Below are 57,671 nucleotides of genomic sequence, written 5' to 3' on the forward strand. Positions count from 1 at the left end.
ATGGAATAATTACTCTCACGCAAGAGGATCTTTGCCTGCTCGATCCGCACACGAATGAGATATTTTGCAAAACCTTCGCCCTCTGCTTTTTTGAACTGTACACTGAAATAAGCTGTACTTAAGCCTACAAACTCGCTGACCTCTTCCTGCGTGATCTGCTCGCTGAAATGATTCTGGATATACTGCTTTGCCAGACGGATGGGCCGTTCCGCATCACTTTCATGCTTTTGGCGTATTTTTGTGATATGCTCGTTCTGAAGAGCCTTAAGCTGCCCGAACAGCCTGTCCTGACTGGCGCACTGTTCACATCTTTCACGAAAATCCAGTCCAGCCTGCGTCCGTTCCTGCATTTCAATCTGGCTTAGGAAAAGGATGCCGCAGGAATAAACAAGCTCCAGAATCTCCGAACCTCTCACATCCCTTGTTTTCTCTACGGAGGCACGGAGATCTTCCACAACATCGTCCGCCTCATCCGGGCTCATGATCTCAATGGAATGCTTGATGCGGCGGAGGTATTTTTCCAGAAAGTTTTGTTCGTGGATAGCAGACGGTTCAGGCATCCGGTCCAGAACTCTTCCGGTTCCCTTTACCAGCCTTTCCTGGATCATAACACCTGCTTCCGCCATGGAAGCGCCGATATATTCCGGAGCTTTCACCTCACATCCCAATGCCATGGAGAAAGTAACCTGCCCGAAAATATCCCGCTGTGCATTCAACTGGTTCAAACAATCTTTAAGAAGCCTGCGGATTTCCTCCCGGGACCTCCGTTCATAATTCAGAATGCCTACGCAGCAGGCATGACCTTGTCCTGCCAGCAGCTCCAGACATTTTGGACGGATCGTACTCTCCAGAAGACTTGATATTTTATCGATCACAATGGTAAGTCCTGATTTGCTGAGATTTTCCATGTACTCATCTACTTTGATCCAGAATGCCTGGAAGATTCCCGGTTTGAAGTACAGTCCGTATTCATTCTTAAGTATATCATAGGAAAGCTCCACTTCCTTTTGTTCCATCAGTTGTTCAACCAATGCCCTCTGGAGCTTGGAAACATCCTTTTTGTTTTGTTCTACAAGCCTTTTCGTTTTCTCCTGGGCTTCCTGTCTGTCCTCGATTTTTTTCTTCAGTTTTTCCAGAGTGGAGTTCAGCTCTGATTTATTAATGGGCTTTAAAAGATAATTCCCTACGCCGTATTTGATCGCATTCTGGGCATATTCAAAATGTGCATATCCGCTTATAATGATAATTTCCAGATTCGGTATCATTCTTTTTACATTTTGGATCAGATCCAGTCCGTTACAGCCGGGCATCCGGATGTCTGTGATCAGGATCTGCGGAGCATGCAGCTTCACCAGTTCCGTGGCTTCCAGGCCGTTATGTGCGATCCCAGAAATTTCCATCCCAAGGGAATCCCAATCTATCAGGGCTTTTGTAAGCTGACAGATACGTTCTTCATCATCTGCGATGATTACCTTTATCATTCTCTTCCCCCAATACTCTAAAAAAACCGCCGGGTATACTCCGGCGGTTTTCCTGTTTTCATAAGAATTTGACTTATTCTTTAAAGAATGCTGTATTTATTCAGCCTCTGCCTCAGTCTCAGCCAGTGCTTCTGCAGTAAGAACTGATACGCCTGTGTCAACAACCTCTCCGCCAAGGTCTTCTCCGTCGATAGCCTGTACACAGGCCTCAACACCTTTTTCACCCATTATATCAGGATTCTGAGCCATTGTACAGAGCAGATATCCATCCTGGATCAGATTGATGATCGCGTCAGATTTGTCAAAGCCTACACCGATGATATCTGAACTTCCGGATGCTTTGATCGCATTTCCGGCACCAGTTGTGGAACCTTCGTTACATCCAAAGATACCAACAACACCCTGGGTAATGTAGTTTTCTGCAATACTCTGGGATTTTGCAGCATCACCTTCGCCGTACTGTGTTTCCATCAGCTCGAAGTCTGTTCCGTCGAATGCTGCACGGAAGCCTTCCTCTCTCATTACACAGGAATCGGTTGCAGCGTTTACGTTGATGATACCGATCTTACCGGAGGTAACGCCAGCCTCTTCCAGAGCTTTCTTCATCTCTTCACCAGCGGTCTGTCCTGCTGCTTTATTGTCAGTAGAGAAGGTTGCCTCTGCCTCTACGTTTGCAGGAGAGTCAACGTATACGATCTTAACGCCTGCATCTACTGCTTCCTGAAGTGCGGAAGAAATTGCATCCGGTCCGTTTGCAGCTACCATGATGGCATTGTATCCGCCTGCAACTGCGTTGTTTACACACTCGATCTGCTGTGCATCATCTTTAGTGTTTGGGGACATGAAATTAACTTCTACGCCAAGCTCTTCTGCTTTTGCCTGTGCACCCTCATTCAGGGTAACCCAGTGCTGATCGATAGAATCCATTGTGATCAGGGCGATCTTTGCGTCTGCTGCATATACAGAGCTTGTAAGGGAAACTACCATTGCCATTGCGCATGCTGCTGCTAAAAACTTTCTTTTCATTTGAAAATCCTCCTTAAAATTGTAAGTTTTTATGTTACTATCCGTATCTGATACGGTCTAGTTCTTAAATTACTTATTCTTTTTCTTTCCAAACTGCCCGCTTCTGACAACCACATCCAGAAGAACCGCGCCTACTACGATCACACCGATCACGACACGCTGGATACCAACCTGTGCGCCGATCATATTCAGACCGTTTTCCAGTGTCTGCCATACAGCGGAACCTGCCAGCGTTCCAAGAAGGATACCAGTTCCTCCAAGAGGAGAAACACCTCCGATAACACCGGCTGCAACACCGTACATTTCGTACATGTTTCCGGCTTCCATATTTCCCATACCAGCCTGTGCGCAGAGGATCAGACCAACCAGCCAGGAGCATACGGCGCTTACCAGATAAGCCTTTGTAGTGGTTGCCACTACATTTACGCCGGAGAGTTTCGCAGCGTCAATGTTAGAGCCGATGGCATAAATATGACGCCCGGTACGTGTCTTTGACAGCAGGAAGAAGAAAATAATAAATACGATGATTGCAATCCAGAAAGTATTATAAATCCCCAGTGTTTTTCCGTAATAAAGCAGATTCTGGAAGGTATCTGCTGTTTCTTTTCCAACGCCGGTTGCAATGGCATCCGTATTACGGTTACCGTTTACCATGTAGGCAATACCTCTGGTTACAAACATAGTTCCAAGAGTTGCGATAAATGGCGGCAGTCTGAATTTTCCTACCAGATATCCGTTTACCACACCTGTTGCCAGACAGGCAAGAAGCGCTACCAGAACAGCCAGAAACGGATTCATACCCAGCGTCATAAGCGTTGCCGCGATCATGGCACTCATACCTACCATGGAACCAATAGAAAGGTCAATGTTTCCGGTGATCAGAATATAGCTCTGTGCAATACCGATCAGCAGATATTTTGACATGGAACGGAGCAGGTTTAAAATATTCTGTCCGGAAAATACAGCGGGGTTGATAATACCAAAAGCTATGTAAATAACAATCAGGCCCACAAAAGCAGTCAGTGCGGCTCCCATACCTTTGATTGACATAAGCCTTTTAAAGAAGCTTTGATTCTTGTTGTTCATTTTCATTCTCCTCCACTTAGTGACTTGCGATTTTTTTGTCTTCAAAGGTGGTGGCAAGCTTCAGGATCTCGTTCTGGGTGGTTTCTCTGGCCATCACCTCTCCGGTGATCCTGCCGTCACACATGACGATGATCCTGTCTGCGATTCCCATAACCTCAGGCATTTCCGAAGAGACAAAAATAACTGCAATGCCCTGTTTTTTCAGCTCATTCATCAGATTATAAATCTCAACCTTTGCACCTACATCGATTCCTCTCGTAGGTTCATCGAAAATCACGACTCTGGAATCTCTGGCAAGCCATTTGCCTACTACTACCTTCTGCTGGTTGCCTCCGGAAAGATTTCCGGAATCCACCTCCACGCTGGGCGTTTTTATCAAAAGATCCGATACCGCCTTTTCGCACAGCGCATCTTCCTTCCGGCTGTTGATCACACCTAAACGGTTGCAGATCAGATCCAGGTTTGGAAGTGCAAGATTCTGACGAATGCTTAATTTCGTACATAGTCCGTCCTTTTTCCTGTCTTCTGGTGCAAGCACCACACCGTTTCGGATGGCATCCATAGGGCCGTGTATGGTAACTTCCTTTCCATCCACATAGATCTCGCCGCTTTCTTTTTCATCTACGCCAAAGATCGCTCTTGTTGTTTCCGTTCTTCCGGCTCCCATCAGTCCGGCAAAGCCAACGATTTCACCTTCATATGCGGAAAAATTAATATTCCGTACCATTTTTCCGGCATTCAGGTTTTTTACCTCAAAAATTTTTTTGCCCTTTTTACATTCCACTCTTGGAAATTGCTCTTTAATCTCACGGCCTACCATATTTGCAATGATCTGATCCATAGACATATCCGTAAAATTTCCATTGCATATGTACTGTCCGTCGCGCATGATGGTTACCCTGTCTACAATATGCTGAAGTTCTTCCAGCCTGTGGGAAATATAAACAATCCCCTTTCCTTCTGCTTTGAGCTTACGGATAATGCGGAACAGATCATCAATTTCCTTTGCAGTCAATGCAGAAGTCGGTTCATCCATGATCAGGATCCGGGCATTAATGGAAAGCGCTTTTGCGATTTCCACCATCTGCTGTTTGGATACAGGAAGCTCTCCTACTGTCTGTCTTGGGTCAATATCAATTTTCAGATCATCCAGGATCCTTTTCGCCTCTGCCTCCATTTTGGCATTATTGAGGGATACCGTACCTTTGATCTCCCTTGCCAGGAACATGTTTTCCGTTACAGACAGATGCTTACACATGTTCAATTCCTGATGAATGATGGCAACGCCAACTTCCTGTGCCTGCTTTGGTGTAAGATCGCCGTACTCCCGTCCGAAAATCTCCATGGTACCTTCGTCCCTTGTGTAGACACCACTCAGAATTTTCATCAGGGTGGATTTGCCTGCACCGTTTTCGCCCAACAGTGCCATAACCTCACCCGAACGCAGTTCAAAGTTTACATGGTCAAGTGCCTTTACACCAGGAAAGCTTTTGCTGATATTTTTCATGGAGACGATTATCTCATTCATTCTCTCACCCTTTCCTTTGAATTGCCTTTCATGTATTTAGTATAAACAACTTTCTACATTGAAAAAAGGTGGGATTTTTTTAGCTTTTCGGGGGTTTTTCTTCTGCTCCTGTTATGTTGGCGGCTATCCAATCGGTAAAAAATGTGATATGATAGCCATAGTTATCATATTTGTGCAAAAGGAGTATAGATTATGCCAGTATTTGATTTCAGCCATGCAACAGATGATAAAAATTCTTCTGAGTGCACTTATACCACATTCAAGTCCAACGAATCGGCTGCTTCACCGGAAAAGCCGATTCTGCTTCTGGATAATAAGAGACGGGAATGGAAGCATCATTCCTGCGGCATTTTTACCAATCCGGTGAAACGTACAGCCTTCGAATTCAACGAGGAGGACGGAACAGTCAGCGCTGATATTCTGAAAATAGACGCCCGCTTCGTCAGCCTATTAAAATGGTTGGGCGAAAACCGTATCAATGTCCGTCTGTCCGGTAAAAACCGTCAGGATGGCTATGCAGTTTATAAAATTCGTGAGATTGCATTTGGCGGTGGAACGAAGCTCTCTGCAGAGGATGGATTTCTCCAGTTTATGATCGAAAGGCTTTTTGCCAGCAGCGCACCATCTGAGGAGCCGGAAGATGAGGACCAGGAAATTGCAGGAGATGACATGAAGCTGACCAGCCTTCAGAGTATCACAGATTTCATGACATGTGCAGGCAGGACTTTGCCGGATAATATCCGTCTCTGGGCAAGGAGAAATCTTGCAGTCGCCCGCTCCCACGAGGTGACCCCGGAGGAAAGGCGCCATGCCCAGCGTGCTCTTTCCATTATGATGAATATTCAGTGGAAAAATAATTATTTTGAATCCATCGACCCTGAGGAAGCACGCCGCATTCTGGATGAGGAGCTTTATGGAATGGAAAGGGTGAAACAGCGTATTATCGAAACCGTCATCCAGATCAACCGTACCCATACGCTTCCTGCTTACGGTCTTCTGCTGGCAGGCCCTGCCGGAACCGGAAAATCCCAGATCGCCTATGCGGTTGCACGGATTCTGAAGCTGCCGTGGACAACCCTGGATATGAGTTCTATCAATGATCCGGAGCAGTTGACCGGAAGCTCCCGTATCTATTCCAATGCAAAGCCGGGTATTATTATGGAAGCTTTTTCCATGGCAGGGGAGTCAAATCTTGTATTTATTATCAATGAGCTGGATAAAGCCGCTGCCGGAAAGGGAAATGGTAATCCTGCGGATGTGCTTCTGACCCTCCTTGACAATCTGGGATTTACGGACAATTACATAGAATGTATGATCCCCACTGTAGGTGTTTATCCCATTGCTACCGCGAATGACAAAAACCAGATCAGTGCGCCTCTGATGTCCCGCTTTGCCGTGATCGACATTCCGGATTACACGCCAGAAGAAAAGAAGATCATATTCTCAAAATTCGCGCTGCCAAAGGTTCTTGGCCGCATGGGTCTGCAGGAAAGGGAATGTGTTGTGACAGACAGTGCTTTGGATGCAGTGATTGAAAAATATCAGGATACTACCGGAATCCGTGATCTGGAACAGGCAGCAGAGCATATTGCAGCGAATGCCCTCTATCAAATTGAGGTGGATCATGTATCGCAAGTCGTTTTTGACGCGGATATGGTGCGCAGGCTGCTGTAACATGCGCTTGTATACAGCTCATAACCCATGCTATAATAAGGCAAATCAGTTGAAAAACAAAAAGGAGGAGTGAAACTATGGATTACACAAATATGTCCCCAAAGGAAGTACGCGCTCTTATACGTGAGGAAAAGATCACCGGACCCACCGCCGGAATGTGCGCAGGATATGCACAGGCAAACCTTGTAGTGCTTCCACGCAGTCAGGCTTACGACTTTCTTTTATTTACACAGAGAAATCCCAAATCCTGCCCCATTCTGGAGGTAAGTGATACAGGAAGCCGTTTTCTGCACACCATTGCAGATGGTGCAGATATTGCGAAAGACATTCCGCGCTACCGCATTTACAGAAACGGTGTGCTGGACGGAGAATATACGGATGTATCCGGATTCTGGCAGGACGACTTTGTAAGCTTTCTCATTGGCTGCAGCTTTTCTTTTGAGGCTGCTCTTCTGGAAGCAAATGTTCCTGTCCGTCATATTGAGGAAGGCTGCAATGTGCCAATGTACAAAACCAATATCCCATGTGTTCCGGCAGGAGATTTCCATGGAAATATGGTTGTCAGCATGAGACCGATCCCCTATGACCAGATTCCCAAGGCGGTGCTGATCACAGGCGAAATGCCCCGCGTTCACGGCGCTCCTGTACATATCGGAACCCCGGAAGCCATCGGAATCCAGGATGTGACAAAGCCTGACTTCGGTGACATGGTCACCATCCGCGACGGCGAGGTTCCTGTATTCTGGCCGTGCGGTGTAACGCCTCAGAATGTGGTAATGGAATCCAAGCCATCTCTTGCCATTACCCACGCACCGGGGCATATGCTGATCACGGATGTAAAAAATGTGGAATTGAAATACTAAAACAGCGGCAAGGCACTGGATTTGAATAACCAGTGCCTTGCCTTTTTTGTACTATTTTCTGATTTTAAGTTTCTTTGCCTTGCTGTACGAACCATATACCTTATTTCCCGCAGAATCTGTTTTGTAAGCACGGACTTTTACATAATAAGTAGTGCCCTTTTTCAGCTTTGTTAAAGTTTTCGACGTCAGCTTTGTAGAAACGTTTTTCTTTCCTTTTGTAAATTTGGAATTGGTCGCATACAGAATCTGATATCCCTTTGCCCCGGAAACCTTTTTAAAGGAAACCGCCATTTTTCTTCCACTTATATTAGTAAGAGAACTCAATGAAACCCTGCTTACGCTCACTTTTTTCCAATGCGCATATAAAGTCACATTTTGGGTGCCTGTCACGTTTGTGGAAGACGTAACCTTTGTACCCTTTGTCTTTTTTGTGTACCAGCCTGCAAAGGAGTATCCTTTTCTGGTTGGGGATGCAAGGGTTCCATATGTTTTTCCCACTGTGACTTTCTTTGATTTCGTTTTTACCGTACCGCCGTTTGCATTGTAGGTAACTTTGATGGTCTTGGTTTTTCCTGCAGTGACGGTCACAGCTTGCGTCATGGTTTTTTCTTCATAGCCTGGAAAATAAGCTTTGATGGTCGCCTTTCCTGCCGCCAGAGCTGTAATTCTTCCATTTTTTACTTTGCATACATCTGGATTTGAGGATTCTATGACAGCTCCGGAATTTTTTAGGACTTCGCCATCCCAGGTAATGTTTGCGGTTGCAGTATCGCCTACAGTTAGAGCGGTAGACGATATCTGCAGGCCTGCGCTGTAATACTCCGGATCTTTCGCAACAGCAATACTCCTGTTGACATCTCTGTCACTATACGAGGATGCGTTTACAGCCGTGCCCGTTTCTATGCCAAAGCATTGTACCCAATAATAGGTATTTCCGAATTTCACACATCCGATCCCAATGCTTGTATAACCGCTGCCCAGAATATTTGCCTTGTGTCCGGAAGAATTCATCCACATATTCATAACGCCTGCGGCTGTGCTGCTTCCCCAGGCAATATTTTCTCCAAACATAAGGCTGTTTGCCGTAAAGCAACTGCTTCCGGTAGGTCTTGTGTGACTCCAGTATAAAACGGTTTCACTGGCTCTCTGCATTGCAGTTTCCAGAAGACTTGCTTCCATAGTAAGCGGCGCTCTTCCTTCCTTTGCACGCTCCTGATTTACAATGTCGAGCACTTCGAACGCTTTCTTATACTCTTCTCTTGCGGATACGTTCACTTTTACAGCATCTATAAATGAGCCGTCCTCCTGGCGGTAAATGCCATTGCCCGTGAAAATAATCTCCGTATAAGAAGGAAACGCATTGTCTATTGACTTAATAGTGGAAGGCAGTGTAACCGTTTTTAATGATGTACAGTCAGAAAAAGCATCCTCCTTAATCTGTGTCACACCCTCGGGAATGGTCACAGAAATAAGCGCCGTATCTCCCGAACATACATAACGGTTAATCACCTTCAGATTTTTCGGAAAAATAAGTTCTGTAAGCTTTTCGCACTGGTCAAAGGCGAACTCTCCTATTTCTGTTACAGAGTCAGGCAAACCTATACTTGTAATTGCAGACTGAGTAAAGGCATTATCCGCAATTTTAACGGTTCCTTCCGGCACAAGGTAACCGCCCTGCCGGTTCATTGGATACAGAACCAGAGTTTTTTCATCCTTCGTATACAGTACACCATCCCTGGAAGAATAGAAACTGCTTCCGCTCTCCACATAGATATTCTCAACAGACCAAAGGCCCACAAGTGAAAAACGATCGATATTTTTCAGATTTTTAGACAACGTCAGAGATTTTACTGCTGCTCCATAGAAAACATCTAACTCCAGTTCTTCTACACCAGATCCCATATTAATATCAGATAACCCGATACAATTTGCAAATGCGTCAGAACGAATCTTTTTTACAGAGGAAGCAATGGTAACCTTTTGTAATTGGTAACAGTTTGCAAATGCGGCGTAACCTACAGACGTGATGCCTTCCTCAATCACAACCTCCTGGATTTCTCTTCGGAACGATTCCCAGGGTGGATTCTGACCTGTTACCTCTCCGGTGTCCAGATCCTGGATGATTATATAATCATCCATCGCACCGCTTCCGCTGATGGTCATAATCCCATCTACTAGCTTCCATCTGACATCTGCACCGTTCAATCCACAGGTGCCCTCCGTAGCATGTCCGGTATCGAAATACTGAGCTTCCTCTGCTGCATCGGATTCTGTTGTTTCACTTTCTGAGAAAAAAAGTCCCTCATCCGCATCATCAGACGCAACAAACTCCTCCTGTGTAACCAGATCAGTCTCTGGTTCACCAGAAGCGATTTCCGGCACTTCCACAGCAGCATCAGATATTTCCGCGGCTGCATCCGGCAGCTCCATTTCATTTTCTGTCACAGCCGGTGTTTCCGGTACAGCTTCGGCGGCATCAGCCTGAACCATCTCTGCGCCGGATCCTTCATACGCCGGATTCTCTGAAATAAATTCCTCTCCCTGTACCCCTAACGGCATACTGCTTGCGGCTAAAACACTGCAGAGTATCATGGAAAACAATTTGTTTTTCATAGTTTTATTCATACGTAAACCTCCCTATAAAAAGTGTGCGCCAAGGTGCACACTTGCGCCGGAGCGCGGTTACGCCAGCAACCATATTCCTCTGAAATAAAAAACAGCTCACAAGAAACTTTTTCAAGCTTCCTGTGGGCTGATTCATTGAGAGCAAAGCTGTAAAATCTCTGCTCCTCTACGGTATCCCATTACAGCTCGATAAAAAGCCCTTCTGATTCACCGTTTACTACGTAATATGCTTTGTTCTCTTCCAGTTTGATATAAACCTGAAGTTCCTTGATGTCACTCTCTTTTTTGCCGGTAGCTTCTGTCCAGGCTTTCTTAGCAGCCAGAACAATATCTTTTGAAGCTATCTCTCTTCCCATGAACTGAACATAAACCTCTGTATTTACTGATTCAACAGCTTTTTTCTCAGCAGTTTTTCTCGTAGCAGGCTTCTTAGCAGCAGCCGGTTTTTTGGCAACGGCTTTTGCAGCTTTTTTAACAACAGTTTCTTCGGCAGTCTCTTTTACAGCTTCTGTCTTTGCAGCCTCAACTGCTTCCTCAACGGGTGCAGCAGATGCAGCTTTTACAGGAGCCTCTTTAGCAGCAGTTTTCTTAGCTGCCGTAGTAGTTTCTGCCTTTTTTGTAGTTCTTTTTGTAGCCATATAATAGCCTCCTTAAAAGGTGAAAAAATAATTAATTACCCGAATAGAATACTACTAAATTCGGATTTTGGCAAGCTTCTATTTTAGTACAATGTGGAATAACCCTGATTTTAAGCCATTCTACAAGCCTTTGTGACAGTCAGAGTCCGAGATTCTGAAGGTCATAGCGCATATATTCTCCAAGTTTTTCCTTCAGTGCATGGTGCTGCGGCAGATCCAGCTCACTGTCCAGTGAAAGGATCTCACCAGCCGCTTCACTGGCTGCTTTCAGAATATCTGCGTCATTATAGATATCTCCGATCTTAAACTCCATAAGACCACTCTGACGGATTCCAAACAAATCTCCCGGACCTCTAAGCTTCAAATCTTCTCCTGCAATGAAGAAGCCATCGTTAGACTTATTCAGGATCTCAAGCCGCTTTGACGTTTCCTCCACATCATTGCCCTGCATAAAGATACAGTAGGACTGATGCTCTCCTCTTCCTACACGTCCTCTGAGCTGATGTAACTGTGCCAGACCAAACCGCTCTGCATTTTCCACCATCATTACAGTCGCATTCGGTACGTTTACCCCTACCTCTACGACAGTGGTAGAAACAAGCACCTGGATTTCTCCTTTTGCAAAAGCTTCCATGATCTGATTTTTTTCTTTTGGCTTCATTTTGCCGTGAAGTGCAGCCACAGAAATATGGGAAGGAAGAGTATTTTTAAGCTTTTTTGTATAATCGGTCACATTTTCCGCATCAAGTCCCTCGCTCTCTTCTACCATAGGGCAGATAACATAAGCCTGCCGTCCCTCATTCACCTGTTTTTCTATAAAAGAATATGCTTTTGGCCTGTACGATGTTCCTACTACACAGTTTTTTATTGGCCTTCTTGTGGCAGGAAGCTCATCAATAATAGAAATATCCAGATCGCCGTATAGAATGATTGCCAGGGTTCTGGGAATAGGCGTCGCACTCATGACAAGTACATGAGGCGGATTTCCTCTCGTTGTAAGTGCCTCCCTCTGTTTTACGCCAAAACGATGCTGCTCGTCTGTGATCACAAGACCCAGATCCTTATAGACTACCTTCTCCTGGATCAGCGCATGGGTACCGATTATAATATTTGCCTCTCCCGAGAGGATTTCCTCATATATACGCCGTTTTTCCTTTGCAGTAGTGGACCCGGTAAGTAAAACAGGACGGCAGGAGCTGATTTCCTGATCCTGGAGAAGCTTTGTGAACGCTTCATAATGTTGGTTTGCCAACACCTCTGTGGGCACCATTAATGCAGCCTGATACCCGTTTTCCACAGTAAGGATCATGGCAAGAAAAGCCAGTATGGTCTTACCGCTTCCCACATCTCCCTGCACAAGGCGCGACATCAGCGGATGTCCGCATAAATCACGCTCAATCTCGTGCCAGACATTAAGCTGTGCCTTTGTAAGCGTATAGGGCAGGTTTTCCATCACCTGCTCTGTAGTCCAGACAGGTTTCATGGAAAAAGCATTCCTGGCCTCCTCTGTTTTTTCCTTCAGCATCTGGACAGCCAGGATAAAAAGCAGGAATTCATCAAATACAAGGCGCCTGCGAGCTGTGAGAAGCTCTTGCATACTGGATGGAAAATGAATGCTCTGAATGGCAAAATTGTCATCCGCAAGATGATAACGCTCTCTCAATTCTTCAGGGAGAAATTCCATTTTCAGTGTCTGGTCATCCAGAACCTGGTGGACCAGCTTAACGATCGTTTTATTGGAAAGCCCTGCGGTCAGCCCATAAACAGGCTGCAGACTGTGCAGGATTTCTTCGTAAGCTGCCGGTGTGAAGATTTCCGGGTGCTCCATCTGAAGTCTTCCATGCTTTTTCACCACCCGACCCCTGAAAACAAAAACAGAACCTTTTTTTAAGGTGGTGCGGAGATAAGGGGCATTAAACCAGGCGATAGAAAGTTTGCCTGTTACATCTGCTGCAGTTATGGTCACAACCTGAAGGTTTCTCACCTGGCTGACATACACATTTGTCACAACGGAAGCCCTAACAGCAGACACGTTTCCTTCGGCAAGAGAACCGATTTCTATTGGTTCCTCGTAAGCATCATAATTGCGTGGATAGTACCGCAGAAGGTCGTCTGTGGTTATAATACCCAGTTTTTCAAAAAGCTTTTCTGTTTTTTCTCCAACACCTTTCAAACTGCGTAGTGTTTTACTCACCCGTTTACCATTCCTTTCTCACCCTGGAGTCCTGTTTTTACCAAGTTCTCTGCTAAAAAGGGCGGAAGCTCTCTTCCGCCCTGAAAATCACTGTTTATTCAACTGAAATGATGTAATAGTAAATCGGCTGTCCGCCCTGGTTTACTTCAATTTCACAGTCAGGATATGCCTCTTCAAGCTCCTCAGAGAGCTTCACAGCATCCTCCTCAGATACATCCTCGCCGTAATAAATACTGATCACTTCCGAATCGTCATCCACCATAGCTGCTACCGTTTCTCTGGCAATGTTCTCCTTGCCTTTGCCTACAGCCAGAATGCCGCTGTCGCCGATTCCCATAATATCACCTTCGTGGATTTCCTTTTCATCCAGTCTGGTATCACGCACAGCGTAAGTAATCTGACCAGTCTTCACAAGGGATACGGCCTCCATCATAGCTTCCAGGTTTTCCTGACCGTTCTTATCCGGCTGGAAATTGATAAGTGCAGTAATGCCCTGCGGAATAGTCTTAGTTGGAACAACTACGATCTCTTTATCTTCTGTAAGGTCCCTTGCCTGATTTGCCGCAAGGACAATATTTTTATTATTCGGGAAAATGTAAATCGTCTTTGCATTTACCTTTGCAATAGCGTTCAGCATATCTTCTGTGCTGGGATTCATGGTCTGTCCACCCTCAATAATGTGGTCAGTTCCAAGCTCCTTAAATATAGAAGAAAGACCTGCTCCTACAGATACTGCAATGAATCCTGTATCCTTAGGCGGCTGTGCATTTTCCTCTTCTTCCTTCTGTGCCTGCTCTTTTGCAAGCTTTTCAGCATCCTTGATCAGCTTCTCCTGATGCTCTTCACGCATATTGTCAATCTTCATACGGGAAAGTGCACCGTAAGTCAGAGCCTTTTCAAATGCCTGACCCGGATGGTTTGTGTGAACGTGAACCTTCACAATTTCATCGTCTGCAACCAGAACAATGGAATCGCCGATGGAGTTTAAGAATTTCTTAAAGCTGTGCAGTTCATCATCAGGAAGCGGCTTATTCAGAAGAATGATAAATTCAGTACAATAGCCAAATTTTATATCAGCCTCTGTCTGCGCAGAAATCTTTGTAACAGCAGGACGGGCGGAAGCTGTTTCAAACTGTGTGTAATCAATTTCTTTGCCCAGATATCCGTCGATGGCACCTCGGAATACCTCCAAAAGTCCCTGTCCGCCGGAATCCACAACACCTGCTTCCTTTAATACAGGAAGCATCTCCGGTGTTTTTGCCAGAGTCGCCTCTGCATGTTCAAAGATTGCCCGGAAGAAAAGCTCCAGGTTATCAGACTCCTCTGCAATCTCCATAGCCTTCACTGCAGCTTCACGCGCCACGGTGAGAATGGTGCCTTCCTTTGGTTTCATAACTGCTTTATAGGCTGTTTCCACGCCTTTTTCCATGGCTGCTGCAAGAGCTGGTGCGTCAAGCTTCGTATAATTTTTAACTCCCTTGGTAAAGCCTCGCAATAGCTGCGAAAGGATAACGCCGGAATTTCCTCTTGCCCCGCGAAGGGAACCGGAAGAGATGGCTTTTGCCAGAACTTCCATATCAGGGTCCGCCAACGCACCTACTTCTCCAGCAGCGGACATGATGGTCAGCGTCATATTGGTGCCGGTATCCCCATCCGGAACAGGAAATACATTCAGTTCGTTAATCCATTCTTTCTTCGCTTCCAGATTTTTGGCTCCTGCCAAAAACATTCTGGAAAGTATCTTGGCATCTATGGTTTGCTTATTCACCACAAGTTCCTCCTCTAATCCTAATCTATGGCCCGCACGCCTTCTACGTAGATATTGATCTTTTCAATCTCCAATCCTGTGAAAGCTTCGACTTTATATTTTACATTGCTGACAAGGTTCTCAGCTATGGTACTAATGTTTACGCCATAAGCCACAATGACATGGAAATCCAGGCGAATCTTATTCTCATCCGTAATTCTCACACTGATACCGTGCTTCAGAGAATCCCGGCGGAGTAATTTTACAAGACCGTCTTTCATACTGACGGCTGCCATTCCGATGATGCCGAAACACTCAACAGCAACGCTGCCGGCATAGGTGCCGATTACATCCGTATCAATGACAATCTGTCCCAATCCGGAATCTATACGTCCATTCATATGGTTACCTCCATTATTTCAATAGTATGTAAATGTATTATAACCTGTTTTGCCGGAAAAAGAAATAATATTTTTAGATTTTTCCTTTTTTTGCTTGCAAAACATGACTCCATCTGTTAGAATATAGACTGTTGAAAATAAGCGTCAAGGAGGTGCTATCATGGCTAAGTGCGCAATTTGTGAAAAAGGTGCTCATTTCGGAAACAATGTGAGTCATTCCCATAGAAGATCCAATAAGATGTGGAAATCGAACGTGAAATCCGTTAAAGTAAAAACAGAAGGCGGAGCAAAGAAAATGTACGTATGTACTTCCTGCTTAAGATCCGGAAAAGTTGAAAGAGCCTAAAACACCTTAACCCTCGCAGTGATGCGGGGGTGTTTTTTTTACTGCCGTTGAAACAAAAAAGGCATGAGCGGCCACGCCTTCTCATACCCTTTTCTATCTGCAAAATAAATGATAACCGCACAGCAGGCAGACTGCCGCAGCAATGAGTACGGCTACCGTTTCTGAAATCAAGATCCCGATGACCATTCCAATTCCAATGAAGAACAGTATAAATCCCAGAAGCCTGCACATTTCTTAACTGTCCCTTCTCTTTTGCTTATTATATTTTATGCAAAAGGCAGCCATCTGAGCACAGATAATCTTATTCTTCAGGTGTTTTTTCTGTTGCCCCCTGCTTTACAGAATCATTTTCGAAAATATCATCCGAAGTGTTCCCTCCTGGTGCAAAACGGTTTACAAAGTCAGGAACCATATCCAGAACCTTTGTGAGTCCGTCCTGATTCTTTACATTAACAAGCTTTGTGGTACCGTTCTGAATCACAAGAACTGCGCAGGGTGTCATTTTTCCTGCAAGACCACCGCCACCGTTATTTTTCTTGTCTCCTGCAAAGGCTCCGGCTCCTACGCCGAAAGACACATCAACCAATGGAAGGATGATGGTTTCTCCAACATGGATGGCATCGCCAACCACTGTTTTGGCAGAGACAAAACTGTCCATTCCCTTGAACAGCGAATTAACAGTTTCCTTGAAGTTGTTTTCGTTTTCCATAAATTAGTCCTCCTTATGCTTCCATCGGCTGATGACATATTTTATATTTTTATTGAAATAAATCACAATCGCTGCTTTTAAGAAAACAAATCCGTAGATCCGCCCTTTTAGCTTTATATTTCCTGTGAGCTGGTTTTCCCCGTCAAAAAGCGGATTTAATTCAATCCTGTTTTTATGGAAGGGAAATGTCATTCCCATAACGGCAAGTACAGCTCCTGTAATGGCAGGGTCTTCACTTCCAAAAGTGACGTGCCCCTCTGTTTTTACCGGCATCACGTGACGAACCAGTCCCTTTGCGTTCTGCCATACAAGAGATATGGCTGCTTTCGTCCTGGGATGGAAAAAGAACTCCTTCCACCAGTCTATTTTATCATAGATGCGCCGCAATGTTAATCTGATTTTTCGAAGTTTCTCGATCACCTTCCCCGGAAGTGCGGCTGCTTTTTTCAGCAGGCTTACAGGAATATGAAGAATCTTTTTTATTTTATCCCATATCTGCTGAAATAATCCCGGTTTGCCGCTATCCTCCTGCATTACATCTGGATCGTCCGGCTTCTGCAGAACAACAGGATTTTCATGGGATGTTTGCTGTCTCTGCCCGGATGTTTCTTTCTGAGCCTTTTGTTCCGGCGGCGTGGGCGGTTCCGGTTTAGATCCGTTCTCCCTCACAGTCCGTTCTTTATCCTGTTTAGCTGTCCCATTGGAACGTTTCACATCCGAAGGGTCCGCGCTCTTCTCAGGAAGGCCCTTTTTCCGGGAATGCCCCGGCTTCCCTGATCGTTCGGGCTTCTTAAAAGAAGTGAGCTTTTCTAAAAATCTCCGGAAAGCCTCCAATGGGATGCCAAATATCAGGATTCCCATTCCCATATTTCCATCCCGATAGGTAAAGCTCACGGAAATGATCCGGAACAACCAGCTTATCCTGGCTGATGCCTCCGCTTCCTTCCAACCGCTCTTTTCCTTCATTCCGGATGCCTGATAGCGTACCGGACAGAACAGGACCAGCAAGATTGCCAAAAGAAGGAGGCCAAGCACAATTCCCAGCGCAATCAATATAAATTTTATAATCAACCACAGAATATGTAACATGTACTCACCTGTTTTTTAAATATTCTTTTACCTGAAATGCACCGGTAGTTTCATAAATCTCTTTGACAATTGCAGCCGCAAGGTCAATAGCGTCATCTTTCCCCTTTGCCATGCCGATGATTTCCGGACAAATGGCATAATAGCTTTTCTGGAGCAGCATGGCAGCCGGAATGATCTCCAGCAGGTTTCCCGGATTTTCAGATAATGTGATCAGATAAATCCCCAGGGTTACTCTGCCTGCATTGATTTTTGTTTTGATCTTTTCGGGATTTTTAATTCCCTCGCCTACGTAATAATCTTTTTGCCACTTCAGCATTCCCTGCAAACACCCCTTTGTTCATGGATGATTCCCATTTTTTAAGGAATCTAAACAGGGCTGCGTAAAAACACAGCCCCATCATTAATAAAACTTCTGCTGCCTCGTCCACAGCCCTGCGCTTCGCAGCTCCAGGTATTCCTGATAAGCTTTCTCCACGATCTGTTTCTCATTGGAGAAACGAAGCAGATGATAGATTTCGTGAAACTTGTAATATCCGGAATCCACGAAATACTCTTCCCTTTGAGGCTTACTATGATAATTATCAGCCGACATCAGATACCAATGCACCTCTTTGTTGACCATGTCCTCCGGAACTGTAAAGTTATACTGGCTTTTACCGATATATCTGACAATGGAAGCTCTCACATCAGCCTCCTCCCTCACTTCGCGTAAGGCGGTCTGCTCATGGGTTTCCCCCCGTTCCACAGTCCCTTTCGGTAATACCCAGCCCTCGTAACGGTTTTTGTAAGACTTGTATAAGGCCAGAATCTTACCACGATGAATTACCACACCGCCACAGCTCGTTGCTTCTATCATTTTGCAATCCCTCCTGCAATGCGTGTGTCTTATAAACTGTATTTAGTATACAACTTTTTTGGAAAACTGGCAACAGGGAATGGCAAATAGTTATAAATCAAAGTAATATGCGTCAAAAATCTGTGCTGCCAAAGGTACGGCTGATTCACTTCCCGAACCGCCGTTCTCAACAATCACGGCAACCACGATATCCGGGTCGTCCACGTTTGAATATCCGATAAACCAGGAGTGGCTGGAGCCGTTTTCATCAAACTCCGCGGAACCGGTCTTTCCCGCTGCCGTATAACCTCTTCCGTTTAAAGCGGAAGCCGTACCGGAGGTCACCACCTGCTGCATCAGCTTGCCCAGAAGATTGGCTTCGTTGTCGGACATCAGACGCTTATAAACCGTGGTTCCATTTTTCTTTACGGAATCTCCGCTGCTGTTCACCACCTGGTCGATCAGGTAAGGCTTTACCAGCACCCCGCCGTTTGCAATGGCGCTTGTGATCAGTGCCATGTGCATGGGAGATACCAGAGTATTTCCCTGTCCGATGGCAGTCTGCATGACTAAAGTGTCCGCAGACTTTTTTTCAAGGGAAAAGATGCTGGTTTTGTAGGTATCAAGCGGAAGGCTTTTATTAAAAAGCAGATTCTCCGCTGTCTCCCGAAGGGATCCGCCTCCCAGATCCAGTCCAATGTCCGCGAACGCGCAGTTACATGAGCTGGCAAAAGATGAATAAAAATCCTCCTGTCCATGTACGGCTCCCTTGTAGCAGTGAAGGGTGTAATCATCCAGGGAGATGCTTCCCTCGCAGTTGTAGGAATAGCCCTCAAAGGTACCCTTTTTCCGGAAATAGTCCAGCGCAGTCACCACCTTGAAGGTAGAGCCAGGCGGGTAAGCGCCGTTAGTTACACGGTTTAAAAGACTGCTGTCGTTTGCGTCATTGATCAGGTATTCCCAGTTTTGTGCAAGTGTATTCGGATCAAAATCCGGCTTACTCACCTCTGCCAATACTTTGCCTGTATCCGGCTCCATGACCACCACAGCCCCTCTCCTGTCCCCCAAAGCATTGTATGCCACAACCTGCAAATGGGCGTTCAGGGTAGAGATAACCGTATCTCCCATATTCTTTCTGTCCAAAAATTCATTTTTCATCTGGTCCAGGAAGAACTGGTGTGAGCTTAAAAGTGAAAAATTTGCTTCCGATTCCAGTCCGCTTTTTCCATTGGAATCATAGCCGATCACATGAGCAAAAATATTGCTGTAGGGATAGTATCTCTCCTCTGTACCGTCCTCATACACATTGGTCTGCGCCAGGACCTCTCCGTCTGAGGACATGATCTTTCCACGGATCACCCTGTCGGAAAAGGTATCCTGCCTGGTATTGTAGGGACTGTTGATAAAATCCTCGCTTTTCACACTGTTATAATAAATCAGATAGCCTATCAGACTGACAAAAATCGCCGCGAAGAACCAGGATACAAAGGTATATTCCTTGTTTCTGCTTCTGCGCCTTCTAGTAATCTCCTTCTGACGCAGCCTCCGCTCTTTCTCTGGCTCTCCTCGCCGCCTCTCTTCGATATCTCTCAATTTCTTCGTCCTCATCTTCCCTATAAATATACAACCCCTGAATAATGGCGATCATCAGAATCGTGGACATCACGGAGGTTCCGCCGTAGCTTACCAGAGGCAGTGTCACACCGGTAAGCGGAATAAACTTGGTGGCGCCTCCAATGGTCAGAAATACCTGAAACGCATATTCCGTGCCAAGTCCAAGGGCAATCAGCTTATAAAAAGGATTTTTGATCTGAATGGAAATATTGACGATCATCAGGAAAAAGCTCATACATACAAGAATGAGACAGATCGCAAAAATACCGCCCATTTCCTCACAGATGGCGCTGAAAATAAAGTCGTTTTTTACAATGGGGATCTTTTCCGGTGAACCCTGGCACAACCCCATGCCGAACCAGCCGCCTGTCCCGATGGCAAACAGGGACTGGGCGATCTGGTAGCCCTCATCCTGGTAGACCGCCATGGGGTCCTTCCATGCGCTGACTCTCTCCCGCACATGTCCGAAAAGGAAGTATGCGATCACAGAGGCTACACAGCCTCCCGCCACGCCGATTCCCAGATATCCCACATTTTTCGTGGATACATATATCATCACCAGGTATGCCACAAAGAATATCACGGCACTTCCCAGATCCTTTGACAGTACCAGGATCCCCACGTGGAGTCCCGCTACCACCGTAGCCTGCACCACCTTGAAAAAGGTTACATCCCTCCACAAAAGGGCTGCCATAAAAAATACAAAGGTGATCTTGATCGCCTCGGACGGCTGGATTCCCATCAGGGAAAGCTTTGCTCCATAACTGGTTTTTGCAAGGATGAATACGGCTGCAAGGAGCACGATTCCAAGACCTGCATAGACCCAGGTGAGATTTTTCAAAAATTTCATCTTACGGATGATCACCGGAATGACCAGGGCAACTGCGCTGCCTCCCGCCACGATCACAAGCTGCCTTGTGGCGGATTCGATATCCAGCCTGCAGAGCATGATAAACCCAATGCTCAGAAGCATGCACATATTATTCAAAAGCAGCAGGGATGCCTTCTTATAGATCAGACGGTAGAGTATCTGGATGGCGGCAAAATACACCATCATCTCCCCGTAAAAAATAATGATCTCAAAGTCAAAGGTTTTCAAAAAGATCACTAAAAATGCAGTGAAATCCATAAAAAAGATCAGGGAAAGCTGCTTTCTCAGGGATTCTTTTTTTTCTTCCTCATCCTGTTTCCGTACCATATAAAAACAAAAAAACGTGTAAATGATCATAAGGGTGAGGATCACATATTTTGATAATTCTACTACAATGTTAATCATACGCCTTTACTCGGCTCCTCTTTTAAAATGACCTTTTGTGAACTCCCGTCCAGCAGACTTTTGTCCCTGCTGGCAGGTATCCAGAAACATGTGCAGGATTTTCTCTGCCTCCGCCGCTGTTTCCACGGTAAAGGAAATCCGGATGCACGATACGCCAAGGGCTTTTACCTGCTCTTTTTCCTTTAAAAGCCCGTATGGCAGACTGTTGTAGATGATATTATAACAGGGGCTTTTTTCTTTTGTAGTTCCGGTTTTCCACGGATAGCAATAGCATTCCATCGGAAATTCCTTATCATACCTGTCTTTCAGGAAAAGCTTCTCTTCCCTTTTGCTGCAGCCATAGAGATTTTTCCGGATGCACTGTGCGGAGTGCATCAGCGGAAGGTAACCATACACCAGCATTTCGCTGTTCTGATTATCCCTGTGCCGAAGCTCGCCTTCATTCAGCTCCAACGGAACAGTATTTCGAAGGATATGCTCTTTTTCCCAGAAGGATACAGCCTCGTTATTCCAGGTGTACAGAGAATGGTCAATCACGCATTTGTGTGAAAGCTTCCGCTCCTTCAGCATAGCATAGGTTTCCAGATTTCTCACCAAAAACCCCTTCATGCCTCTGGAAAGCCACTCTTCTGCCTGTTCCCAGTATCCATCCGGCACAAGTCCACGGGTGATATGCGGAAGTGAAAGATACATCTCCTTTCCATAGGAAAGGCCTTTCTCCAAATACTTTTCCATCAGGGAGCAGGGCAGATAAATGCCTGTAACACCCTCTTTCCGGCATAGCATCTCAGCAGTCCGGTCATCCTCGCAGGAAACGTAAAACGGAAGGTTCCCCATCGGCATTTGATTGCAACCTCTCTTTTTAGAGGGACGCACGGGCTCGTGGTAATCCCTTTTGCAGGGACTTATCAATTGTTTTTCCAGGGCTTCCAGAGCTTCCCTTCTCACCTCGTTTAATACCTTTACCGGTACAAAAATCCGGCTGTCCATATCAATATCCAGATTTTCCCACATAAAAGGAGTATTTCCCAGCTTTTCCATCTGCTGCCGGATCCGTACTTCTTCCATGGGCTGATTCTTTGCAAACTGCACCTCTCCGGCAGATGCGGATACCTTCGTTCCCCGGCAGGATACCTCCAGTATAACAGGACTCCCGGGAAAAAGGATTAAATTCCCATAAATTTTTTCTTTTCTTTTTATAATCTCCGGCTGAACATCTCCGGTCTTTTTTTCATTGGAAAAAGCCATCATAGAAGGACCGTTCTGCATCTCATAATATCCGGTGCAGGAGCCGCCCCTTGTAAAAAGATCAAGCAGGTATTTTTTATCCCGTTCCTCAACCTGATAATCCTCCCCACCCTTTTCCAGAAAAAGGTCCAGATATTTACGGTAAATGCGGGTTACGCCTGCCGTATATCCCGGCTGCTTCATCCTGCCTTCTATTTTAAGTGACATGACTCCGGCATTTATGATCTGAGGCAGCAATTCAATGGTACAAATATCCTTTAAGCTCAATGGGCATAAATCCTTGGTGCCTTTATATTTTTTTCCCTCAAGGGCTGTCTGGTAGGGCAGACGGCAGGGCTGTGCACACCGCCCTCTGTTTCCGCTTCTGCCTCCCAAAAGGCTGCTCATTAGGCACTGGCCGGAATAGCTGTAACAGAGAGCCCCGTGTATAAAGGCTTCAATCTCAATCGGACTTGCCTTATGCATCTCACTCAGTTCATCCAGCGAAAGCTCCCGGGCTGCCACTACTCTGTCAGCCCCAAGCTGCTCCAGAAATTTCATTCCTGCTGGGCCTGTCACAGTCATCTGGGTACTTGCATGGATGTGAAGACCCGGAAAAGCTTGTTTGATCAGAGAAAACACACCCATATCCTGAACGATCACAGCATCCAATCCTGTTTCATAATATGGGCGCAGATAATCTGGGAGCTGTTCGTAAAGCTCTCTGTTTTTCAGAAGCGTATTCACGGTAAGATAAAGCTTTTTACCATGTATATGAGCAATATCAATGGCTCGGAGCATCTCCTCCTGTCCGAAGTTTTTGGCATAGGCTCTGGCGCCAAACAGATCACCGCCTGCATAAATGGCATCTGCTCCCGCACCCAAGGCCGCCTCGAAGCCCTCATAGGAACCAGCAGGCGCCAGCAATTCTATATGATTCTGACTCACACAGCGTCACCTCTCTTTTCATAAACAAAGAGGAATCACCTAAGCAATTCCCCTCTTTCGTTTACTTTAACATTTCATCCAGTTCTTTTTCAAGCTCTTTGACTTTGCCTTCCAGAAGGCTTGCCTGGGTCAAGGCATCTTGTCTGCCTTTCTGTGCCTCTTCAATCTGCATACGCAGGGATATGAGCTCATGCTTCAGATCGTACATTTCCTGATCCTTCTGCTGCAGATCCTGCTCATATGCTTCCACCTGTTTTCTTGCCTTAAAATAATCATCCGTGATATTCAGGCTCAAAAGAGTATGCTTTGTCTCCATGGGTTGTCTGCTGTAGCCAGGCATACCGCTGAGCTCCGTGATTTTTTTATTCATATAGGACGCTACCTGCTGGAAATATTCCTCTGATTCGTAGCCGCCCAAAGTAATGATCTTTCCTCCGATGATTACCTGCGCTGTATTTTTGACTGCCATATATGTACAAGCCTCCTGTATCTTATCTGTCGCTTTTCATAGAAATCTATATCAAGGAAGTTCGATTCACTAAATTCGAGCGGCGCCGCAGGTCTGCTCTCATTAAGTTCCTTCGAACTAAGTTCGTACTAAGCTCTGTCGGCGCCTTCGGCTTGCCAGTCGCTAAGTACTCTACTTATTAAATTATAATCGAATTTTGTAGAAATGTATAGGATTTTTTACAAAAGTTTACTTTTCCGTTTCCGGACGTGTGTAGCCCAGGTGGCTGTAAGCCATATCCGATGCCATACGCCCCCGCGGAGTACGGTTGAGGAAGCCATTCTGTAAAAGGTACGGCTCATATACATCCTCCAGGGTGCCGGAATCCTCTCCGATAGCTGCAGCCAACGTTTCCAGTCCCACTGGCCCGCCCTGGAAATTCACGATCATGGTCTGTAAAATCCTTCTGTCCAGCTTATCCAGTCCGTACTGATCCACCTCCAGAAGATCAAGAGCAAAGCATGCCACATCATAGGTAATCCTGCCGTCATACTTTACCTGGGCAAAATCACGGACTCTTTTTAAAAGCCTGTTGGCAAGACGTGGTGTTCCCCTGGAACGCTTGGCAATCTCAGCCGCTCCTTTTGCATCGATTTCCACTCCCAGAACCTGTGCAGAGCGGACGATAATCGTGGTAAGCTCCTTCTGGCTGTAAAACTCCAGATGATGTACCACCCCAAAACGGTCACGCAGAGGCGCTGACAAAAGTCCTGCCCTTGTGGTGGCCCCCACCAGGGTAAACTTCGGAAGGTCCAGGCGGATCGAACGGGCAGAAGCCCCCTTTCCGATCATGATATCGATGGCAAAATCCTCCATGGCAGGATAAAGCACTTCCTCCACCTGGCGGTTCAGCCTGTGGATCTCATCTACAAATAGGATATCTCCCTCCTGCAGATTGTTTAAAATAGCCGCCATCTCTCCCGGCTTTTCAATGGCCGGTCCTGATGTCACCTTCATATGTACGCCCATTTCATTTGCAATGATCCCGGAAAGCGTGGTTTTTCCAAGTCCGGGAGGGCCGTAAAAAAGCACATGGTCCAGGGCATCATTCCGCTGCTTTGCGGCCTCAATATAGATTTTCAGCGTGCTTTTCGTTTTTTCCTGGCCGATATACTCGTCAAGAGACTGAGGACGCAGGCTTCCCTCCAGGGTAAAGTCCTCCTCCGTCACATCTGTGGTTATAATTCTGTTGTCCATATTTATACTCCATACAAAACAGGCATCGCACCTTTACATATTTTTCAGTGCAGCCTTTAAAATAGCCTCCACATCGTCAGGGTCTGCATCCACAGCCATCCGTACAGCCCTGAGTGCGTCTGTACTGCTGTAGCCCAGTGCTGTCAGCGCCTCCACGGCCTCCTGCCTTGCATCCGTCATCCCCGTTGCCGCATTTCCTGCCGTTTCCTGCTCATGAGCCAGCTTCGTCTCAAATGCTTCCTGCAGACTAAACTTGTCCTTTAGCTCAAGGATCAGCTTCTGTGCAGTCTTTTTCCCAATACCGGGTGCCTTGGAAAGAGTTTTTACATCATCAGAAAGTACGGCAAAACGAAGCTCGTCCGCCGTGATTCCTGACAAAACACCAAGAGCCGCCTTAGGGCCTACTCCGTTTACTCCCAATAACAGCTTAAACACCTGCAGGTCATCCTTATTTAAGAATCCAAAAAGCTGCATGGCATCCTCCCGCACCTGGAAATAAGTATGGATCTTCAGCTCCTCCCCAATATGTATCCGTGACAGGGCATTTCCTGTCATAAATATCTCATAGCCAATGTTTCCTGCCTCCAGGATTACGGAGGTCTCCGTCATATCAGCCGCTTTTCCGCGGATAAATGAAATCATAAATTCTTCCACCTTCATAAAATGTCGCTGTTATCATAACACATCAGAGAAGGAAACGCAAATATTCTTCGAAATACATAAAGGCTGCCCGCCGGAAATTCCGGCAAGGCAGCCTTTGCATCATACGAGCCACAGATATTCATATGGTCCGAGTAGAATGGCATTATTATAAGAGCGCACTGGGCGTCCGGTGAGAAGGTCCGTCATCTCTCCTGGCAGTCCGAACCAGTTGAAACGGTTTGCGTCAACCCACTGTTCATGTTCGGAAAAGTTTGCAAGCACCATCATTTTATTCTCACGATGGAAGCCAAACACAGCCTTGTTATCCAGATCCACCGGCTCTGATCTCAAGTCTGAGCGGAAACAGGGACTTGCCTTCCTGATCTCGATCATTTTTTTGATGCCTGTGAAAATCCTTCCCTGGACTGTACCGTGATCATAGCGTTTTGCCGCCGCATCCCAATCCATCTTTCCACGGTGGAGCCAGCGGGAATCACCTGCGATCTTACGGTCGTTTTTGTAGCTCCAGTCATTGAGCTGACCGATCTCATCACCGCTGTAAAGAAGCGGGATTCCTGTGTAGGAAATGATAACGGAATTCAAAAGCAGGATCCGTTTGATCGCCTGCTCGATCTTATAGCTGTGTTTTTCCTTCAGCGCCTGCTCAAGCCCACACATGGAAGCGAAAGTACCGCTGTTTCTGGCATCTAAGGTAACAAGATTGAATTCGTAAAGCTCTCCCACGGAAAAGCTTCCCGGATAACGTCCCTCCATAAAGGAGATCATAAACTGCTTATGCGCTTCCGGATCAAATCCCAGCTCATTTAAGATATCCTTTTCAAATCCCCAGCCGATGTCGTCATGACAGCGTCCGTAGTTGATCCACACTCCGTCTGAGGGAACACCGTAATCCTTTGACAGAGAACGCACCATCAGCCGTACATCCCTGGTTGCCAGAGAATTCCACAGAAGCACCATCAGAGAGGCATTGTACATAACATTGCACTCTTTTTCCTCAGGAGTTCCGAAATACTTTACAATCTCATGCGGCTCCACGATTGCCTCTCCTAAAAAGATCACGGAAGGGCATACCTCCTGGATGATGGAGTACATCATCCGAAGGAGGGTGTGGACTTTGGGGTGGTTCATACAGCTTGTGCCGATTTCCTTCCACATATAGGGAATAGCATCCAGTCTGAAAATGTCAATCCCCTTGTTGGCTAGTGTGAGAAGCACTTCAACAATTTTATTGAACACATGCGGGTTCGCATAATTCAAATCCCACTGGAATTCATAAAAACGAGTCATGACATATTTTTCCATGTCCGGATAATAAGTAAAGTTCCTGGGCGCTACACCGGGAAAAATTTCGGTCATAGTCTTTTCGTACTCATTAGGAACCGATGGATCATCGTACATAAAGTACATATCATCGTAATCATGGTTTCCGTTTTTGTACTCCTGAACCCACTTATGCTCTTTTGCCGTGTGATTTAATACAAAGTCAATGCAGGTGTGGATTCCGCGTTTCTTCAGATGCTTTACCACGTGCTCAAGCTCTTTCATGGTACCGAAACGGTCATCCACTTCCAGATAATCAGAAACTGCGTATCCGCCGTCATTGTTTCCTTCGCGTGATTTTAACAGAGGCATAAAATGTACATAGGTGACACCAAGCTCAGCCAAATAGTCAATTTTTTCCTCAAATCTCTTCAGATCCTCACTGAAGCGGTCCACATACAGCATCATTCCGACCATTTTTTCAGAGAGATACCAGTCGTTTCCAAGAGCATCCTGCTTTTTCAGGTCTGCGCTTCTCTCTTTTTTTGCCTTTGCAATAATATCCATAAGCTGTCCGTAACGGTAGCTGGTAATATCATTGTCTCCGTAAAGGTCATAATAGCTTTGCCGCAAATCCATATGTCGCCTCTCCTGAAATTATTTATTTTACTGCTCCGTTTACTACACCATTGATGATCTGTTTCTGGCAGATCAGGTAGAATAAAAGGATCGGGATCAATGCAAGCAGGTAAGATGCAAATGCCAGGTTGTAGTTGGTTCCGAACTGAGTCTGGAAGTTAAGCTGTGCCAAAGGCAGGGTGTTGATGCCTGTACCGGACAGGATAACCAGCGGAGTCATAACGTCGTTCCATACAGCCATTGCAGTCAGTACAGCTACGGTAGCGTGCATTGGTTTCATGATCGGGAAAATAATGGACCAGTAGGTTCTCCATGTGGTTGCTCCATCCACACGGGCAGCCTCCTCCAAAGCTCCCGGAATATTAACCAGATAACCTTTATAAAGCAAAAGGTTGATCGGCATATAAAATACAAGATACAGTACAATAACACCGAAGCGGTTTGCAATACCCATCTGTGCTGTCTGCTTAACAACAGGCATCATCAGAATTGCAAAAGGAACGAACATACCGCTTACAATGTAAAGATAAATGAAATTATAAACCTTGCTCTTGCCCATGCTTCTTCCAATGGCATACGCTGCAATTCCATGGATCAGGATCGCAAGAACTACTGTTACTACAGTCAGCAGTAAGCTGTTTCCAAGAGAACGCCAGAAGTCGGTTACTCTCATAGCCTCGCGGAAGTTGTCAAGGTTCCAGGATGACGGGAAAGCTAATGCTCCTGCCACATCGTTTGTCATTTCTGAGGGCTGTTTAAATGCAATGATCACAGCCATGTACAGCGGAAAGAAAATGGTGATACAGCCGATAATCAGCAGAATTGTAACCGGCCAATTTGTCCGCTCTGTCTGTTTATTGGTTTTTCCACTCATAACTGCTCCTCCTTCTTGTTGGTAATGGTCATCTGGATGACGGAAATCGTCACGATCATAACGAAGAATACAAATGCGTTTGCACTCTGGAATCCGAACTGACCGCCGCTCATACCGTTATTGTAGATCAGGTAGGAGATGGACTCTGTACTCTGGGAAGGACCACCCTTTGTCAAAGCTACGATCTGATCGAATACCATAAGGAAATTCTTCATACTGAGGACCATATTTGTGCCGAAGAAAGGAATGATCAGCGGGAAGGTCAGCTTCCAGAACTGCTTCCAGCCTGTAGCACCGTCAATGGAGCCAGCCTCATATACATCCTCCGGAACGGTCTGCAGACCGGAAATGTAAATGATGGTATTCATAGCGATTGCCTGCCAGCAGCCTACGATCACGATGGCAAACCATGCCTTTCCGGTACTGGAGAGCATACTGCTGCTGATTGCTTCGATACCAAGTGCCTGTCCGATTGCCGGAAGGATATAGGTAAAGAAGAAGCTGAAAATATAACCAATAACAAGTCCGCCAAGTACGTTGGGGATAAAGTAAATACCACGCAGGGTCGTTTTTCCTTTGATCTTACCGTTCAGTCCAAGCGCAAGGAGCAGACTGATGATGTTTGTAAGAATGGTACAAACTACTGCATACTTAAAGGTGAACAGATAGGATTTTCCTACTCGCGCATCCTGGAACAGATCCACGAAGTTACGAAGCCCTACAAATTCATAGGAGCCATAGCCTTTAAAGTTAGTAAAGCCGTAAATAAAGCCCTTGATCAGAGGCAATGTGTTAAAGCAGAAAAACAGTGCAACTACCGGAATGGTAATCAGCATAAATGTTCTTTTTCTGTCCTGTGTACCTTTGGATGGTTTCATGATTCTTCTCCCCCTTCCGCTGCTTCCGGATGCTCTTCATAATACTTCTGAACCTTGGTGATCAGGTCACGGTTGTATCGAGCCCATTCTGTGTCAAATCTCTCAAGGAAAGTATCAAGGGCATTTTCGCTCTCATCCATGAGGAATGTCTGGATCATAGCGTCTACAGCCATCTCACTTGGATAGTGATGATCCTGATAATCGGCCATTCTATCGTTCTCAATGTATTCCTTCATACCATCCAGCATGGAAGGAAGCTCAAAGTCTCCTTTCTTACACGGAACAGCACTCTGGTCATCCAGGTAAGTCTGGATATTTTCATCCTCATAGAGGAAATCAAGAACTTCGTAAACAGCCTCTTTGTTCTCGCAGTCTGCCATTACAGACCACTGAAGGTCATTACCGGAGTTTAATACGTTTTCGTCAGGATCATTGCTTCCCGGGAAAACAAAGGAGTCAACGTTGATGTCAGGATTTACAGATTTGATCTGCGGTACTGCATAACTTCCGATGACATACATTGCAGACTCTCCTCTTGCAAACGCCGTACAAGCATCGTTATAGCTGTAGGTGTACGGGTCCGGTTCTGCATACTGTAAAAGGGATTTTGTTACGATCGCTACATCCCGGTACGCCTCGGCAAAGGTTGCATTGCCGCTGTTTACCTGAGAGCAGATATCACTTGGAGCAAGGTCTACGCAAATTGCATTCCATGGTGCAAGACAGGTCCAGGTATCTTTGAAACCGAAGTACAACGGCTGGATACCTTCTGCTGCAATATCCTCGCACAGTGCGTAAAACTCATCCAATGTTGTAGGAATCTCCCATCCGTGCTCATCAAAAATATCTTTGTTGTACAATACACCGGCCGCATTTGCCATATAAGGAACTGCATAGACACCATCCATAGGGATAAACTCAAGTTCCTTATCAGTTCTTAAATAAGACTCTTTGATGTCCTTCAGACCTTCGTAGTCTGAAATGTCCATCAACATGTCAGAATCCAGGAAATTGGAATAGTTGATGTCACCGCCGATACCGATAATGTCCGGGTAATCCTCACGGATAAACCTTGTTTTCAAGATGGTCATGGCATCATTTGGAGAGTCGATCTTTAACTGGATATCATCGTGTGTGGAATTAAACTTTTCCTCCAGAGCTTCGAACGCTTTTACTGCCTCCGGTTTATACTGGACGATCTCCACGACTGTTTTACCGTTCTCCTCTCCGTTTCCTCCGCAGCCGGACAGGCTGATGGCAGCTACTGCACCAAGACCCGCGATCAGGGTGGTTGCGGCTATTTTTTTCCTAATTCTCATGTTACCTCCTCCTTCATTTTTGTGGCTCTTAAAACCACAGGATTAACGTTTGCCACTCTGCCAACCGGGTCTTTCATTTCTTTGTTTACGAAACTGCACATACCAGCAGAGTGGTATCCCCATCCGGTCCGCAATCTGTAATACGGATGTGCCCATGGTATGTGCCCCATAAAACTCACACTCCTTTCTCCTAATAAATAGTGTTAGGTTTTTTCTGTTAGTTATGCTAATTTGTTTTGTTAGGTTTTGCAATAAGTTGTACACAAAACCAATGTTTTCTCCGAATTTTCAGGTCGAAATTTATACAATATGCACAAAAAAGAAGGCTGTGGAGTACAAATACTCCAAACAGCCCTCTTTCTGCCATTCTTATAATTTCTATATCAGTTCAGCTTTACGCCTTCAAAATGTTTCGAACACTATCGCGTACGATCAGCTCAATCGGCAAATGCAGGGACCGAATCTGGACCGGTTCCCCGTAAATCCTTTTGAACAACATGTCCACCGCACCAACAGCCTTATCTTCCGGATGCTGGCGCACTGTTGTAAGAGAAGGTCTTGACAGCCTTGCATACACATTATCGTCAAATCCGGTAACAGAAATATCCCCCGGAACAGTAACACCCTGGGAAGAAAAAACACCCGCAGCCTCATTTGCAAAAAGATCAAAAACGAAAAATCCTGCGGTATATCCGAGATTCTTCAGGTTCCTCGCAAACTGTACCAGGATTTCTCTTCTTAGCTGCTTATCAAGAGGAAGACCGATAAAATCCTCTTCTCCCACCGCAAGCTTGAACCTGCTCATAGCTGCCATAAAGCCCCGGATCCTGTCACGGCTGCTTGTGGATTCTCTTCCTGCCGCATCATAAAAAAACGCGATTTTTCTATGCCCTTGTCCGATCATGTATGAGGTGAGATCGTAGGCGCCTTTAAAATCCTGCAGGCCCACATTGTCATAATCCCCATCACCTGAGTCCACAAAGACAATTGGTTTAGGCGTGCGTTTTGTCAGTTCATAACATTTTTCAGAAGGATATCCAAGTACAATAGCGCCTTCCACATTCCTTCCGGCAAGCTTCTTCAGAATCTGTTCATCCGTTCTGGGTGAGTCGCTGAGTACATAACGGTCATAGTTTGCAGCCCTCTTGATGGTGGCATCAAGAAGGCTGGAGCAGAAGGGGTCTGTTATGATTTCCTGCTTTCCCTGAAGAAAGAAATCCAAGGTGATAAGCTTAAGCTCTCCGCCTGTTTCTTCGTGATGGCTATCCTTCACGTAATGATTCTCCACAAGAGCCATCTCAACCTTTTTTCGTGTTTCCTCTGACATCTTACTTGTTCTTCCGTTAATGACATTTGAAACTGTAGTGGGACTTACGCCAAGCTGGTTGGCAATCTCTTTAATGGTTATCATTCTCTCTCCTTTTCTGCTTTTCACTATTGGTTTATTGGATGATTCCCCTTGGACAAACGTCCTTACATGCACCGCAGTTCGTACACTTTTCATAATCTATATGTGCGCAGAAATCTGTCACGGTGATGGCACCATTGGGACATGTTTTCTCGCATTTTTTACATCCGATACAACCTACCTCACAGGCGGAAGTAACGGCCTTGCCTTTTGCATGAGAGCTACAGCCAACTGTGATCTTCTGCTCATATGGTATCAGCTCGATCAAATGCTTCGGACATTTTTCCACGCATTTTCCGCAGGCTTTGCAGGTTTCTTTATCCACAACTGCAACGCCATTCACAATGTGAATGGAATCAAACGGACATGCCTTTACGCAGCTTCCGAATCCCAAACATCCGTAGGTACAGGCTTTTGCACCGCCGTTTGGTACAAAGGCCATCATTTCGCAGTCCTCCACGCCTGTATAGTCATAGTTTGAGGTTGTTTTTTCGCAGGTACCGGAACACTTTACGTAGGCAACCTGGCGTACCGTTTCCGCAACCTCCTGACCCATGATCCCCGCTATGATCCTGCCTACCGGCTCTCCGCCTACAGGACAGCGGTTTACCGGCGCTTCGCCTTTTGCAATGGCAGCAGCCAGGCCGTCACAGCCCGGATATCCGCAGCCGCCGCAGTTATTTCCCGGAAGAGCCTCGCGCACAGCCACTTCCTTTTCATCTACCTCCACTGCAAACTTCTTTCCTGCTACGCCCAGGAAAATACCGATAAAGAGGCCCACAGCCGCAACCAGTACAGTGGCAGCGATAATTGCTCCAACATTCATAATTTACGCCTCCTTAAATCAATCCTGAAAATCCGAAGAACGCAATGGCCATCAGTCCCGCTGTGAGAAGCACGGTAGGAAAGCCCTGGAATGCTTTCGGAATATCATTATATGCAATTTTTTCACGGATTCCTGCCATCAGCACGATGGAAATGGTAAATCCCGCTGCTGTCGCAAATCCGTTTACGGTTCCCTCAAGCACATTATAATCCTTCTGTACGTTGATCAGGGCAACACCCAGAACCGCACAGTTTGTTGTGATCAGAGGAAGGTATACACCAAGTGCCTGATAGAGAGAAGGTATGGCTTTCTTTAAAAACATCTCCACGAACTGTACCAGCGCTGCAATGATCAGGATGAAAACGATAGTCTGCAGATAAGTCAGGTCAAGAGGTACAAGGATCAGCTTGTAGATCAGCCCGGTCACAAAGGAGGACAGAGTAATTACGAAAATAACCGCACCGCCCATGCCTGCTGCTGTATTCGTAGTCTTAGATACGCCCAGGAAGGGACACAGTCCCAGGAACTGGCTTAAGACAACGTTATTTACAAGCGCAGAGCTTACAATGATCAATAACAATTCTTTCATCTTCCATTACCCCCTTTTTCCTTTGCACATGGTATTGCCGCAGGCTGCACAGCTTCCGCCGCAATCCGGATTGCTGGGGTCGATTCCTCTCTTTGCCGCACCAAGCTTAAATTTATTCTGGAGGGCAGATAAAGCTGCCAGAACGAAAAATGCTCCGGGCGCCAGAATAAAGATGGTGATCGGCTCATAACCAGCCTTTCCAGCCGCAGCATCAGCCAGAGGCAGGATCTGATGTCCGAAAAGCGCACCGGCTCCGATCAGCTCGCGGACAGCACCGATACAGGTAATACTGAGGGTAAAACCAAGCCCCATGCCAATACCGTCAAACAGTGAGGCAATGGGTTTATTCTTTGAGGCATACGCTTCTGCACGGCCCAGAATGATACAGTTTACTACGATCAGCGGGATGTAAATACCCAGGGAATCATACAGGCTTGGGATAAATCCCTGCAGCAGCATCTGGACAATGGTTACAAAGGATGCCACAACTACAATAAATGCAGGCATACGCACCCTGTCTGGAATGAAGTTCCTAAGCAGGGAAATCATAAGGTTTGACGCAGCCAGAATAACAGTGGTGGTCAGCCCCATCCCGATACCGTTGGTAGCTGAGGTGGTGATCGCCAGAGTCGGACACATTCCCAGCATCAGTACAAAGGTAGGATTTTCTTTGATGATGCCGTTTATCAAACGTTCAGAAGGTGTATTTTCTTTCATCTCTTAGTTTCCCCCTTTCTCATACCGGTATGCGCAAAGACCGGCATTGACGCCGTTTGTCATTGCATTTGTGGTAATGGTCGCACCGCTTAAGGCATCGATCTCATCATCCGCTGCAGCTCCTGTCTTTGTGTAGGTGAATTTTTCTACCTTTTTATCCTTGAACTGGTTTTTGAAATCATCTGTATTGGCACGCATTCCAAGTCCAGCCGTTTCACCGATGGACAGAATTGATATTCCGTTTAAGGTTCCGTCATCCAGTACGCCCATGGCAAACTGGATATCACCGCCATAGCCCTCAGAGGTAGTAACGGTAAACGCATAGCCCAGTTCATTGCCGGAGCTGTCCTTTGCAGCCATCACCTCGTCAATATTCTGAGCGCCGTATCCGTTTTCATCCAGATAAGCCTCAAGGTCGCTGTCCTCTCCGCTCATGATCAGTTCAAAGGAATCCGCATCTGCAAAAACTGCTTTGTAGGCTTCTTCCTTCGCCTTTGCTTCCTGTTTCGCAATAGGTCCTGCTGTGATATCATTGACAATTCCAAGAAGCAGTCCCGACACCAGGGTAATCGCAGTAATCGCAATGGTATCTTTTATAATTCGGTTGCTCATGCTTTTTTGCCTCCTTTCCCGAAGGCCACCGGGCGGGTGAAACGCTCAATCTGCGGAACCAGAAGGTTACAGAAAATAATCGCGTAAGAAACACCCTCTGCTGATGCGCCGAAGAGACGGAAAATCGCAGTGACAACGCCCAGACAGACACCGTACACGTATTGTCCCTTTGGGGTAATGGGAGTCGTCACATAATCAGTAGCCATAAACCATGCGCCCAGCATCAGACCGCCGCCGAAAATATGGCTGAACAGATAATTCATATCAAAGCCTTTGCCGGTACAAAGCATGTAAACGATCACAAAGACAGCAAAGGTACCGATGTATGTAAGGGGGATCTTCAGGTCAATGACTTTAAAGTAAAGCAGGATCACTGCTCCGATCAAAATCGCGATTGCTGAAGTTTCTCCGATGGTTCCCTGAATATTTCCAAGGAACAGATTCTTTACCGGGACAGAGCCTTCCACAAAACCGTGATCTTTTAAGGCAGCAAGCGGTGTAGCGCCGGTTACGCCGTCCACAACGCCTCTGAATTTATCAGATACGGCAAAGTCGGTCATTTTTCCCGCAAAGGATATCATCAGAAAACAGCGGCCTGCAAGTGCAGGGTTCATAAAGTTCTGTCCAAGTCCGCCGAAAAGCTGTTTTACTACAATAATGGCAAACGCACTGCCAAGTATTGGCATCCATAACGGAATGGAATACGGCATGTTCAGTCCCAGTAAGAGACCTGTTACTACGGCACTGAAATCCGTGACCGTGTTAGGTTTGTGCATGAAATGGTCGTAAAGCCATTCGGCAGCAACACTGGATACTACGGAAATAGCTACCACCAAAAGGGCGCGAAGCCCGAAATTCCAGATTCCAAATGCAGTGGCAGGAAGCAGTGCGATCGCCACCAACTGCATGATCTTGCTTGTAGTCATCCCATCCCGCACATGAGGATTGGATGATACATGAAACATTTCGCCCATGAATAACTCCCCCTTCTACTTCTTTTTACGGCTTGCCAGAACCATCTTGCGCATGGATTTAATGCTCTGTGTCAGAGGACGCTTTGCAGGACAGATATAGCTGCAGCATCCGCATTCACAGCACTCCATGCCATCGAATTTCTGGAAGCTCTCCATGTCACCATGCTCTGCAAAGGTGGCAAGGCGGGCCGGAATTACATGTCCCGGACAGACACTTACGCATCGTCCGCAGTTAATGCAGGCAGTATGTACAGCCTCTGATACAGGATCCTTTTCCATACAGAGCAGGGAGGAGGATGTCTTTACGCAGGGTACATGAAGGTCATAAATAGCAAAGCCCATCATAGGACCTCCTGAGATCACCTTTGCAGCATGGTCCTTCAGTCCTCCGGCAGCATCTATCAGCTCTGCAATATCCGTACCGGTATAAACCTCAAAATGGGCTGGATTCTTAATTCCGTTTCCGGTAACTGTAAAAATCCTTTTCATGATCGGCTTTCCCTCGATCACAGCATTGTAAACAGATGCCACAGTCTCCACGTTATCTACCACACATCCCACATCCGCAGGAAGCATGGAAGAATTGATCTCCCGTCCGGTTGTAGCGTAGATCAGGGTACGCTCACCTCCCTGGGGATATTTTGTCATTAATTCCTTTACTTCGATTCTGGGTATATCTTTCACAAGCTCTTTCATTTTGGCAATACAGTCAGGCTTATTATCCTCCACACAAATATAACCCTTTGCATTGTCAAACAGGGTCAGGATGATCCGTAAGCCATCTACAATTTTTTCCGGCTCATCCATCATTCTTCTGTAGTCGCTTGTCAGATAAGGCTCACATTCTGCCCCGTTTACCAAAACATATTCAATCTGCTCCGGACTTTTTGGGGCAAGTTTTACATGTGTGGGAAAGCCTGCACCTCCAAGGCCCACTACGCCTCCGTCCTGAATCCTTTTGAGAATTTCCTGTTTGGAAAGGTCTTCAAGACGTGCAGAGGTAAATTCCACCTCTTCATACAGATTATCATTTTCAATGACGATGGAGTTCACCATAGAGCCAGTCGCCACAAGCCTTGGTTCAATTGCCTTTACAGTTCCGGAAACGGACGAATGGACAGGTGCGGATACAAAACCGCCTGCCTCCGCGATCATCTGTCCTGCCAAAACCCGGTCACCCTTTGCGACCAAAGGCTTTGCGGGAGCTCCGATATGCTGCGAAAGCGGATAAACCAACTCTCCCTTCGGCAGATATTTTTCTACCGGGCAATTCTTGGACAACTCCTTTCCATCATAAGGGTGAACCCCACCCTTAAAGGTTAAAAGTCCCATATTTTTCCCTCCTTTATGTTAAGCATATTACATGCTTATCATTCTTCTTCCTTTTTCATTTTGGGTTTGCGTTTATTGCGGATACGGTAACCTCTGTTCAGGTTTGGATAAGATTTTACAAAACGCTTCACATTATGCCCCATCTTTCCAGCCATAGCCTCTTTATATTTCTGCAATTCACCGGAAAGCTCTGTCATCATAGCAGAACGCTTCTCTTCCAGTTCTCTCAGCAGTTCGAAGTCATCCAAATGCTCTCTGAGCTTATCCTTTGTCATACCGCTGGCATCTTCCAGGGAAGCCATTTTATTTCTGACCTTCAGCAAAAGCTCTCCCTGCATCTCGTCAAGCGCCTGCTCCCAGGCAGGGATACGTTCGTGCAGACGGAATGCTGCTGCTGCCGAGAAACAAAAGTCCACCACATAGACTGCTGAAATTACGCAGACCGCTATTTTTCCTGCTTTTACCGAATAAAGGGCAACAATATCTTCTACCATTGGATGGAGTACCCGGAAAAGCCCTACCGTAAAAACGCCCCATCCAAGAGATGCGCCGAGACAGATCCGTCCCTGAAAATTAAATTTCTTATCGCTGTAGTCCCACCAGGATGTATGAAAAATACTTTCCATCAGAACGGCAGTTACATATTCCAGAGCCGTCGCTACGGCAATTCCTCCAAAAAACAAAAACAGCAGGTTTCCGCTTACCGGCTTCAAAATGAGGTAGACCGAAAGGGCGCCGAAGCCGTAGATAGTGCAAAAAGGCCCGTTTATAAATCCGCGGTTTACAAGCTCTCCCTTTTTCGCAGAAACGTAGCAGGTTTCCCAAAGCCATCCTAAAAAGCTGTATATAAAAAACCAGTTAGCAATGTGATAAAAATCAATGCCATTTACAGTTGCATTCCAAATCATATCTTTACCCTCTTAAATTCAAGTCTCTTCTATAGTTTTATACTATATGTTACTACTATACCTTATTTTATGATAAAATTCACTACCAAAATAAAAAAAAGTTGTGTATAATTAGGTACAATTACAGAAAGGAAATTCTTAACATGATTGTTAAAAAAACGCCTATTTTACAAGGCTTTCCGCAGTTTCAGACTGTTAAAAATTTATCTGAAAGGAACGGTTGTTCCGATGGTTTTTCACCAGTTTTTTATGATATTGAAACAACCGGATTATCACGAAATTCCACTTTTTGTTATCTGATCGGCGCCGCTGCTTTCGAAGCCAATACATGGCAGCTCTATCAGTGGCTTGCGGAAGATGAAAGTGAAGAACCGGAAATCCTGTCACATTTCATAGAGTTTATGAAACCGTTCACTTGTACCATTCAGTATAATGGCAATCATTTCGACCAGCCTTACCTGGAATCGCACTTCCAGCTTCATGATCTGGAAAACCCGTTTGAGGAAAAGGTTACGCTGGATCTGTACCAGGAGCTGAAGCCATTGAAAGGGCTTTTAAAACTCCCCGGCATGAAACAGCCTCAGTTGGAAGCTTTTCTGGGAAACTCCTCCAGAGAATACTGTGACGGCGGAGCATGTATACGGCTCTACAGAGACTTTTCCTCCCGCAGGGATGAAGAAACCTGCCGCATTATCCTTGGACACAACCAGGAGGATCTCCTGGGGCTTGGTAAAGTATTCGAAATGCTCGGATATCTTTGTCTTACTGAAGGAAACTACAGTGTATCAGACGCCCGGTTCGATGGAGAACGGCTGCTTCTGAAGCTGGATCTTCCCTTTTCCCTGCCGAGGGAATTCTCAAATGGAAACCGTGTCTTTTATATTACAGGCCGTGACCGCAAAGCCCGTTTATCTGTCTGCGCTGTGAACGGACAGATTCGGCAGTATTATGAAAATTATAAAGATTATTACTACCTGCCGGGCGAGGATACGGCAATTCCCAGGACACTGGGCACCTATTTGGATAAAAGCCTGCGCAAACCCGCCAAAAGAGAAACCTGCTATACCTGGTTTGACTGCACAGGAGACTTTCTCGTGAACAGAGAAAAGCAAATGCAGTATCTGTCCCACTCTCTGGGGTTTCTTCTGGGAACACTAAAGTAATGATAAAGCTGTGTCAAAATGGAGATTGCCTATAATGTGGAAAAGAGGGTATCGTCAAAGACGGTACCCTCTTAAAATTTACTGAATCAGATTACTCTTCTACTGGCTCTTCCTCAACCGGAGCCGGAGCCTCCAGAGCTTTCATGCTCAGGCTGATCTTCTTATCTTCGCCGTTGAAATCAACAACCTTTGCTTCGATTTCCTGACCGATAGCAAGAACATCAGATGGTTTTGCAACATGCTCTCTGGAAATCTGGGAAACATGCAGAAGCGCATCTACGCCTGGTGCCAGTTCTACGAATGCACCGAAATCGGTCATGCGTGCAACCTTACCGGAAACTACATTGCCTACAGCAAATTTCTCAGCAGCAGTCAGCCATGGATTCTCTTCCGGGAATTTCAGGGAGAGAGCGATCTTATCACCGTTGATGTCTTTGATCAGGACTTTAACCTGCTCACCTACAGTGAATACCTTCTTCGGGTTCTCTACTCTGCCCCAGGACATCTCAGAGATATGAAGAAGTCCGTCTGCTCCGCCAAGGTCAATAAATGCACCGAAATCGGTTACGTTCTTTACAACACCCTCTACAGCGTCACCAACATTGATTCGCTCCATAAGCTCTTTCTGCTTCTGAGCCTTCTCAGCAACAAGAAGCTGCTTGCGGTTACCAATGATGCGGCGTCTTCTCGGGTTGAACTCTGTGATAACGAATTCGATCTCCTGATTTGCATATTTGGATAAATCCTTCTCGTAGGTATCGGATACAAGGCTTGCGGGAATGAATACTCTTGCCTCTTCAACATTGACGCATAAGCCGCCTTCCAGTACCTGTGTTACAGGAGCCTTTAATACCTCCTGGTTTTCAAATGCTTCCTCAAGGCGTTTGTTGCCTTTTTCAGCAGCCAGTCTCTTATAGGTTAAGATAACCTGACCTTCGCCGTCGTTTACCTTCAAAACCTTTGCTTCCATGGTATCGCCAGGATGTACAACATCTGCGAGTACAATGTTTGCATCATTAGAGTATTCACTCTTACTGATAATACCGTCTGCTTTATAGCCGATATTCAGGATGATCTCATCTTCTTTTACGTCGATGACAGTACCCTGTACGATTTCTCCATTTCTGATAGTTTTTACGGAATCTTCCAGCATCTGTTCAAAACTTAATTCTGACATGTTCTTGAACCTCCTCAATAATTTTCTTTGGGGTGGAAGCCCCTGCTGTAATACCTACATAACTACTGCATTGGAACATTTCAGAATCCAAGTCTACAGGTGTTTGTATATAGTAAGTATTTTCACATTCCTTTTTACATATTTCAAACAGCTTTTGAGTATTGGAACTATGCCGGCCGCCAACAACCAACATAGTGTCTACCTCTCCGGCTATGCTTTTTGCTTCTTTCTGCCGTTCTTCGGTAGCATTACAAATAGTGTTTAAAACATTAAAAATATTTAAAACATTATTATCATACCTCTTTTTGCCGAGAATTTCAACTAAATCTTTAAATTTGTTGTAATTAAATGTCGTCTGTGATACAACGCAGACTTGCTTTTCGGCGGGAGGATTGAATTGTTCTGCTTCCGCGGATGTCTTGATTACTGTGCAGTCCCCGCGGCACCATCCGCGGATACCCACAACCTCCGGGTGTTCTCTGTCACCAATGATGACGATGTGCGCACCTTTCGCGCTCTCCCGCTCCACGATCCTGTGAATCTTCAGCACAAAGGGGCAGGTTACATCCACATAGGAAAGCTTTAATCCGTCAAGCTTATCGTACACAGCTTTTCCTACTCCATGGGAACGGATCACGACCGTGCTTCCCGGCGGAAGCTTCTCCAGGCTGTCCTCGTCCGTTACATGAACGCCCCTGTTCTCCAGATCCTTTACCACCTCTTCATTGTGAATGATCGGTCCTAGAGTGTATATGGGATCCTCACTGCTATCGATAAGCTCGTAAACCTTATCTACAGCTCTCTGCACACCGAAGCAAAATCCTGCTGTTTTAGCCACTTTTACTTTCATCCGCTATGCCACCTTTTCCCGGTATATTCTCAGCATTTCCTCCACAACCTCATCAATGGTCATGTCGGAGGAATCCAGAAGGACAGCATCCGCAGCCTGACAAAGAGGAGAAACCTCACGGTGCATATCCCTGTAATCCCGCTCTATGATATCTTTCTTGATTTCCTCAATATCACAGGCAACTCCTTTTTCAGAAAGCTCCAGGTAACGCCGTTTTGCCCTGGTATCCGCACTTGCTGTCAGGAAAATCTTGACCTGGGCATCAGGCAGGATGGTTGTTCCGATATCCCGCCCGTCCATCACCACATCATTTTCAGCGGCAAGACTTCTCTGGAGATTCAGAAGATGCTCCCTTACTTTCGGATTCGCCGAGCTTACGGATGCCATATTTCCCACTTCCTCAGTTCTGAGATATGGATTTACATTTTCTCCGTTCAGCATGACGATCTGCTCCCCGTCTTTGTATTCAATGGATACGGATGCACCTGTACAGGCTTTCGAGATTCCTTCTGTATCCTGACCGTTTACGTTCATTTTCAGAAGGTAGAGAGCCACTGCGCGGTACATGGCGCCTGTATCCACATAAATGAATGAAAGCTCCTTTGCCACCCTTTTTGCAATGGTACTTTTGCCTGCTCCGGCAGGTCCGTCAATGGCAATATTGCAACCCATTTTGTTGTTTCCTCCTTGTAGGTAATTTGCTGTTACTGAATGGCCTGTGCTGCCAGATATGCGGTGGACCAGGCGATCTGAAGATTAAATCCGCCTGTCACTCCATCCAGGTCAAGGACTTCACCGATAAAATACAGGTTCTTTATCCTTCTGGACTCCATAGTTCCCGGTTCTATTTCCTTTACAGAAACGCCGCCTCTGGTGATAATGGCCTCTTTAAACTCTCCCATCCCTGTAATTGTAAACGGAAAAGCCTTTATAATTTCTTCAAAATGAAGCCTTTCTTCTCTGGAAATATCATGGATCTTCTTTTCAGCCGGAATACCGCCAAGCTCCAGCATAACAGGAGTCAGAGATGCCGGGAACAGAACACTGATGACATTTTTAAACTGTTTGTTCTGACCTGCTTCAAACTCCCTCAGGACACGCGCGTCAAGCTGTTCCGGAGAAAGCGCCGGCTTCAGATCAAGGCTCGCCTTCAGCTCGCCCTTTTCCATTTTTCTGCCGATATGGGCACTGGCAGACAGGATCATTGGACCTGTCACACCGAAATGCGTAAACATCATTTCCCCAAAATCCTGATACAGCACTTTTTTTCCGGATTTGATCGTAAGCCCTGTGTTTTTCAGGGAAAGGCCCTGCAGTCTGGGAATATAGTCCTCTTTTGTCTTTAATGGTACAAGGGAGGGGGCAATCTCCGTCACCTTATGACCTGTTTCTTTGGCAAAGCGATAACCGTCGCCGGTAGATCCGGTAGCCTGGTAGGAATAGCCTCCTGTCGCCACGATCACCGAATCCCCATCCATTTCCCTGCCATCGATAAGCTTCACTCCGGAAGCTTTGCCGTCTCTGCACACAAGATCTTTTACCGCCGTATGGAGATGGATCACTGCCCCGGCTTTTTTCAACTCCCGCTCAAGAGCCTTTATGATATCTGAGGAATGATCTGACTGAGGAAATACACGGTTTCCACGCTCCGTTTTCAGGGGTACGCCTGCATCCTCAAAAAATGTCATCACATCCTGCGGCCCATAGGTATAAAATGCGCTGTACAAAAACTTGGGATTGCTCATCACCGCTGGAAACAGCTCCTCTGGGGCACAATTATTTGTAACATTGCAACGGCCCTTTCCTGTAATATACAGTTTCTTGCCAGACTTTTCGTTTTTTTCCAGAATATGCACCTCATGACCGGCACGGGCTGCATGGACACCTGCCATCATGCCTGCGGCTCCGCCGCCTATGATCAAGACCTTGCTCATGAAATAACCTTCCTTATTCTCCTGAATTTTCGGCGATCCTGCCAGTCAGCCAGGCAGGCTGTCTGTAAGAGCGCAACAGGGAGCCTGCCTGTGCAAGCTCCCTGAAATGTCTTCTTATACCGGATATGCTCCGTTCTTAGTGTCAGCGGCTGTCTCATCAACCTTTGTTTTCTGTGCCTGACGGTATTTAAAGAAGTCCGTAGCAACCTGCGGGAACAATGCGTAGGATAATACGTCCTCATCCTGTTCTTTATACTGTGCCATTTCGCTTTCCAGTTTATCCAGCTCATTTTCAATAAGATCAGCAGGACGGCAGGTGATCGGCGTGGTATCACCGATACATTTTTTCTGTACTTCCGGATCAAATGGCTTTACAGTTGCGCCGTATTTGCCGCTTAAGATATCTTTTGTTTCTTTGGTAGCGATCTTGTATCTCTCACCCATTACAACGTTAAATACAGCCTGTGTACCAACGATCTGGGAAGACGGAGTAACAAGCGGCGGCTCGCCAAGGTCTTTACGTACGCGCGGAACCTCTTCCAGAACATCGTAGAATTTATCTTCTGCATGCTGCTCCTTTAACTGGGAGGTAAGGTTGGATAACATACCGCCCGGTACCTGATACAGAAGTGTTTTAATATTTACGCCCATGTTCTTCGGGTTCAGAAGGCCGCTCTCAAGAGCCTCGTCACGCAGCGGACGGAAATAATCAGCGATCTCTGCCAGAAGATTCTGGTCAAATCCTGTATCATACGGAGTTCCCTTGAATGTCTCTACCATAACCTCAGTTGCAGGCTGGGAGGTACCCAGTGCAAATGGTGACATTGCAGTATCAATAATATCAACGCCTGCTTCTACAGCCTTTAAGTAAGTCATGGAAGCAACACCTGAGGTGTAATGGGTATGAAGGTCGATCGGGATCTTTACAGCCTCTTTCAGAGCTGTTACAAGCTCAGTTGCCTTGTACGGAACAAGAAGACCTGCCATATCCTTGATACAGATGGAATCAGCTCCCATCTCCTCGATACGCTTTGCAATACCTGTCCAGTATTCCAGAGTGTAGGCATCACCTAATGTATAGGAAAGAGCTACCTGGGCATGAGCTTTTTCTTTGTTTGCTGCGGAAACGGCTGTCTGCAGGTTACGCATGTCGTTAAGGCAGTCAAAAATTCGGATGATATCAATTCCGTTGGCAACGGATTTCTGTACGAAATACTCTACCACGTCATCTGCATAAGGACGGTATCCCAGGATATTCTGTCCACGGAATAACATCTGTAATTTTGTGTTTTTGAAGCCGTCACGTAATTTACGAAGTCTTTCCCATGGGTCTTCCTTGAGGAAACGCAGGGAAGCATCGAAGGTTGCACCGCCCCAGCACTCTACGGCATGGTAGCCAACCTTATCCAGTTTATCTACGATTGGAAGCATCTGCTCTGTGCTCATACGGGTCGCGATCAGGGACTGATGAGCGTCACGCAGAATAGTCTCCACAATTTTAACAGGTTTTTTTTCAATTTCTGCCATAATTGTTCTCCTTATATTTTTTCAAAAAATCTTGGAAGGAAGTTCGATTCCTAGATTCCATAAATCGCCATAAAAGTACCGGCTGCTACTGCTGTTCCGATAACACCTGCCACGTTGGGTCCCATTGCGTGCATCAGAAGGAAGTTAGTCGGGTCAGCCTCAGCTCCCACCTTCTGGGATACACGGGCTGCCATAGGTACAGCGGATACACCGGCAGAACCGATCAACGGATTGATCTTGCCGCCTGAAAGCTTGCACATCAGCTTACCAAGCATAACACCGCCGAAGGTACCAAAGGCAAATGCCACCAGACCTAATACAACGATCTTCAGTGTCGCTACGTTTAAGAATGCCTCTGCGCTTGTGGATGCACCAACGGAGGTTCCCAGAAGGATAACAACGATGTACATCAAAGCATTGGAAGCAGTTTCGGTGAGCTGTTTAACGACACCTGACTCTCTGAACAGGTTACCAAGCATTAACATACCTACCAGCGGAGCTGTTGTAGGAAGGATCATGCAGACTACAATGGTGATCACGATCGGGAATAAGATCTTCTCCAGCTTGGAAACCGGACGAAGCTGTTCCATTTTGATCTTACGCTCTTCTTCCGTCGTAAACGCCTTCATAATAGGCGGCTGAATGATCGGAACAAGGGACATATAGGAGTATGCGGCTACCGCGATCGGTCCCATCAGGGATGTCTGTCCCAACTTACCTGCAAGGAAAATGGAGGTCGGGCCGTCAGCACCACCGATGATGGAGATTGCTGCTGCTGCTTTTCCATTGAATCCAAGGAAAATTGCCAGGAAGTATGCAACATAGATACCAAGCTGTGCTGCTGCGCCCATCAGGAAGCTCTTCGGGTTTGCGATCAGAGGACCGAAATCCGTCATTGCTCCAACGCCCATGAAGATAAGTGAGGGCAAAATACTCCACTCATCCAGGATATAGAAATAATGAAGAAGTCCGCCTACGCCATTAGACATATCCTCCGGGTTTGCCATGATATCCGGATAAATATTAACAAGGAGCATACCGAATGCGATCGGAACCAAAAGAAGCGGTTCAAATCCCTTTGCGATTGCCAGATATAAAAATACACAAGCAACCAGGATCATCAGATAATTGCCCCATGTCAGATTAAAGAATGCTGTCTGGTGAAGCAGGTTGGACAATGTTTCTGTTACATAAGACATTTGATTACCTCCCGACTTAGTTCATGGTTGCCAGGGTATCTCCATTTTCTACAGAGGCACCTTCTGCAACATCAATGCTTGCAACGGTTCCGTCCTGCGGAGCTACTACCGGAATTTCCATTTTCATGGATTCCAGAATGACAATACTGTCACCAGCCTTAACTGCCTGTCCTACAGAAGCAGCGATCTTTAATACTTTTCCAGGTACGGATGCGTTTACCTTTACTGCGCCAGCGCCAGCGGCCGGAGCTGCTGCTGCCTTAGGAGCTGCTTTCGGAGCAGCCTTTGGTGCTGCTTTTGGAGCTGCTGCTACCGGAGCGGAAACACTGCCGGTCTCTTCTACAGTTACTTCATATGCTGTTCCATTAACGGTAATTGTATAACTTTTCATTTTAAAATCCTCCTATGCTTTACCTTTTCTTACGATTTACTTTGCGGATGGAACGGACAACAAATCCGTCTGTGGTGGTTCCCTCGGAAGCTGCGATCGCTGCTGCGATAACCGCGATCAGCTCGGTATCATCGACCTCTTCCTCAACTACTGCAGGTACCGGTACCGGAGCAGGTGCCGGAGCGGCTGCCTCTTTCTTTTTCTTATTGTCCGGATTCGGGATGAATCTGAACAGATAGATCACAAAGCTGAGGAAAACCAGCATGATAAATACTGTTCCAAGTCCCATTAAAGTATTCATTCCAGCCCTTCTTAAAGTCTCTGCCATGGAATACTGTACATCCACGGTAATGGAAGTTGGCGCTCCTGTAGCCACATCGTAGGTGTATACGAAATTGGCGTCAGCTTTTTCAAATGCCATAGGAACTGTTACGGTATAGATATCATCATCAAGGGTGACCTCAGTCTCGCCGACATCGTCCTGGTCTTCCTTTTTGGCACCAAGCTCGTCTCTATTGGTAGTCCATGAAGTCATGGCCTGAGCAGTGAAGTCATCGCCAGACTGTGAATAAGCTTCGATGTCTTCATCGGAAAGGCCGATGATGGTATCCGTAAGTCCCTCGGATGTGGCAATCATCGTCTGCTTTAAGGTATCATCGATCTCTTCTGCCCAAACAGCACCTGCACCGGAAATGGTGATGGCTGCTGCGCAGAAAAATGCGGTGCAGACGGAGGATACTTTCTTAAAAATATGCTTCATATGCTTCACCTCGCTTAGACCGTTCCGTGTTTCTTAGACGGACGTTCTTCCCTTTTTGTGAACAGCATTTCAAATGCACCAATCACATATTTTCTTGTATCAGCCGGGCTGATAATGGTGTCAACATAGCCTCTTGCTGCTGCGGAAGCCACGCTGGACTGAAGCGCTCTGTATTCTGCCGCCTTTTCTCCAAGAACCTTGGCATCTGATCCGGCATACATGATCTTTGCTGCAAGGGATGCATCCATCATTCCGATCTCAGCATTTTCCCATGCGTAAACCATGTCAGCGCCGATTGCTTTGCTGTTCATGGCAATATAAGCATTTCCGTAAGCCTTTCCGATGATCACGTTTACCTTCGGAACGGTTGCGTCTGCAAAAGCATGTACCATTTCGCCAACGGATTTTGCCATCATCTTTTCATTGCAAAGGGTTGCTTTGAAGCCATTTACGTTTGTAAGTGTCAAAACAGGAATCTCAAATGCATCACAGAATTTTACGAAATCTGCTGCTTTTCTCGCTCCTCTTGCAGAAAGGCTGCCGTCAAACTCCTCTGTCTTATTTCCATCTGCGTCATATACCTCGCTTCTGTTGGCTACAGCACCTACAGTAGCTCCGTTCAGACGGATAAAGCCAGTTACCATATCCTTGCCGTAATCAGCCTTTACCTCAAAGAACTGTCCGTTGTCTGCGATCTGGGAAAGTGCGATGGAAGTATCGGCTACACAATTTTCCAGAGTCTCACATACACGGTTCAGATCGTCGTCACATTCTACAAAGGAATCGGTATCTTCGCAATTGGATGGCAGATAAGTTACCAGTTCGCGGATTTTTCCGATCACTTCCTCTTCGGTTCCCATTCCATCGATCAGTCCTGTTTCCTCGCTCTGGAATTTCGCTGCGGATGTATCGCATTTGGAAACGCTGTTTCCTTCCAGTGCATTTGGGGTGTTGACGAACATTTTACCTTTCTTTTCTTCAATAAAGGTAAAATCGGTAAGAGCCGGGATGACTGCCATACCGCCGCCGCAGGTTCCGAAAATTCCGGTAATCTGCGGAATCATTCCGGATGCCAGGGTCTGTTTCATGTAGATCTCGCCGAAAGCTTCCAGTGCATCGGTAGCCTCCTGGAGACGAATGCCAGCACAATCAACCAGTCCGATCACCGGTGCGCCGGTCTTCATAGCCAGGTCATAAAGTCTGGAAATCTTTTTTGCGTGCATTTCGCCAACGGTACCGTTTAATACGGAAGCATCCTGGCTGTATACATATACCAGATTTCCATCAATAACGCCATAGCCGGTGATCACACCGTCAGAAGGCGCCTTTTTCTCAGTCATGTTGAAATCTGTATTTCTGGCTGTTACACTTTGTCCGATTTCAACAAAACTGTTCGCGTCAAGCAAAGAATCAATTCTTGTGCCTGCTAAGCTTTGTGTTGCGTTACTCATTCTTTCTTGCCCTCCATTTTATAAAAATTTAAAAGTATAACCAAATTTTCTGCCGATTATAATTGTACATTTTTTCGCACCTTTTTTCAATAGTTTTCCCTATTTTTTGTTAAAAATTTGGCTAACACAAAAAACCGCCGGATTGCCGTTTGATATTCAGGCAATCTGACGGATTCTGTTAATGAAAAAAATCATGGAATACTTTATTGACACACCACTGATAGCTGATCTTCTCAACGGACTGTCCGGTGAGAACAGGATAAGATGCTATTCTTTCAGACCCCAGATAATAGGTGATCGTCCCAATAGACTGTCCCTTTTTCACTGGCGCTTTCAAAGTCTTTGGAACAGAAACGCGGCACTCGATCTGCTCATCGTTTTTCAGAAGGATTTTTTTCTGTTTTTCTTCTTCCGTAGCCTGGCAGGTACAGTCCAGATATACGGCCTCGCCCAGCCGTCCCTCTCCTGCCACCCCATCTGTCACCTGCACTTTTGAAAGATGCGGTTCTTTCCAATAGGTCTGATACTGAAAATTTTCATCTCCGTATTTTAAAAGGGCCTTTGTATCGCTCCATTTATATGTCTTATTGTTCGGCCACCCACAGCCCAAAAGAGCCACGATGAATGTTTTATCCTCAACCTTTACGGCGCATACATAGCAGTACCCCGCATTTCCTGTAAAACCGGTTTTGCCGGAAAGCACCCCGTCCATCATATCCAACAATGAATTTGCATTATGGATAGAAAACTGACGCTTTTTGCTTAAATCCGTAAAAGAATAATCCCTTGTCTCCGTGATCCTGAGAAAGGTTTCGTTTTTGATAGCATACCGCATGATCAGAGCCAGATCTCTTGCCGTAGTGTGGTGTACTCCGCCCGAATCCGCAGCATCCAGTCCGTTTGGCGTCACAAAATGGGTGTTCGTACAACCGATCGCCTTTGCCTTTTCATTCATCATCTCAGCAAAGTGTTCCACTGTTCCGCCGATATGCTCCGCAATGGCGACAGCCGAATCATTATGGCTTTTTAGCATAAGAGAATACAGAAGATCCTCCATGTAGTACTGCTCACCTTCTTTGATGTTAAGCTGAACATCGGGCTGTGCAGCCGCATTGGCGGAAACGGTCACATAATCATCCCCGGAGGCATTTTCCAGGGCCAGGATGCAGGTCAGTACTTTGGTAGTGCTTGCATTGGGTCTGGCTGCCTCCCCGCTTTTTTCATAAAGAACCCTGCCTGAATCTGCGTCCATCAGCACAGCAGACATGGAATAAAGATTTCCCGGTCCGGTGTCCGCAGACTCCATATCCACAGCCGCAGGGATCATCTGTACCACATGCCCCAGATTCTCTCCTGCTGCACGGACAGAAATATCATGTGTGAAAAAAGTTAATGCCGAAAAAAGGCTGATCACTGCCATATGCCTGATATTCATATTTCACCTCAAGTCCGTTTATAGAAATATGATATGCGGACTTGTCCCGGCATATGTCATCCGTTATAGGTTAAATTCCATCTTTCAGACAAAGGCTTTTCTTCTTTCAAAAGCCCATACAGCTCCATAAGCTCAGCGGGAGCCTTTTCCGCCTCTGCCTCAAATAGTTCATTCAGTTTTTCCACAGGCTCTCTTGACCCCTCAATGGGCTGAGGTGTCATAAAATATTCGGTAAGGCTTATCTGTGCATTCCTACCTGCCAGAGCTGTGATTTTTTTAATACGCTCTCTCCGTAAGCCGCCGTCATCGCATACCATGAGATTCGTCAGGAATTTCATCATTTTCAGGGACAGATAAATGTTTCCGGTCCTGATAAGCGGCAGCGCCTCATGAATGACCTGCGCATACTCTTTCTTTACCCGGATGCAGTCAGAAGGATGGTAGGAATACGGATTTTTCCCTGTTTTTTCCATAAGATAACGATCAAATTCCTTTTCCAGAAGGGTATGGGAAATAATCCCTTTTTCGTCCATTTCATCTACATATGGATGGCAGGCGGAATCCAGAAGGTAATGGCAGCCAAAGCCGAGAAGGTATGCCAGAAGCGGTCTGCTTTTATGCTCCCTTACCTGTGCCATTCCCTGCTCAAAAAATGCCCTTGCCTTTTCCTTGTGCATCTGGATGCCGAAGCAGCTCACAGGATTTTTGCAGACCATAAAATAAAACAGGATATCCGGTCCATGAAGCCCGATCCGGTACAGATCGCCGTTCTCGCGGATCACCCTTTTCACATCCTTCGGCAGTTTTCCATAGATTTTTTTTCCAAACAGATCATGTGTATACGTGGTTGGCATTTCTTTTGTCTCCTTTTTAAACATCCAGCTTCAGTTGGATTTCTTCTTCTGCTTCCGCTTTAAAATCTGCAAGCTTTACGGGATCCAGGGATGGAAGCTCCTCAATGCCCTGAACACCAAAGGTGCGCAGAAAGCCTTCTGTGGTACCGAACAAAATCGGACGCCCCGGCGCATCCAGACGCCCCAGTTCCTTGACCAGATCATATTCTACCAGCTTATTTACTGCATGGTCGCATTTTACGCCTCTGATCTTTTCTATCTCAGCCTTTGTTACAGGCTGTTTATATGCAATAATGGAAAGAGTCTCCAGCATGACATCTGTCAGAGCGGGCTTTTTCGGCTGCATCGCGATCCGTATGAGATTTCCGTAATATTCCTTTTTGGTACATAGCTGAAAAGAATCTTCCAGCTCAATGATCTGGATTCCCCTGTCCTCGTCCTGATATCGGTCCATCATATTGCGGATGATTTTTTCCGTTGTATTTTTATCCTGCTCAATGGCTTTAGCAATCTGGGTCAGCTCCACAGAATCTCCCATGGTAAACAGGATTGCCTCAATTGCAGCCTCCAATTTCTTGATTTCCACGAATTTACCTCATTCTATATTGTGATTTTTATGACTCCTCTGCAAATTCCGTAAGGTTTTTCCAGGTTTCCGGATCCGTGACCACATCAATATTGATATCGTCAAAAAGACCTTCCTGTTCCACCCGGATGTGACCCATTTTCATCAGCTCCAGAATGGATAGAAAGGTGACAACCACCTGAGTTTTGGAGCACTGACGCTCCAACAGGTCGCGGAAGCTGAATCTTTTATGGGTTCTGGCAAACTCCTTCATCTGGATCATTTTATCAGAAAGGCTTACTTCCTCTTTTTCGATTTTTCCGAATTTGCTTCGGATAGGGTCGATCCTGTCATCCTGCTTTCGGATAATGGATTTGTAGATAGCGTTCAGCTTTTCCAGCGTCAGTCCGCGCAGCAGCTCCTCCGGGTCTACCGGCTCCCTGTACTGCAAAACCTCCTTTGGAATTGTGGCTTTTTTGTAATAGACACCGCCCGCATCATCCATCTTGTCACGCAGCTCGTATGACATGTATTTGTACATTTTATATTCCAGAAGCTTCTGGACCAGCTCTGCACGGGGATCTTCCTCCTCGCCCTCCTCATTTACTTCTTTTGGAAGGAGCATCCGGCACTTAATATCAAGGAGGGTTGCAGCCATGACCATAAATTCGCTCATGACTCCCAGATCCTCCTCTTCCATGGAATGAAGATATTCCATATACTGATCCGTAATTTCCACTATAGGGATATCATATATATCAATTTTGTTCTTGTCAATAAGATGAAGGAGCAGATCAAGAGGCCCCTCAAATACGTTCAGTTTAACTGAAATTGCCATCAGCAGTCCTCATTTCAATATTCTTTTTCCGGCTTCATATCAATGAGCAGAAGCTCCCTGGGATTGTGAATCCGCACAGGTATGGTGTGCTCACCAAGTCCTGCGCTGACGATCATATGGCTGTCTCCCCTGTGAAAATCGCCGCAGCAGTAAGGCGGAAACAGAAGATACTGCGGACAGGTAAGCCCACAGTGCTCAGAAAACCGCAATATTCCTCCATGGTAATGGCCTGATACTGTCAGATCCGCGCCCCAGGAGAGATAGGTGTCCCCATACTTTGGACTGTGCGCCATGAGGATATTCACCCGTTTCTGATCCGGTTTTCCAATGATCCTTTCCAGTGTTTCCATGGAAAGATTTGGAGAATTGGGTTTATGGAAATATTCCATGGGTAGTTCCAGTCCGTGAATCACAAATTCCGTCTTTCCCAGAGTCTGCACCGCGCTCTCATTATGAAGAATCACAACACCGCCATTTTGCAGACGTTTTTCGTATTCCAGAAAATCCTCATGAAACTCCCCTGTCAGATCCATTTTGAACTCGTGATTGCCCATGGAATAAAAAACCGGATACTTTTTTGCAAGCTTCAGAAGAAGATTTTCTGCCACAGACAGGCTCTCCTTTTGTATCCGCACGATCATATCTCCTGCCGCCAGTATTGCATCCGGACGGCTTTTTTCTATTTGTGCAAGCAGGTCCGCATTTTCCGGTCCGAATTCCAGACCGTGGAGGTCAGCAAGGAGGGCAAAGCGTACCCCCCTTTTGTCTTTTATTTTCGTAGATAGGATTTCATAGGTTCTGGTTTGGAATTTTTTCATAAATCTCCTTTGGCATTTGATTCCAGCAGTTTTCCCCCAATGCCGTTACATCCCGGCCTTGCAAAGCTTTGCGTAAACCCCATTCTTTTCTATAAGCTCTTTATGGGTTCCCTCCTCGGCAATGCCTTCCTCTGTCAGAACGAGGATCCGTCTGGCATTTCGGATGGTGGAAAGGCGATGGGCAATGACAAAGGTGGTCCTGTCCTTCGCAAGAAGCTCCAGAGACTGCTGGACAACCTTTTCACTCTCATTATCCAGCGCAGAGGTTGCCTCGTCAAAGATCAGGATCGGCGGGTTCTTCAAAAAGGCTCTGGCTATGGACAGACGCTGCTTCTGGCCTCCGGAAAGCTTCACACCTCTCTGTCCGATGTCCGTATCATACCCTTCCGGCATTTCCATGATAAACTCATGAGCATTTGCTGCTCTTGCGGCACGGATAACCTCCTCATCGGAAGCCTCCGGTCTGCCGTAACGGATATTCTCCATCACAGATCCGGCAAAAAGATATACATCCTGCTGCACAATCCCGATCTGCTGGCGAAGATCCTTTAATTTGATCTTACGGATATCCTTTCCGTCCAGGTAAATGGTCCCGGACGTCACATCATAAAAACGTGGAATAAGGCTGCAAAGTGTTGTTTTTCCTGCTCCAGAGCTGCCCACCAGAGCTACATACTCTCCCGGCTTTACCTCCAGATTTACATGGGAAAGCACAGTCTCCTGATTCTCCTGGTAATGGAAGGATACATTATCAAAACGGATGTCCCCATCCACATGATCCAGAGAAACAGCGTCTGGTGCATCCTCGATATCCGGCGCAATGGACATCATTTCCAGGAACCGTTCGTAGCCGCTGTAACCGTTCTGGAACTGCTCAGTAAAGTTTACAAGCTTTGTTACAGGCTCCGTAAAGTTGTTGATATACAAAAGAAAGGTTACCAGGTCTGATGCCGAAAGAGTGCCATCTGTGAGGAAAATTGCTCCCGCGATCAGGGACACCACGGTGATCAGTGTGGTAAATGCATCCATTCCCGCATGATATCCAGCCATATACCAGTAGGAACGGCGCTTTGCGGCTACGAAGCGCTCATTGCCTTTTGCAAATTTCTCAATCTCACGCTTTTCGTTTCCAAAAGATTTCACCACACGGATACCGGACAGGCTGTCCTCGATCTGGCTGTTGATATCTGCGATGCGCGCCCTGTTTTCCTTAAAGGCACTTTTCATTTGCTTATTATAGATCAGGGCATAAGTCAGCATGACGATCACGACTGCAAAGCACAGTAGCGCCATTTTATAGTTTATATTTATCAGGATCGCCAGGGCACCGAAAAGCTTGATCACCGATATGATGATATCCTCCGGGCCATGGTGGAGCAATTCGCTGATGTCAAACAGATCGCTGGTGATGCGCGACAGAAGATGCCCTACCTTCTGGTTGTCGTAGAAGGCAAAGGACAGCTTCTGGTAATGGCTGAAAATCTCATTTCGCATATCATGCTCAATATAAGCGCCCATCATATGTCCGTAGTAGGTGATAAAATAACGGCTTCCAAGCTGCACAAGGATCAGCACCAGCATCCCAATGCCGATTTTCAGGATGATTCCCTCTGCCTCGTCTATTGGCATGGAGCCGATGGAATTCATAATATAGCGGACCAGAAGCGGAATGATCAAAGTCACTGCAGCTCCCAGGATCGCAAAAAATAAATCTGCCAGGAAAAGACCTTTATAGGGCTTATAGTAGCCTGTCAGAAGCTTTAGTTTATTTGGGGATTTTTTCTCTTGTCTCATCGCGTTGACCTCTCTGTTTTCATACAGAATGTATTATACCCGTTACTACCCTGTTTGTCAAAATCTTTCAGCGGCTTATAGCAGCACCTCCTGAAAAAGCGCTTTCAGGCAATCCCCGTAGGTGGCTCTTTTTACGCTCTCGCTGAAAAGGATGTTGACTCTTCCAAGCTCCGTCTCTCCGGTATAGTAAATCATCTCTCCAGCTTTTTCGCCTTTCTTTACAGGTGCGTCTGCTTCTTTTGGGATTTTCAGCTTTTTTGTCACATCGGTAACTGTCTTTCCCGTGGTGTCCAGATATTCAAACTGCTTTTCGTATTTCAGCGCCGCACTGTCCTTTACTCCCTTTTTTACTGTCACCTCCGGCAAGGCAGAGGGATTTTCGTCTACATACAAACTGCATTTTGAAAATCCGTAATTCAGCATTGCAGCGGCGTCCTTAAAGCGGACCTTATAATCCGGCGCTGCCATAACTACGGAAATAAGAGTAATGCCGTTTCTGTTTGCAACCGCAGACAGACAGTATTTCGCAAGGCTTGTGCTGCCTGTCTTCAGACCAACACAGCCCTCGTAGCTTCTGAGTAGTTTGTTGGTGTTGGTAAGTCCGAATTCACTGCTTCCCTGGCGGGTCACGTGTGTAATGTTTTCCATCCAGATGGAGGAATATTCCAGGATTTTCGGATATTTTGTGATAAGTTCACGGCTCATGATGGCAATGTCGCGGGCTGAGGTGTAATGATTCTGAGAATCTGTCAGGCCGCAGCAATCTTCAAAATGGGTATTCTCCATCCCAAGTCCCGCTGCCCGCTCATTCATACGCTTCACAAATTCCTGCTCGCTTCCTGCGATATGCTCTGCCATTGCCACGCTGGCATCATTTCCCGAGGCAATTACAATACATTTGATCATAGTTTCCACATCCTGGGTTTCCCCTTCCTCCAAAAATACCTGGGAGCCGCCCATAGATTTTGCATAGGCGCTGGTGGTCACGGTGTCTGTCATCTTCAGCATACCGTTTTCCAGGGCGTCAAAGATCAGGATCAGGGTCATGATCTTGGTGATGCTGGCAGGGCTTCTCCTTGTATCCGCGTCCTTGGAAAAAATGACGGTTCCTGTCTGCGCTTCCATCAAAAGTCCGCTTGGAGCTTCAATCAATGTGCTGTCGTCCGCCGCTTCCTCCGTCTCACCATATGTATAAACTGCCCCGAAATTTCCTGCCAGCAGGCTTAGCGATATCATAAGTACAAAAACTCTTCTTTTCCATTTCCCCCACATATGCTTCTCCTGGTAAATCTGTTCTATTCTATTTTAAAGATGTTGGATGCAAATTATGACGAACTTATTGTTCTAAAAATAATTGACACCTGATGTCCGGTCTGCTACAATGAAATCACACATCTGGGAACACTTCTAAACCGTTCGGTTGTTAATCCCCATATGTAGAAAATAATATGGCGGTTAGCAGAACGGCGGGAAGCAATCCATGAAAGATATATTTCTGCTATCCGCAGCACGAAAGGAGAAATATATCTATGAAACGAAAACTGGAAGAATTAAACCTATTGGACGATTTTCTTTTTGGTTCTGTGCTCACTTATCCTGAGATCGGAGAAAAATTTGTCCGGCTGCTGCTTCAGGTAATCTTCAAAAGGGAATTCGGAAAAATGACCGTGGTGCCGCAGAAGGTATACTACGGAACTGATACAGATAAGCATGGTGCACGCATCGATGTTTATCTGGAGGAAGAAATCCCGGACGGAATCAATGCGGCCTATGATGTGGAGCCGGACCAGAATGATGACGTGGAAAGTAAGGCGGCATTGCCTAAGCGTGTCAGGTTCTACCATGCAAAAATTGATGCCAAAAGCCTGAGATCAGGAGAAAAATACAATTCTCTTAAAAATGTGGTTGTCATCATGATCACACCCTTCGACCCTTTTGACCGGGATCGCATGGTATACACGATCCGCAGAAAATGCGAGGAGGAACCGGACATGCCATACGATGACGGTTCCAGGACTATCTATCTCTACACAAAAGGGACCAAAGGAAATCCCAGTAAGGAATTGCGCCAGTTTCTGCACTACATGGAGGACACCAGACAAGAAAATGCAGTGAATGAGACCCTGCTTGATATCCACCGGATGGTGGAACTGGTAAAGCAGGACGAGGAGGTGTCGCTGGGTTATATGAAGATATTCGAACGCGAAGAAATGCTGGTAAAACAGGGGATTAAACAGGGGCGCGAGGAAGAACAGGTAAATACAGAACGGGAACGTAAACGCGCTGACGTTGCGGAGAAACGTGCTGTTGCTGCAGAAGAACAGGTGAGTGCCGCGAAGAAACGGGCGGCCGCCGCAGAAGAACAGGTGAGTGCCGCGGAGAAACGGGCGGTCACCGCAGAACAAGAGTTGGAACGCCTGAAGCGTGAAATAGAAAAGTTAAAAAAAGGATAATGCTTTGCAGCGGGACTGCCACATTCCCATTTAAGGATACGGCTGTCCCGCTTTTTGAATTAATTGCAGGTATCGGCTTTACCAATATTTCAGTTGCAAATCATAATGAACTTATTGTTCTAAAAGCAATTGACACCTAATGTCCGGTCTGCTACAATGAAATCACACATCTGGGAACACTTCTAAACCGTTCGGTTGTTAATCCCCATATGTAGAAAATAATATGGCGGTTAGCAGAACGGCGGGAAGCAATCCATGAAAGATATATTTCTGCTATCCGCAGCGCGAAAGGAGAAATATATCTATGAAACGAAAACTGGAAGTGATGTTTATCTGGAGGAAGAAATTCTGGACAGAATCAATACAGCCTATGATGTGGAGCCGGATCAGAATGATGACGTGGAAAGTAAGGCGGCATTGCCTAAGCGTGTCAGGTTCTACCATGCAAAAA

The 57,671-nt window shown here is 46.1% G+C and carries 54 protein-coding genes (2 of these 54 cut by a window edge); 6 read left to right on the plus strand and 48 right to left on the minus strand.

All coding sequences use genetic code 11. The features are described from left to right. From ACESZH_RS12935 to ACESZH_RS12950, 4 genes are all read right to left on the minus strand, one after another. Positions 1-1,481, minus strand: partial view of a response regulator gene (locus ACESZH_RS12935; protein WP_373216861.1) — the 5' portion only. 109 nt of this gene lie to the left of the window's left edge; the window shows 1,481 of its 1,590 coding nt (coding positions 1-1,481); it begins with the start codon at positions 1,479-1,481; its stop codon lies beyond the left edge, outside the window. A 96-nt stretch (positions 1,482-1,577) separates the two neighbouring features. Beyond that, a complete protein-coding gene (locus ACESZH_RS12940) occupies positions 1,578-2,507 on the minus strand; it encodes a substrate-binding domain-containing protein (protein ID WP_373216859.1) in 930 nt (309 codons plus the stop codon). Positions 2,508-2,576: 69 nt separating this feature from the next. Further along, positions 2,577-3,593 (minus strand): ABC transporter permease, encoded by a 1,017-nt coding sequence (locus tag ACESZH_RS12945; RefSeq protein WP_373216858.1) that lies wholly within the window; start codon positions 3,591-3,593, stop codon positions 2,577-2,579. 16 nt (positions 3,594-3,609) lie between these two features. Beyond that, entirely contained in the window at positions 3,610-5,121 is a 1,512-nt protein-coding gene (locus tag ACESZH_RS12950; protein ID WP_373216856.1) for a sugar ABC transporter ATP-binding protein, read from the minus strand. A gap of 192 nt (positions 5,122-5,313) precedes the next feature. On the opposite strand from ACESZH_RS12950, the gene ACESZH_RS12955 reads away from it, so the two are divergent. Both ACESZH_RS12955 and ACESZH_RS12960 read left to right on the plus strand, forming a co-directional pair. Continuing rightward, a complete protein-coding gene (locus ACESZH_RS12955) occupies positions 5,314-6,795 on the plus strand; it encodes an AAA family ATPase (protein WP_373216854.1) in 1,482 nt (493 codons plus the stop codon). A gap of 77 nt (positions 6,796-6,872) precedes the next feature. Beyond that, complete coding sequence (locus tag ACESZH_RS12960) at positions 6,873-7,658, plus strand: putative hydro-lyase (protein ID WP_373216853.1); 786 nt, start codon at positions 6,873-6,875, stop codon at positions 7,656-7,658. A 51-nt stretch (positions 7,659-7,709) separates the two neighbouring features. On the opposite strand, the gene ACESZH_RS12965 is transcribed toward ACESZH_RS12960, so the two are convergent. From ACESZH_RS12965 to ACESZH_RS12985, 5 genes are all read right to left on the minus strand, one after another. Then, positions 7,710-10,283, minus strand: a complete 2,574-nt coding sequence (locus ACESZH_RS12965; protein WP_373216851.1) for a leucine-rich repeat protein — start codon at positions 10,281-10,283, stop codon at positions 7,710-7,712. A 179-nt stretch (positions 10,284-10,462) separates the two neighbouring features. After that, a complete protein-coding gene (locus tag ACESZH_RS12970; RefSeq protein ID WP_373216849.1) occupies positions 10,463-10,921 on the minus strand; it encodes a DUF6465 family protein in 459 nt (152 codons plus the stop codon). A gap of 139 nt (positions 10,922-11,060) precedes the next feature. Then, entirely contained in the window at positions 11,061-13,115 is a 2,055-nt protein-coding gene (recG, locus tag ACESZH_RS12975) for an ATP-dependent DNA helicase RecG (RefSeq protein WP_373216847.1), read from the minus strand. Between the two features lie 94 nt (positions 13,116-13,209). Continuing rightward, positions 13,210-14,883, minus strand: coding sequence for a DAK2 domain-containing protein (locus tag ACESZH_RS12980; protein WP_373216959.1), 1,674 nt, complete (start codon positions 14,881-14,883; stop codon positions 13,210-13,212). A 20-nt stretch (positions 14,884-14,903) separates the two neighbouring features. Continuing rightward, positions 14,904-15,263, minus strand: coding sequence for an Asp23/Gls24 family envelope stress response protein (locus tag ACESZH_RS12985; protein ID WP_373216845.1), 360 nt, complete (start codon positions 15,261-15,263; stop codon positions 14,904-14,906). Positions 15,264-15,423: 160 nt separating this feature from the next. Here ACESZH_RS12985 and rpmB point away from each other — a divergent pair, with 160 nt between their 5' ends. Continuing rightward, positions 15,424-15,609: a 50S ribosomal protein L28 gene (gene rpmB, locus ACESZH_RS12990; protein WP_373216843.1), complete on the plus strand. Its 186-nt coding sequence runs from the start codon at positions 15,424-15,426 to the stop codon at positions 15,607-15,609. 301 nt (positions 15,610-15,910) lie between these two features. On the opposite strand, the gene ACESZH_RS12995 is transcribed toward rpmB, so the two are convergent. From ACESZH_RS12995 to ACESZH_RS13105, 23 genes are all read right to left on the minus strand, one after another. Then, positions 15,911-16,318, minus strand: coding sequence for a GerW family sporulation protein (locus ACESZH_RS12995; RefSeq protein WP_373216841.1), 408 nt, complete (start codon positions 16,316-16,318; stop codon positions 15,911-15,913). A 3-nt stretch (positions 16,319-16,321) separates the two neighbouring features. Then, complete coding sequence (locus tag ACESZH_RS13000; RefSeq protein ID WP_373216839.1) at positions 16,322-17,407, minus strand: DUF2953 domain-containing protein; 1,086 nt, start codon at positions 17,405-17,407, stop codon at positions 16,322-16,324. A gap of 4 nt (positions 17,408-17,411) precedes the next feature. Then, positions 17,412-17,723 (minus strand): hypothetical protein, encoded by a 312-nt coding sequence (locus tag ACESZH_RS13005; RefSeq protein WP_373216837.1) that lies wholly within the window; start codon positions 17,721-17,723, stop codon positions 17,412-17,414. A gap of 84 nt (positions 17,724-17,807) precedes the next feature. Continuing rightward, on the minus strand, positions 17,808-18,263 hold the full coding sequence (locus ACESZH_RS13010) for an NUDIX hydrolase (protein WP_373216835.1): 456 nt from the start codon (positions 18,261-18,263) through the stop codon (positions 17,808-17,810). Between the two features lie 90 nt (positions 18,264-18,353). Continuing rightward, complete coding sequence (locus ACESZH_RS13015; RefSeq protein WP_373216833.1) at positions 18,354-19,835, minus strand: peptidoglycan D,D-transpeptidase FtsI family protein; 1,482 nt, start codon at positions 19,833-19,835, stop codon at positions 18,354-18,356. Beyond that, positions 19,762-21,132, minus strand: a complete 1,371-nt coding sequence (locus ACESZH_RS13020; RefSeq protein ID WP_373216831.1) for an FtsW/RodA/SpoVE family cell cycle protein — start codon at positions 21,130-21,132, stop codon at positions 19,762-19,764. Before ACESZH_RS13020 ends, ACESZH_RS13015 begins: the two co-directional genes overlap by 74 nt. 6 nt (positions 21,133-21,138) lie before the next feature. Beyond that, entirely contained in the window at positions 21,139-23,307 is a 2,169-nt protein-coding gene (locus ACESZH_RS13025; protein WP_373216829.1) for a U32 family peptidase, read from the minus strand. A gap of 61 nt (positions 23,308-23,368) precedes the next feature. Beyond that, on the minus strand, positions 23,369-23,776 hold the full coding sequence (gene zapA / locus ACESZH_RS13030; protein WP_373216827.1) for a cell division protein ZapA: 408 nt from the start codon (positions 23,774-23,776) through the stop codon (positions 23,369-23,371). A 228-nt stretch (positions 23,777-24,004) separates the two neighbouring features. After that, positions 24,005-25,012, minus strand: coding sequence for a Holliday junction branch migration DNA helicase RuvB (ruvB, locus tag ACESZH_RS13035; protein WP_373216825.1), 1,008 nt, complete (start codon positions 25,010-25,012; stop codon positions 24,005-24,007). A 33-nt stretch (positions 25,013-25,045) separates the two neighbouring features. Continuing rightward, positions 25,046-25,654, minus strand: coding sequence for a Holliday junction branch migration protein RuvA (gene ruvA, locus ACESZH_RS13040; RefSeq protein ID WP_373216824.1), 609 nt, complete (start codon positions 25,652-25,654; stop codon positions 25,046-25,048). 120 nt (positions 25,655-25,774) lie between these two features. After that, on the minus strand, positions 25,775-27,574 hold the full coding sequence (locus ACESZH_RS13045; RefSeq protein WP_373216823.1) for an alpha-amylase family protein: 1,800 nt from the start codon (positions 27,572-27,574) through the stop codon (positions 25,775-25,777). A gap of 22 nt (positions 27,575-27,596) precedes the next feature. Next, a complete protein-coding gene (locus tag ACESZH_RS13050) occupies positions 27,597-28,448 on the minus strand; it encodes a carbohydrate ABC transporter permease (protein ID WP_373216821.1) in 852 nt (283 codons plus the stop codon). Further along, on the minus strand, positions 28,445-29,326 hold the full coding sequence (locus ACESZH_RS13055; RefSeq protein WP_373216819.1) for a carbohydrate ABC transporter permease: 882 nt from the start codon (positions 29,324-29,326) through the stop codon (positions 28,445-28,447). Before ACESZH_RS13055 ends, ACESZH_RS13050 begins: the two co-directional genes overlap by 4 nt. Further along, entirely contained in the window at positions 29,323-30,645 is a 1,323-nt protein-coding gene (locus ACESZH_RS13060) for an ABC transporter substrate-binding protein (RefSeq protein WP_373216817.1), read from the minus strand. The genes ACESZH_RS13055 and ACESZH_RS13060 overlap by 4 nt, the downstream gene beginning before the upstream one ends. Further along, positions 30,642-30,815, minus strand: a complete 174-nt coding sequence (locus ACESZH_RS13065; RefSeq protein ID WP_373216815.1) for a hypothetical protein — start codon at positions 30,813-30,815, stop codon at positions 30,642-30,644. Before ACESZH_RS13065 ends, ACESZH_RS13060 begins: the two co-directional genes overlap by 4 nt. A gap of 224 nt (positions 30,816-31,039) precedes the next feature. Beyond that, complete coding sequence (locus ACESZH_RS13070; RefSeq protein ID WP_373216813.1) at positions 31,040-32,149, minus strand: LacI family DNA-binding transcriptional regulator; 1,110 nt, start codon at positions 32,147-32,149, stop codon at positions 31,040-31,042. Continuing rightward, entirely contained in the window at positions 32,088-32,879 is a 792-nt protein-coding gene (locus ACESZH_RS13075; protein ID WP_373216812.1) for an RnfABCDGE type electron transport complex subunit B, read from the minus strand. The genes ACESZH_RS13070 and ACESZH_RS13075 overlap by 62 nt, the downstream gene beginning before the upstream one ends. A 13-nt stretch (positions 32,880-32,892) precedes the next feature. Continuing rightward, the gene (gene rsxA, locus ACESZH_RS13080) at positions 32,893-33,468 is read right to left on the minus strand and encodes an electron transport complex subunit RsxA (protein WP_373216810.1); all 576 of its coding nucleotides are present in this window, start codon (positions 33,466-33,468) and stop codon (positions 32,893-32,895) included. Positions 33,469-33,474: 6 nt separating this feature from the next. After that, complete coding sequence (gene rsxE / locus ACESZH_RS13085; RefSeq protein WP_373216808.1) at positions 33,475-34,185, minus strand: electron transport complex subunit RsxE; 711 nt, start codon at positions 34,183-34,185, stop codon at positions 33,475-33,477. 3 nt (positions 34,186-34,188) lie between these two features. Beyond that, positions 34,189-34,797: an RnfABCDGE type electron transport complex subunit G gene (locus ACESZH_RS13090; protein ID WP_373216806.1), complete on the minus strand. Its 609-nt coding sequence runs from the start codon at positions 34,795-34,797 to the stop codon at positions 34,189-34,191. Beyond that, a complete protein-coding gene (locus ACESZH_RS13095) occupies positions 34,794-35,771 on the minus strand; it encodes an RnfABCDGE type electron transport complex subunit D (protein ID WP_373216805.1) in 978 nt (325 codons plus the stop codon). The genes ACESZH_RS13090 and ACESZH_RS13095 overlap by 4 nt, the downstream gene beginning before the upstream one ends. A 15-nt stretch (positions 35,772-35,786) precedes the next feature. After that, the gene (rsxC, locus tag ACESZH_RS13100; RefSeq protein ID WP_373216804.1) at positions 35,787-37,103 is read right to left on the minus strand and encodes an electron transport complex subunit RsxC; all 1,317 of its coding nucleotides are present in this window, start codon (positions 37,101-37,103) and stop codon (positions 35,787-35,789) included. Between the two features lie 38 nt (positions 37,104-37,141). Continuing rightward, positions 37,142-38,011 (minus strand): putative ABC transporter permease, encoded by an 870-nt coding sequence (locus tag ACESZH_RS13105; protein ID WP_373216803.1) that lies wholly within the window; start codon positions 38,009-38,011, stop codon positions 37,142-37,144. A gap of 143 nt (positions 38,012-38,154) precedes the next feature. Here ACESZH_RS13105 and ACESZH_RS13110 point away from each other — a divergent pair, with 143 nt between their 5' ends. Then, complete coding sequence (locus ACESZH_RS13110) at positions 38,155-39,174, plus strand: ribonuclease H-like domain-containing protein (RefSeq protein WP_373216802.1); 1,020 nt, start codon at positions 38,155-38,157, stop codon at positions 39,172-39,174. A 91-nt stretch (positions 39,175-39,265) separates the two neighbouring features. Here the strand turns inward: ACESZH_RS13110 and rpsA are convergent, their stop codons facing one another. From rpsA to ACESZH_RS13190, 16 genes are all read right to left on the minus strand, one after another. Beyond that, positions 39,266-40,351 carry a 30S ribosomal protein S1 gene (gene rpsA, locus ACESZH_RS13115; protein ID WP_373216801.1) on the minus strand — a complete coding sequence of 362 codons (1,086 nt, stop codon included), beginning with the start codon at positions 40,349-40,351 and terminating at the stop codon, positions 39,266-39,268. After that, the gene (gene ispH, locus ACESZH_RS13120; RefSeq protein ID WP_373216799.1) at positions 40,332-41,201 is read right to left on the minus strand and encodes a 4-hydroxy-3-methylbut-2-enyl diphosphate reductase; all 870 of its coding nucleotides are present in this window, start codon (positions 41,199-41,201) and stop codon (positions 40,332-40,334) included. The genes rpsA and ispH overlap by 20 nt, the downstream gene beginning before the upstream one ends. Before the next feature lie 3 nt (positions 41,202-41,204). Then, the gene (gene cmk, locus ACESZH_RS13125; protein ID WP_373216797.1) at positions 41,205-41,873 is read right to left on the minus strand and encodes a (d)CMP kinase; all 669 of its coding nucleotides are present in this window, start codon (positions 41,871-41,873) and stop codon (positions 41,205-41,207) included. A 32-nt stretch (positions 41,874-41,905) separates the two neighbouring features. After that, positions 41,906-43,135 (minus strand): NAD(P)/FAD-dependent oxidoreductase, encoded by a 1,230-nt coding sequence (locus tag ACESZH_RS13130; protein WP_373216796.1) that lies wholly within the window; start codon positions 43,133-43,135, stop codon positions 41,906-41,908. 114 nt (positions 43,136-43,249) lie between these two features. Beyond that, positions 43,250-44,662: an oxaloacetate decarboxylase subunit alpha gene (locus tag ACESZH_RS13135; RefSeq protein WP_373216794.1), complete on the minus strand. Its 1,413-nt coding sequence runs from the start codon at positions 44,660-44,662 to the stop codon at positions 43,250-43,252. Between the two features lie 50 nt (positions 44,663-44,712). Then, positions 44,713-45,861: a sodium ion-translocating decarboxylase subunit beta gene (locus tag ACESZH_RS13140; RefSeq protein WP_373216793.1), complete on the minus strand. Its 1,149-nt coding sequence runs from the start codon at positions 45,859-45,861 to the stop codon at positions 44,713-44,715. 16 nt (positions 45,862-45,877) lie between these two features. Continuing rightward, positions 45,878-46,252 carry a biotin/lipoyl-binding carrier protein gene (locus ACESZH_RS13145; protein WP_373216791.1) on the minus strand — a complete coding sequence of 125 codons (375 nt, stop codon included), beginning with the start codon at positions 46,250-46,252 and terminating at the stop codon, positions 45,878-45,880. Between the two features lie 19 nt (positions 46,253-46,271). Next, positions 46,272-47,012, minus strand: a complete 741-nt coding sequence (locus ACESZH_RS13150; protein ID WP_373216790.1) for an OadG family protein — start codon at positions 47,010-47,012, stop codon at positions 46,272-46,274. Positions 47,013-47,026: 14 nt separating this feature from the next. Continuing rightward, positions 47,027-48,463, minus strand: a complete 1,437-nt coding sequence (locus ACESZH_RS13155) for an acyl-CoA carboxylase subunit beta (RefSeq protein WP_373216789.1) — start codon at positions 48,461-48,463, stop codon at positions 47,027-47,029. A 178-nt stretch (positions 48,464-48,641) separates the two neighbouring features. Continuing rightward, complete coding sequence (locus tag ACESZH_RS13160) at positions 48,642-49,898, minus strand: D-alanyl-D-alanine carboxypeptidase family protein (RefSeq protein WP_373216787.1); 1,257 nt, start codon at positions 49,896-49,898, stop codon at positions 48,642-48,644. A 56-nt stretch (positions 49,899-49,954) separates the two neighbouring features. Beyond that, a complete protein-coding gene (locus ACESZH_RS13165; protein WP_373216786.1) occupies positions 49,955-50,752 on the minus strand; it encodes a zinc dependent phospholipase C family protein in 798 nt (265 codons plus the stop codon). A gap of 16 nt (positions 50,753-50,768) precedes the next feature. Then, entirely contained in the window at positions 50,769-51,338 is a 570-nt protein-coding gene (gene scpB, locus ACESZH_RS13170; RefSeq protein ID WP_373216784.1) for an SMC-Scp complex subunit ScpB, read from the minus strand. 28 nt (positions 51,339-51,366) lie between these two features. Continuing rightward, a complete protein-coding gene (locus ACESZH_RS13175; protein WP_373216782.1) occupies positions 51,367-52,155 on the minus strand; it encodes a ScpA family protein in 789 nt (262 codons plus the stop codon). A gap of 14 nt (positions 52,156-52,169) precedes the next feature. Then, entirely contained in the window at positions 52,170-52,973 is an 804-nt protein-coding gene (locus tag ACESZH_RS13180; protein WP_373216781.1) for a metallophosphoesterase, read from the minus strand. Positions 52,974-53,018: 45 nt separating this feature from the next. Next, positions 53,019-54,767, minus strand: coding sequence for an ABC transporter ATP-binding protein (locus tag ACESZH_RS13185; RefSeq protein ID WP_373216779.1), 1,749 nt, complete (start codon positions 54,765-54,767; stop codon positions 53,019-53,021). A gap of 75 nt (positions 54,768-54,842) precedes the next feature. After that, on the minus strand, positions 54,843-56,039 hold the full coding sequence (locus ACESZH_RS13190) for a D-alanyl-D-alanine carboxypeptidase family protein (protein WP_373216777.1): 1,197 nt from the start codon (positions 56,037-56,039) through the stop codon (positions 54,843-54,845). Between the two features lie 257 nt (positions 56,040-56,296). Here ACESZH_RS13190 and ACESZH_RS13195 point away from each other — a divergent pair, with 257 nt between their 5' ends. Together ACESZH_RS13195 and ACESZH_RS13200 are read left to right on the plus strand one after the other, a co-directional pair. Next, positions 56,297-57,220 (plus strand): Rpn family recombination-promoting nuclease/putative transposase, encoded by a 924-nt coding sequence (locus tag ACESZH_RS13195; protein ID WP_373216775.1) that lies wholly within the window; start codon positions 56,297-56,299, stop codon positions 57,218-57,220. Between the two features lie 255 nt (positions 57,221-57,475). After that, on the plus strand, positions 57,476-57,671 hold the beginning of the coding sequence (locus ACESZH_RS13200; RefSeq protein WP_373216773.1) for an Rpn family recombination-promoting nuclease/putative transposase. Its footprint extends 497 nt past the window's final position; only the first 196 of its 693 coding nucleotides appear in the window; the start codon lies at positions 57,476-57,478; its stop codon lies off the right edge, out of view.

Origin of the sequence: Ruminococcus sp. 5_1_39BFAA, assembly GCF_964240875.1 — a bacterium.
GTDB lineage: Bacteria > Bacillota > Clostridia > Lachnospirales > Lachnospiraceae > Blautia_A.

Bases quoted from the DNA above. Each gene is read 5' to 3' on its own strand.
- ACESZH_RS12965 (WP_373216851.1), bottom strand. From the start codon at position 10,283: ATGAATAAAACTATGAAAAACAAATTGTTTTCCATGATACTCTGCAGT.
- ACESZH_RS13070 (WP_373216813.1), bottom strand. From the start codon at position 32,149: ATGAAAAGTGTACGAACTGCGGTGCATGTAAGGACGTTTGTCCAAGGG.
- ACESZH_RS12970 (WP_373216849.1), bottom strand. From the start codon at position 10,921: ATGGCTACAAAAAGAACTACAAAAAAGGCAGAAACTACTACGGCAGCT.
- ACESZH_RS12960 (WP_373216853.1), top strand. From the start codon at position 6,873: ATGGATTACACAAATATGTCCCCAAAGGAAGTACGCGCTCTTATACGT.
- rsxE (WP_373216808.1), bottom strand. From the start codon at position 34,185: ATGAAAGAAAATACACCTTCTGAACGTTTGATAAACGGCATCATCAAA.
- ACESZH_RS12950 (WP_373216856.1), bottom strand. From the start codon at position 5,121: ATGAATGAGATAATCGTCTCCATGAAAAATATCAGCAAAAGCTTTCCT.
- ACESZH_RS13005 (WP_373216837.1), bottom strand. From the start codon at position 17,723: ATGCTGAAGTGGCAAAAAGATTATTACGTAGGCGAGGGAATTAAAAAT.
- ACESZH_RS12995 (WP_373216841.1), bottom strand. From the start codon at position 16,318: ATGGAAAACGAAAACAACTTCAAGGAAACTGTTAATTCGCTGTTCAAG.
- ACESZH_RS13010 (WP_373216835.1), bottom strand. From the start codon at position 18,263: ATGATAGAAGCAACGAGCTGTGGCGGTGTGGTAATTCATCGTGGTAAG.
- ACESZH_RS13090 (WP_373216806.1), bottom strand. From the start codon at position 34,797: ATGAGCAACCGAATTATAAAAGATACCATTGCGATTACTGCGATTACC.
- ACESZH_RS12955 (WP_373216854.1), top strand. From the start codon at position 5,314: ATGCCAGTATTTGATTTCAGCCATGCAACAGATGATAAAAATTCTTCT.
- ACESZH_RS13150 (WP_373216790.1), bottom strand. From the start codon at position 47,012: ATGAAGCATATTTTTAAGAAAGTATCCTCCGTCTGCACCGCATTTTTC.
- cmk (WP_373216797.1), bottom strand. From the start codon at position 41,873: ATGGGTTGCAATATTGCCATTGACGGACCTGCCGGAGCAGGCAAAAGT.
- rpsA (WP_373216801.1), bottom strand. From the start codon at position 40,351: ATGTCAGAATTAAGTTTTGAACAGATGCTGGAAGATTCCGTAAAAACT.
- ACESZH_RS13185 (WP_373216779.1), bottom strand. From the start codon at position 54,767: ATGAGACAAGAGAAAAAATCCCCAAATAAACTAAAGCTTCTGACAGGC.
- rsxC (WP_373216804.1), bottom strand. From the start codon at position 37,103: ATGGGACTTTTAACCTTTAAGGGTGGGGTTCACCCTTATGATGGAAAG.
- ACESZH_RS13180 (WP_373216781.1), bottom strand. From the start codon at position 52,973: ATGAAAAAATTCCAAACCAGAACCTATGAAATCCTATCTACGAAAATA.
- rsxA (WP_373216810.1), bottom strand. From the start codon at position 33,468: ATGAAAGAATTGTTATTGATCATTGTAAGCTCTGCGCTTGTAAATAAC.
- ACESZH_RS13135 (WP_373216794.1), bottom strand. From the start codon at position 44,662: ATGGCAGAAATTGAAAAAAAACCTGTTAAAATTGTGGAGACTATTCTG.
- ACESZH_RS13000 (WP_373216839.1), bottom strand. From the start codon at position 17,407: ATGTTACATATTCTGTGGTTGATTATAAAATTTATATTGATTGCGCTG.
- ACESZH_RS13060 (WP_373216817.1), bottom strand. From the start codon at position 30,645: ATGAGAATTAGGAAAAAAATAGCCGCAACCACCCTGATCGCGGGTCTT.
- ACESZH_RS13175 (WP_373216782.1), bottom strand. From the start codon at position 52,155: ATGGCAATTTCAGTTAAACTGAACGTATTTGAGGGGCCTCTTGATCTG.
- ACESZH_RS12940 (WP_373216859.1), bottom strand. From the start codon at position 2,507: ATGAAAAGAAAGTTTTTAGCAGCAGCATGCGCAATGGCAATGGTAGTT.
- ispH (WP_373216799.1), bottom strand. From the start codon at position 41,201: ATGAAAGTAAAAGTGGCTAAAACAGCAGGATTTTGCTTCGGTGTGCAG.
- ACESZH_RS13165 (WP_373216786.1), bottom strand. From the start codon at position 50,752: ATGCCAACCACGTATACACATGATCTGTTTGGAAAAAAAATCTATGGA.
- ACESZH_RS13140 (WP_373216793.1), bottom strand. From the start codon at position 45,861: ATGTCTTATGTAACAGAAACATTGTCCAACCTGCTTCACCAGACAGCA.
- ACESZH_RS13160 (WP_373216787.1), bottom strand. From the start codon at position 49,898: ATGAATATCAGGCATATGGCAGTGATCAGCCTTTTTTCGGCATTAACT.
- ACESZH_RS13020 (WP_373216831.1), bottom strand. From the start codon at position 21,132: ATGATTAACATTGTAGTAGAATTATCAAAATATGTGATCCTCACCCTT.
- ACESZH_RS12945 (WP_373216858.1), bottom strand. From the start codon at position 3,593: ATGAACAACAAGAATCAAAGCTTCTTTAAAAGGCTTATGTCAATCAAA.
- ACESZH_RS13155 (WP_373216789.1), bottom strand. From the start codon at position 48,463: ATGAGTAACGCAACACAAAGCTTAGCAGGCACAAGAATTGATTCTTTG.
- ACESZH_RS13190 (WP_373216777.1), bottom strand. From the start codon at position 56,039: ATGTGGGGGAAATGGAAAAGAAGAGTTTTTGTACTTATGATATCGCTA.
- ACESZH_RS13110 (WP_373216802.1), top strand. From the start codon at position 38,155: ATGATTGTTAAAAAAACGCCTATTTTACAAGGCTTTCCGCAGTTTCAG.
- ACESZH_RS12985 (WP_373216845.1), bottom strand. From the start codon at position 15,263: ATGAATGGACGTATAGATTCCGGATTGGGACAGATTGTCATTGATACG.
- ACESZH_RS13050 (WP_373216821.1), bottom strand. From the start codon at position 28,448: ATGAGTGGAAAAACCAATAAACAGACAGAGCGGACAAATTGGCCGGTT.
- ACESZH_RS13105 (WP_373216803.1), bottom strand. From the start codon at position 38,011: ATGATTTGGAATGCAACTGTAAATGGCATTGATTTTTATCACATTGCT.
- ACESZH_RS13075 (WP_373216812.1), bottom strand. From the start codon at position 32,879: ATGAATGTTGGAGCAATTATCGCTGCCACTGTACTGGTTGCGGCTGTG.
- zapA (WP_373216827.1), bottom strand. From the start codon at position 23,776: ATGGCAGTCAAAAATACAGCGCAGGTAATCATCGGAGGAAAGATCATT.
- rpmB (WP_373216843.1), top strand. From the start codon at position 15,424: ATGGCTAAGTGCGCAATTTGTGAAAAAGGTGCTCATTTCGGAAACAAT.
- ruvB (WP_373216825.1), bottom strand. From the start codon at position 25,012: ATGGACAACAGAATTATAACCACAGATGTGACGGAGGAGGACTTTACC.
- ACESZH_RS13045 (WP_373216823.1), bottom strand. From the start codon at position 27,574: ATGGATTTGCGGCAAAGCTATTATGACCTTTACGGAGACAATGATATT.
- ACESZH_RS13145 (WP_373216791.1), bottom strand. From the start codon at position 46,252: ATGAAAAGTTATACAATTACCGTTAATGGAACAGCATATGAAGTAACT.
- ACESZH_RS13195 (WP_373216775.1), top strand. From the start codon at position 56,297: ATGAAACGAAAACTGGAAGAATTAAACCTATTGGACGATTTTCTTTTT.
- ACESZH_RS13130 (WP_373216796.1), bottom strand. From the start codon at position 43,135: ATGAGCAAGGTCTTGATCATAGGCGGCGGAGCCGCAGGCATGATGGCA.
- ruvA (WP_373216824.1), bottom strand. From the start codon at position 25,654: ATGATTTCATTTATCCGCGGAAAAGCGGCTGATATGACGGAGACCTCC.
- ACESZH_RS13055 (WP_373216819.1), bottom strand. From the start codon at position 29,326: ATGAAACCATCCAAAGGTACACAGGACAGAAAAAGAACATTTATGCTG.
- ACESZH_RS13095 (WP_373216805.1), bottom strand. From the start codon at position 35,771: ATGGGCGAAATGTTTCATGTATCATCCAATCCTCATGTGCGGGATGGG.
- ACESZH_RS13065 (WP_373216815.1), bottom strand. From the start codon at position 30,815: ATGGGGCACATACCATGGGCACATCCGTATTACAGATTGCGGACCGGA.